Source organism: Nocardia thailandica NBRC 100428, from assembly GCF_000308795.1.
GTDB lineage: Bacteria > Actinomycetota > Actinomycetes > Mycobacteriales > Mycobacteriaceae > Nocardia > Nocardia thailandica.
Map to the genome: position 1 here is coordinate 1 of NZ_BAGK01000159.1, position 41,755 is coordinate 41,755.

Below are 41,755 nucleotides of genomic sequence, written 5' to 3' on the forward strand. Positions count from 1 at the left end.
AAGGAGAAGTCGCAGCAGCCCGCGCCGCCCGGACCCGAGACGGGACAGGTGGCGGGCACCCGGTCGGGCGAGCCCTCCAGGATCTCCACGGCCTCGGCCCGGCAGAACGACCCGCCGCGATCCTCGGTCACCCGGGCGCGCACCAGCTCCCCCGGCAGGCCGTGCCGCACGAACAGCACCCGGCCCTCGTGCCGGGCGACGCAGAACCCGCCGTGCCCGGGCGGACCGAGCCGGACCTCGAATTCGGCGCCGCGCCAATCGGTCACGGCCTGCGCCCCGAATCCTCGAAGCCGCGCCGCACCGACCCGGGCGCGTGCACGTCCACGCCCTGCTTGGCCCGCGTCGAGGAGCTCAGCTGCCACGGCACGCTGGTCACCATCACGCCGGGCTCGAACAGCAGCCTGCCCTTGAGCCGCAGCGCGGACTGGTTGTGCAGCACCTGCTCCCACCAGTGACCGACGACGTACTCGGGGATGAACACCGTCACCACGTCGCGCGGGGAGTCCCGGCGCACCCGCTTGACGTAGTCGAGCACCGGCTTGGTGATCTCGCGATACGGCGACTCGATCACCTTCAGCGGCACGTTGATCTCGCTGTTCTCCCACTCGCGCACCAGCTTGCGGGTGTCGGCGTCGTCGACGTTGACGGTGATCGCCTCGAGGGTGTCGGGGCGGGTGGCGCGGGCGTAGGCCAGGGCGCGGCGGGTCGGCAGATGCAGCTTGGACACCAGCACGATCGAATGCGTGCGGCTGGGCAGCACGCCGTCCCACTCGTGCTCGTCGAGCTCGCGGGCCACCGAGTCGTAGTGCCGGTGGATCATCTTCATCACGATGAAGATCGCCACCATGGTGAAGATCGCGATGTAGGCGCCCGCGAAGAACTTGGTGATCAGCACGATGATCAGCACCGTGCCGGTCGCGGTCAGGCCGATCGCGTTGATCACCCGCGACCGCTTCATCCGCGACCGCACCGCCGGGTCGGTCTCGGTGCGCAGCAGGCGCGTCCAGTGCCGCAGCATGCCGGTCTGGCTGAGCACGAACGAGACGAACACGCCGACGATGTAGAGCTGGATGAGCTTGGTCACCTCGGCGCCGAACAGCACGACGAACGCGATCGCCGCGCCCGAGAGGAACAGGATGCCGTTGGAGAAGGCCAGCCGGTCGCCGCGGGTGTGCAGCTGGCGCGGCAGGTAGCGGTCCTGCGCCAGGATCGAGCCGAGCACCGGGAAACCGTTGAACGCGGTGTTGGCCGCGAGCACCAGGATCAGCGCGGTGACGATGGTGATGAAGAAGAAGCCGATCGGGAAGCCGTGGAACACCGACTCCGCCAGCTGGGCGATCAGCGTCTTCTGGTGGTAGTCGGCCGGCGCGCCGATCAGGTCCTCGGTGTCGTGGGCGTAGACGATGCCCAGCTTGCGGGCCAGGATGATGATGCCCATCAGCAGCACGATCGCGATGCTGCCCAGCATGAGCAGCGTGGTCGCCGCGTTGCGCGACTTGGGTTTCCGGAACGCGGGCACGCCGTTGCTGATGGCCTCGACACCGGTCAGCGCCGCGCAGCCGGAGGAGAAGGCGCGGGCGATGAGGAAGGCGAAGGCCAGCCCGTAGAGGTGCTCGTCCTCGGCCTTCAGCTCGAACCCGGCCGACTCCGCGTGCAGGTCCGCGCCGAGGACGTACACCTGGAACAGCCCCCAGCCGAGCATGATGAACATGCCGAAGATGAACGCGTAGGTCGGGATCGCGAACGCCGTGCCCGACTCGCGCACCCCGCGCAGGTTGATCGCGGTCAGGATCGCGATCGCCACCACCGCGAACAGCACCTTGTGCGTGGCCACGAACGGGACCGCCGACCCGATGTTGGAGGCCGCCGAGGAGATCGACACCGCCACCGTGAGCACGTAGTCGACCAGCAGCGCCGAGCCCACCGTCAGGCCCGCGTTGGGGCCGATGTTGACCGTGGCGACCTCGTAGTCGCCGCCGCCGGAGGGGTAGGCGTGCACGTTCTGCCGGTAGCTGGCGACGACCACCGCCATCACCGCGGCGACCGCGAGACCGACCCAGGGCGCGTACACGTAGGCGCCCACCCCGGCGACCGAGAGGACGAGGAAGATCTCCTCCGGCGCGTAGGCCACCGAGGACATCGCGTCGGAGGCGAAAACCGGCAGGGCGATCCGTTTGGGGAGCAGGGTGTGACCCAGGGAATCACTGCGGAACGGCCTGCCGAGCAGCGCGCGCTTGGCTGCGGTCGTCAACTTGGACACCGTTGGGAGCATAGGCCCCTCCACGCCGGTATGCCCGCGCGGCTCGGCGGCCCGCCGACGTGGGAGTAATGTTTCGCGCCGGATCGCCGCGGGAAAATGGGCGATGGGAGTGTCGGGCCTGTAGCGTCCAGGCGGACACCGTGGCCGGCCATGGAACGAGGTTTCTGAAGGTGTACGTAGTGATCATGGGGTGCGGCCGGGTCGGCTCGTCGCTGGCGCGCGCGCTGATCCGGGTGGGTCACGAGGTCACGGTGATCGATCGCGACCCGACCGCCTTCCGCAGGCTCGGCGAGAACTTCACCGGGCAGGAGGTCGTCGGCGTCGGCTTCGACCGCGACGTGCTGACCAGGGCCGGGATCGAGCGGGCCGACGCGTTCGCCGCCGTGTCCTCCGGGGACAACTCCAACATCATCTCCGCGCGCGTCGCGCGCGAGATGTTCGGCGTCGAGCGCGTCGTGGCCCGCATCTACGACGCCAAACGCGCCGAAGTGTACGAGCGCCTCGGCATCCCGACCATCGCCACCGTGCCGTGGACGACCGACCGGTTCCTGCGGACCCTCATCGGCGACAACTCCACCACGACCTGGCGCGAGCCGACCGGCGCGGTCGCGGTCACCCAGCTGACCCTGCACGAGGACTGGTTCGGCCGCACCGTGCGCGACCTGGAGCAGGCCCTCGGGGTGCGGGTGGCGTTCCTGCTGCGTTTCGGCCAGGGCGTGCTGCCGCAGAGCAAGACGATCGTGCAGGCCGACGACGTCGTCTACGTCGCGGCCACCTCCGGCACCGTCGGCGAGGCCGTCGCCCTGGCCGCCAAGGCCCCCGCGAGCGAGGACTGAGAGACATGAAGGTTGCCATCGCAGGCGCGGGCGCGGTCGGACGATCCATCGCCAGGGAACTGCTGCGCGGCGGGCATCGCGTGATGCTGCTCGAACGTCAGCTCGATCACATCGACCCCGCCGCCATCCCGGACGCCACCTGGGTGCACGCCGACGCGTGCGAGCTCACGCTGCTGGAGAACGCCGACCTGTCGACCTACGAGGTGGTCATCGCCGCGACCGGCGACGACAAGGCCAATCTGGTGCACAGCCTGCTGGCCAAGACCGAGTTCGGGGTGCGGCGGGTGGTGGCGCGGGTCAACGATCCGCGCAACGAATGGCTCTTCGACGCCTCGTGGGGCGTGGACGTCGCGGTCTCGACGCCGCGGCTGCTCGCCTCGCTGGTCGAGGAGGCGGTCTCGGTCGGTGACCTGGTGCGGCTGATGACCCTGCGGCAGGGTCAGGCCAACCTGGTGGAGATCACCCTGCCCACCGACACCGCCCTGGCGGGCAAGCCGGTGCGGTCGCTGAGCCTGCCGCGCGACACCGCGCTGGTCACCATCCTGCGCGGCGGCCGGGTCATCGTGCCCCAGGCCGACGACCCGTTCGAGGGTGAGGACGAACTGCTCTTCGTGACCTCGGTCGAGGCCGAGGAGGACCTGCGGCTGACCCTGGCCGGACACGGCGTCAAACCGTAACTCCCCGATACGGTTCCACCCGGCCCGGACAATTCAGGAAGCCAGCTTCAGCTCGGCGCGCAGCTTGTTGAGCGCGCGGTGCTGCATGACCCGGACCACGCCCGGGCTGGTGCCGATCGCCTCGGCGGTCTGCGCGGCGCTCCAGCCGAGCACGATGCGCATGACCAGCACCTCGCGGTGGGTGGGGGCCAGCACCTTCATCAGTTCGCGGGTCGCCACGCGGCGCTCCGAGGCCAGCGCCCAGTCCTCGGGGCCCGCGGCCGAGGTGGCGGTGTCGGGCAGGTCCGCCATCGGGTAGGCGGTGTGCTGGCCGCGGCGGAACGCGTCGGACACCTTGTTCGCGGCGATGCCGTAGACGAAGGCAAGGAACGACTTGCCCTGGTCGCGGTAGCGCGGGATGGCGGTGACGGTGGCGATCAGCACCTCCTGGGTGACGTCGTCCACGGTCACGGTCAGGTGGGCGGTGTTGCCCATGCGCGCCGAGCAGTAGCGGCGCACCAGCGGGTGGACCATCCGGACGATCTCGGCCACGGCGGCACGGTCACCGGCGGCGGCCGGGCCGATCAGCGCGTCGAGCTCGGCCGCGACGCGCTTGCTCTCCGACAGGGCGGCGGAGGAGGCGGTCTTCGACGAAGCGCCGGTGTGGCGGTGCTGAGCGGCCATGTCCGGGTGTCCTTTCACGTTCACGATCACTGTGTTTCCTTGCGACACATCAATCGTGCGACGATCCGGACGTCCGGAGTAGACACCCCAGGGTGGGTACTCACCCACCACCCGAGGTGGAGCGGGTCACCCTGCGGGGTGAGTCGGGGTGGTCCCCGCGGGGGATGCGGCGCCGGTCTCGCCGGCCCGCGTGCCCTTGGCGACGGGCAGGTGGCCCGCCCGGCGCACCGCCCAGACGGTGACGACCAGCGCGACGCCGGTCAGCGGCCAGCCCATGGCGATGCGCGCGGCGGCCAGCCAGCCCGTGTGGTCGGTGTCGTAGAGCTGCGACTGGACCAGGTAGCGGGCGGCGAAGACGGCCACCCAGACCACCGTGGCCACGTCGTAGAGCCTGCGCGCGCGGCGGTCGGCGCGCCAGCCGCCGCCGTGGCCGTTCAGCGCACCCCAGATCACGCCGACCAGGGGCCGGCGCAGCAGGATCGAGGCGGCGAACACGCCCGCGTAGACCAGGCTGGTGTAGATGCCGAACAGGAAGAAGCCCTTGGCCTCCCCCATCCGGTAGGCGATGAACGCGCACACCCCGACGCCGAGGAAACCGGAGATCGCCGGCTGGACGGCCTCGCGCCGGAACAGGCGCCAGACCAGCACCGCGCCCGCGACACCGAGCGACGCCCAGATCGCGGCGGTGAGCCCGGCGAAGGTGTTGACCGGCACGAAGACCAGCACCGGAAGAGTGGAGTAGATCAGCCCCGCGAAGCCGCCCATCTGCTCGAGCAGGGTCTGCTCGGCGCGCTCGATCTCACGATCGGTCTCCGGGTCGGCCACGGCGACCGGCGCGTCGGGTACCGCGGCCGGCAGCACGAGGGTGGGTTCGGAGTCCGCAGTGCGGTCGTCGTCGCTCGAGGGCATACGTCAGCTGTTCCCGCGCAATTCGTAGTAGGGGTTGAAGATCACCTTGCGGCCGTCGCGGTCGCCGACGCGGCCGCGGACCAGGATCCGCCTGCCCGGTTCGATGCCCGGGATGCGACGGCGGCCGATCCACACCAGGGTGATGGTGTCGGTGCCGTCGAAGAACTCCGCCTGCAGGGTCGCCCCCGCCGATTTGGGACAGGCCTCCACGCTGCGCAGCCTGCCCAGCATCGAGACCTCCTCACCGCGGCGACAGTCCGAGGCCCGGCAGGCGCCGGAGGCGTCGGCCGTCTCGGCGAGCTCCTCGGCGTCGAGCTGATCGAGATCCTCGGTCAGCCTGCGGCTCAGCCGACGGAAATACCCCGAGGCGGTACTCGCCCCCGACTTGTTTCCGCCCGTGGATGGCGACATGGCACGCTACTCCTGTTGTTGGCCGTACAAAGCCACTGTAGATGGGCAAACGCCCGGCCGCTACGCTCCCCTGGTGTTCGACACCACACCCCAGGTCACCGTGGTCGCCCTGCCCGGCACCGGTTCCGACGCGCCCTTCGCCGCAGCGGCTTTCGCGTCCGCGGCGCGGGCCAGGGGGCTGCGCTGCCGGGCCGTGCGGCCCGACCCGCGCGCGGTGATCGACAGCTACAGGGCCGCTCTGGACGCGGCCGCGCAGGAAGGCCCCGTGCTGGCAGCCGGGATCTCCCTCGGCGCCGCGGTGGCCCTGGACTGGGCAAGCACCCACCCGGGCGCGGCGGTGGCCGTGGTGGCCGCGCTACCCGCCTGGACGGGCCCCGGCACCGACGGCTGCCCCGCCGCGCTGAGCGCTTCGGTTACCGCCGGGCAACTGCGCGCCGACGGGCTCGAGCCCGTGCTGGCCGCCGTCCACGCCACCAGCCCCGCCTGGCTGGCCGCCGCCCTCGACCGCGCCTGGCGCAGTCACTGGCCCGACCTGCCCGCCGCCCTCGACGAGGCCGCCGCCTACGCCTGGCCCACCCCCGCCGAGCTGGCCGCCGTCCCGGTCCCCGTCGCCGTCGTCGGCGCCGTCGACGACCCCGTCCACCCCGTCGCCGTCGCCGAACGCTGGCACGCGCTGCTCCCCCACGCGGGCCTGCGCCGCGTCACGCTGGAGGAGATCGGCGCCGACCCCGGCGTCCTCGGCGACCACGGGATGGCGATCCTCGAGGAACTGAATGTCCTGGAGACACGCGCCGCCCCGCGCTGACGACGTGCGCGCGGCGCGGATCAGCCCGATCGCGCGCCCCGGCGCACCGCGCTCACAACCCCAGTTGCTGCATCGCCGATCCGCCCGCGCCGCGGCGGGGCTCGTCGGGGAGCTTCGGCGGGAGGACCGGCTGCGGCGGCGCCGTCTGCGCGGCGGCCTGGGCGGCGGCGGCCTGCTGCGCCGCGGCGACCTGCTGGGCGTGGGCGGCGGCGAGCTGCTCGGCGAGTTCCTTGGGCAGGACGACCGGGAGCGGGTCGCGCACGGGCAACGGATCGGTGCCGCGACGGACCACGGTCTGGGCCAGGACGGCCCGGGCCGCGACGACCAGCGGGCTGCCCTCCTCGACCGAACCCGGGTGGCCCGCCGCGACGAGGCGCAGCATCCAGCGCGGGCCGTCGACGCCCACGAACCGCAGGTCGGCGGTCTCGGTGACCGCGCGGACCTCCCGGCCCCACGGACCGGTCTCGACCGCGACCTTCGCGCCGTCGCCGCGCAGGGAGTCGGCGAGGTCGGCGGCGACCGTGCGCCACTGGCCGCCGGACTTCGGGGCGGCGTAGGCGGCGACGGTGAGCCTGCCGTTCTCCGTGGCCAGGTGCACGGCCTGCGGGGTCCCGTCGGGGCTCATCTCGACCTGGAGCTGGCCGCCGTCGGGGACGGGGATCAGGACCGAGCCGAGATCGAGGCGCTGGCCGAGGTCGATCACGCCCTCGGCCTCGGTGATGTCGTAGGGGCCCGCCGGGGCACTCACCGGCGCGGGCGGCTCGTCGAAGGTGCCGTACACGCGCTCGTCGGTGGGCGACTCGTCGAAGTCGTAGTCGTAGTCGTCGGCATCGCCGTACTCGGCGTCCGCGTAGTCCTGCTCGGCCGGGCCGCCGGAGTAGTCGGGGTAGCGGTCGTCGTCGCGGTCGCGCCGGGAGCGCTTCTTCTTGCCGCCGAAGAGCGCCATCACGCCTCCTTCAGGATCGCGTGGCCGCCGCTGGAGCCGTATCCCCCGGCGCCGCGGGCGGTCTCGTCGAGGTCGTCGACCTCGACGAAGTCGGGCAGTTCGACCCGCTGCACGAGCAGCTGGGCGATCCGGTCACCGCGACGCAGCTCGACGGCCGTGCGCGGGTCGTGGTTGATCAGGCACACCTTGATCTCGCCGCGGTAGCCGGCGTCGATGGTGCCGGGCGTGTTGACCACCGACAGGCCTGCCTTGGCGGCCAGCCCGGAGCGCGGATGGATCAGCCCGACGGTGCCGACCGGAAGGGCCAGCGCGATGCCGGTGCCGACCAGGGCGCGTTCGCCCGGCTCGAGCACGAGATCCTCGGTGGTGCACAGGTCGACCCCGGCGTCGCCGGGATGGGCGCGCGTGGGCACGGGAATGCCGGGATCGAGCCGCCGCAGCGGTATCGGTGCAAGTGCGTTCACGAATGTCCAGACTACGCGGTCACGACCGTGCGGCGACCTGGGCGGCGACGTATGTCCGCGGCGCCGACCTCGCTGCCGCGGCGCGGTCGCGGTGACCTACTGTTGAGGGGTGCCCGACCAGCCCGCCACGACCCCCGAGAACAGCACGGCCACCGCGCCCGCGCCGCACGCCTACCGCGAACGGCTGTGGGTTCCGCTGTGGTGGTGGCCGATCGGCTTCGCCATCGCCGGTCTGCTGGCGGCCGAGATCCACATGGGCGCGCCGGGGCTGCGGGCCTGGCTGCCGTATGTGCTGCTCGCGCCGCTGCCGGTGTGGGTGCTGCTGTGGTTCTCCCGCCATCGGCTCGAGGTCACGGTCGACCCCGCCGGGACCGCCGAGCTGCGGGTCGACCGGGCGCATCTGCCGGTGAACTTCGTGGCGAGGGCGGCCGCGGTGCCCGCGACCGCCAAGAGCGCGGCGCTGGGCCGTCAGCTCGACCCCGCCGCCTATGTGCAGCATCGGGCCTGGATCGGTCCGATGGCGCTGCTCGTGCTCGACGACCCGGACGATCCGACCCCGTATTGGCTGGTCAGCACGCGCAGGCCCGAACGGGTCCTGGCCGCGCTCGGGCTACCGAGCGCGGGCTGACCTCTCCTCTTCTCCTGTTCCCGAGGCCGTCGGGCCTCAGGCCGCGCAGTCCATGCAGATCAGCTGGCCGCCCGCGTCGCTGGCCAGTCGGCTGCGGTGATGTACGAGGAAACAGCTCGAGCAGGTGAACTCGTCGGCCTGCTTCGGGATCACCCGAACCGTCAGTACTTCCTCGGACAGGTCCGCGCCGGGAAGCTCGAACGACTCCGCTGTGTCGGATTCGTCGATGTCCACGACGGCGGACTGCGCCTCGTTGCGGCGAGCCTTCAGCTCCTCCAGCGAATCCTCCGACACTTCGTCGGATTCGGTGCGCCGCGGTGCGTCATAGTCGGTTGCCATGTCGTCTTCCCCTCAGTCCTTACTCCGTATATCCCGGATCGGCCGGGAGGCCGGGACTCCGTCAGGAATCCGACCCCCGCACCGCCCCGCCGGTGGTGCACCTCACACGCACACCGTTCGCCTATCGGCCGCGGACCCTGTGCGATCCACTCCGAGTGCGTTCGGTTAACGCAGGACATGCCCTGGTTGTTCCCGCGACCGACCACCGTATTCAGCGGCGATGTTTCGATCTGGGCGGGCAGACAATAGCGGACCCCGGAGCAAACTGCGCAATCAAAACACTCCGGTTGCCGAAACTGTCGGATAATCGACACCTGCCGGGAAACGCGCCGAGACCTACCGCACAGACCCCGGTGTTCCTTACGTACAGTGATCCGGTGGTTTCACTGATCACCGAAGGCAGCGCGACCGATCGCGACGGCAGGCCCTTCCCGCGACGGCGCCCCGAGATGTGGCTGGTCCTCGTCATCGTCCTGGCGCTGATCAGCTTGTTCGTCTGGGTCGCGGCCTTCCGCACCCACGACGAGGGCAACGAGCCCATGGCCTGCAACTCGCCGTCGGCGCCCACCGACACCAAGTCGCCGCAGCCCGCCGAACTGGGCCACCGCGTGAGCCCGACGCGCCTGCAGGACGTCGACCCCGCCGCCCTGTCCCAGACGAAGGTGCGCGTCTACAACGCCAACGGCAAGAGCGGCCAGGCCGGCCACATCGCCTCCGCGCTCGGCGACCTCGGTTTCGCCCCCGCGCCCGACGTCCAGGCCGGTAACGATCCGGTCTACGTCACCGGCGACATGGTCTGCACCGGCCAGATCCGCTACGGCGTGAACGGCCGCCCGGCCGCCGCGTCGGTCCAGCTGGTCGCCCCCTGCGCCGAACTCATCGAGGACGGCCGCACCGACGACACCGTCGACCTCGCCCTCGGCGCCGCCTTCGGCGAATCCCTGCGCCCCGGCGCCGACGCCGAGGAAGTCCTGCGCTCCCTGCGCAACCTCCCCGCGGGCGCCAGCAGCTCCTCCATCGACCCCGACCTGCTGGAAGCCGCCCGCGCTGTGAAGTGCTGAGCGCCTGCGCGCTCGAGTCGCGGCCCACCGGGTCCCGGCGATCGGCGACGCGATACTCGCGCCCGCGGCGCATGGTCTCGCGTCGCCGATCGCCGGAACGGCCGCGACCGCCGCTGCGCGGCGGGGCCTCCTCGGGGTCGGCCCGTGGTGGGGACTCGGGGACGATGCCTCCCCGGACGCCGCAGCGTCCTCGGGTCAACCCAGCGCCGCGCTCGCTCCACGGGGATACTTCGTGCCCCGCGCCGCGCCCCTCGCCCGCTCCGTCAGTCGGGGATGGGGGTATAGGCGCCCGCACGATCCAGCAGGTTGGTCAGGGCGTCGGCCACGCCGGGGGCGGCCACGACGGTGAGCTCGCCCGCCGAGCCGGGTGAGGTGACCGCGGGGACGGTCACCCGCGCGCCCGCCTCGGCGGCGACGAGGGCGCCCGCGGCCCAGTCCCAGGCGTTGAGGCCGTGTTCGTAGTAGCCGTCCAGCCTGCCCTCGGCGACCAGGCACAGGTCCATGGCGGCCGCGCCGAGGCGGCGGATGTCGCGGATCTCGGGCAGGACCCGGGTCAGCAGCTCGGCCTGACGGCCGCGGCGGGCCCTGCCGTAGGCGAAACCGGTGGCCACCAGGGCCAGCGACAGCGAATCCTCGCCGCTGCACGCCAGTTTCGTCACGGTGCCGTCGGGGTGGGCGGCCCGGGCGCCGCCGCCGAGGGCGGCGCTGTAGGTGACGCCGTTCGCCACGTCGGCCACCGCGCCCGCGACGGGCCTGCCGTCGCGCACGGCGGCCACCGACACGGCGTACCCGCGCAGGCCGTAGAGGAAGTTCACGGTGCCGTCGATCGGGTCGACCACCCAGGTCACGGCGCCGGGCGCGGCGGCGGCCACGTCGCCGCCGCCCTCCTCGCCCAGGATCGGGTCGGCGGGCCTGCGCTCGGCCAGCAGCCGGCGCACCAGCTGTTCGGACTCGGTGTCGACGACGGTGACGGGGTCGGTGGGGTGTCCCTTGGTGGTGACCGCCCCGTCCGCGGGGCCGTCGGCGGCGAACACCTCGGGGCGGCGGGCGCGCACGTGCGCGGCGGCGGTCTCGGCGAGCTCGACGGCGAGGCGGCGCAGCTCGTCCTCGTCACCGATCGGGGTCACGGTGGTGGCGGTCTCGGGGATATCGCGGTTGTCGGGCACCACTCCATCGCATCACATCCCGACAGCACCGACACCTCGGGTGCGAACCGCTACGCTTTCACCCACACAGCGCCACCGGCGTTTCCGCACACTCACCGCACACGACGAACTACGAGGGGTTGACCATGTCCGCTCGGGGGCACGCATTCGGTATCGACATCGGCGGCAGCGGCGTCAAGGGCGCCGCGGTCGACCTCGACACCGGTCTGATCACCCACGACCGGATCAAGATCGCCACACCGCAGCCCGCCACGCCCAAGGCCGTCGCCGAGGCCGTCGCCGAACTCGTGGACCAGGCGGGCTGGGACGGCCCGGTCGGGCTCACCATGCCCGCCGTCGTACTCGACGGACACGCCCGGACCGCGGCCAACATCGACCCGAGCTGGATCGGCACCGACGCCCGCGCGCTGTTCACCGAGGCGCTGGGCGGCCGCACGGTCAGCGTCCTCAACGACGCCGACGCGGCGGGCCTGGCCGAGGACCGCTACGGCGCGGCAAAGGATCTCGACGGCCTGACCATCCTGCTGACCTTCGGCACCGGCATCGGCTCGGCCCTGCTCTACAACGGCACCCTGGTGCCCAACTCCGAGCTCGGGCACCTGACCATCGACGGTGTCGAGACCGAGCACCTGGCCGCGGCCTCGGTCAAGGACCGGCTCGGGCTGACCTACCCGGAATGGGCCGAGCGGGTCAGTACCGTGCTCGGCACTCTGGAGGCCCTCTTCTGGCCGAAGGTGTTCGTCGCGGGCGGCGGGATCAGCCGCGATCACGAGCAGTGGATCCCGTTGCTCACCAACCGGACTCCGGTGATCCCGGCGGTGCTGAAGAACACCGCGGGCATCGTCGGGGCGGCCATGGCCGTGGCCGCGGGCCTGACCCCGTAGCCGGGTCACGGCACGTCGACGGCCCCGTGTCGGCGGCATCGTGCCATGAGTACCCTGGTTGGATCGTTACAATGGAACAGTCCGGCGGTGAGCCGGTGCCCCCTTCCGGCCCGTGGCCCCGCGAATGCCGCGCCGCCGGTGCAACCCGACCGACCGCTCCGCCGGATGTTGACTCTGGCGTGACGCCGCACGAGACCGTCACGAAAGGGCGTACGTGGTAGCCACGAATACCCGTCAGACCGCTGACTCGGCCGACGCCGACGCCGCTGTTCCGGCGGCAACCCCCGCCAAGAAGGCTCCGGCGAAGAAGGCCGCTGCCAAGAAGGCCCCGGCGAAGAAGGCCGCCGCCAAGAAAGCTCCGGCGAAGAAGGCTGCCGCCAAGAAGACGACCGCCAAGAAGGCCGCCGCCAAGAAGGCCACCTCGCCCACGGGTGAGGCGGGCGAGGACCAGCTCGAGGACGAGAACCTCGAACTCGAGGACCTCGACATCGACGTCTCCGACGAGGACCTCGCCGACGGCGAGGAGCTGGTCGAGGACGTCGCCGACGAGACCACCGAGGAAGCCGCGGAGGAGGCCGCCGACGAGCCGTCGGAGAAGGACAAGGCGTCCGGCGATTTCGTCTGGGACGAGGAGGAGTCCGAGGCGCTGCGCCAGGCGCGCAAGGACGCCGAGCTCACCGCCTCCGCCGACTCCGTGCGCGCCTACCTGAAGCAGATCGGCAAGGTCGCGCTGCTCAACGCCGAGGAGGAGGTCGAGCTCGCGAAGCGGATCGAGGCCGGCCTGTACGCGGCGGAGAAGATGCGCGAGTTCGCCGAGGCGGGCGAGAAGCTCTCGGTCACCGTGCGCCGCGACTTCAACTGGATCGTGCGCGACGGCAACCGCGCCAAGAACCACCTGCTCGAGGCCAACCTGCGACTGGTCGTGTCGCTGGCCAAGCGCTACACCGGCCGCGGCATGGCGTTCCTCGACCTCATCCAGGAGGGCAACCTCGGCCTGATCCGCGCGGTCGAGAAGTTCGACTACACCAAGGGTTACAAGTTCTCGACCTACGCCACGTGGTGGATCCGCCAGGCCATCACCCGCGCGATGGCCGACCAGGCCCGCACCATCCGTATCCCGGTGCACATGGTCGAGGTCATCAACAAGCTCGGCCGCATCCAGCGCGAGCTGCTCCAGGACCTGGGCCGCGAGCCCACGCCGGAGGAGCTGGCCAAGGAAATGGACATCACGCCGGAGAAGGTCCTCGAGATCCAGCAGTACGCGCGCGAGCCGATCTCGCTGGACCAGACCATCGGCGACGAGGGCGACAGCCAGCTCGGCGACTTCATCGAGGACTCCGAGGCCGTCGTCGCGGTCGACGCGGTGAGCTTCACCCTGCTGCAGGATCAGCTGCAGTCGGTGCTCGAGACGCTGTCCGAGCGTGAGGCGGGCGTGGTCCGCCTGCGCTTCGGCCTGACCGACGGTCAGCCGCGCACCCTCGACGAGATCGGCCAGGTCTACGGCGTGACGCGCGAGCGCATCCGCCAGATCGAGTCGAAGACGATGTCGAAGCTGCGCCACCCGAGCCGGTCGCAGGTGCTGCGCGACTACCTCGACTAGGACGTCCGCTCCCGGAGCCCGGGCCCGCCTCGCGCGGGTCCGGGCTCCGCGCGTATCCGGACACTTCCACCAATTCGTTAGTACCGCTTGCGAATTCGCAAACCTTTCGTGACGAAGCGCACACCCTCGGTCACCGGTCCAGGAACACGACGACGCGGAAACCACCGTAAGGTGAGACGTCATTGTTCCTGTTCCACACCGCCGAAACGCGGTGCCGCCGAAGGTTGTTTCCCGCCGTGCTCGACATTCACCACTTCAGCTACGGCTGGATCACCCCGGTGCTCGCCTACTTCATGTCCGTCACCGGCTGCCTGCTCGGACTCCAGTGCGCCGCCCGCGGCCGCAACGCCGAGGAGGGCCGCGTCGGGTGGCTGATCGGCGCCGCGATCGCCATCGGCGGCACCGGCATCTGGGTGATGCACTTCATCGCGATGCTCGGCTTCAGCATCCGCGGCTCCGACATCCGCTACGACATCCCGCTGACGCTGTTCAGCGCGCTCACCGCGATGGTCGTGGTCGGCATCGGGCTGTTCATGGTGAACAAGCCGCAGCCCACCCTGCGCTCCTGGGTGGCGGGCGGGGTGATCACCGGGCTCGGCGTCGGCACGATGCACTACACGGGCATGTACGCCATGAAGTCCTCGGCGACGGTGTCCTACGACCCGTGGCTGGTCGCGCTGTCGCTGGCCATCGCGGTGGTCGCCTCGATCGTGGCGCTGTGGTTCACGCTGCGCGTGCAGGGCTTTCTCGCGACGGTGGGCGCGGCCCTGATCATGGGCGTCGCGGTCACCGGCATGCACTACACGGGCATGGCGGCGATGCGGGCGCACCTGAGCCACCACCCGGTGGCGCCGACCGGTTCGGGCGCGATGGAGCTGCTCGGCCCGCTGATCGGCATCAGCTCGGTGGTCACCATGCTCGTGCTCATCAGCGTCAGCCTGACCGAGATCGAGAACGAGGAGGCGCTGCCGCGCATGCGCTGGACCTCCCGTGGCAGCAGGACGGTGGTGCCCACCCGCAGCGCGGAACCGGCGCCGCCGCGTCCGGAGCCGGCCGCCCTCCGCCCGGAGCCGGTCGCGCCGCGCCCGGAGCCGCGGCCCGAGCCCGAACCCGCGCGCGAGCTGATCTACGACGGCGCGGGCGCGTGGCCGCGCCGGACCGACAGGCGGTGATCAGACGGGCGAGCCCGCGCGCCTGCTCGCCCACTCCCCGACCGGTTCGGCGACCCGGGCCAGCACCGGCCCGGCCACGGCCATGATCAGCACGTAGGCCGAGGCGAGCGCCGCGAGTTCCGGACCGGCCATCCCGTAGGCGACCGCGAGCCCGGCGATGATGATCGAGAACTCCCCGCGCGCCACCAGCGCCGCCCCGGCGCGGGCGCGGCCGCGTCGGCCGATGCCCTGCCGCCCGGCCGCCCACCAGCCGACGGCCAGCTTCGTGACGGTGGTGACCAGCGCCAGCAGCAGCGCCCAGCCCAGGACCGGCGGGATGGCGGCCGGATCGATCGACAGCCCGAAGGCGACGAAGAAGATCGCCGCGAACAGGTCCCGCAGCGGCTCGAGGATCTTGGCGGCCGCGTCCGCGGTCGTCCCGGAGATGGCGATGCCGAGCAGGAAGGCGCCGACCCCGGCGGAGACGTTGAGCGCCGAGGCGGCGCCGGCCACCAGCAGCGCCGCGCCGAGCAGCTGCAGCAGCAGCACCTCCCGGTCGGCGCTGTCGAGCACCGCCGAGACCACGCGCCCGAACCGCAGCGCGATCACCAGCACCACCGCGACCGTCGCCAGCGCCAGCGCCAGCGACACCAGCCCGTGCAGCAGGCTCAGGCCCGCCAGCAGCATGGTCAGGATCGGCAGGTACAGCGCCATCGCGAGGTCCTCCAGCACCAGGATCGACAGCACGACCGGTGTCTCGCGGTTGCCGAGGCGGCCCAGGTCGTCGAGGGTCTTGGCGACGATGCCCGAGGACGAGATGTAGGTGACCCCGCCCAGCACCACCGCGCCGACCGCGCCCCAGCCGAGCGCCCACGCCACCAGCGCGCCCGGCACCGCGTTGACCACCAGGTCGGCCACGCCGGCGGGCCAGGACCGGCGCAGACCCGTCATCAGCTCGGGCGCGGTGTACTCCAGGCCGAGCAGCAGGAGCAGTAGCACCACCCCGATCTCCGCGCCGAGATGACCGAATTCGGTGGCCGCGTCCAGGTCGACCAGGCCGCCCTGGCCGAAGGCCAGCCCGCCCAGCAGGTACAGCGGGATCGGCGACATGCCGAGCCGGCCCGCCACCCGCCCACAGACCCCCAGCGCGAACAGGATCACGCCGAGCTCGAGCAGAGCCAGGGCCGTGGTGCTCACGCGGGGTCAGCCGTGCGTCAGGATCTTCGCGGCGGCGTCGAGGCCCTCGGGGGTGCCCACCACGACGAGCAGGTCGCCGGAGGTGAAGGTGAAGTCGGGGCCGGGCGAGGGATGCAGCTGGCCGGCCCGCATGACCGCCACGATGGAGGTCTTGGTGCGGGTGCGCATCGCCGTCTCGCCGAGGGTTCGCCCGGCGTAGGGCGAGTCCTCGGCCAGGCCGAGCTGGCGGGTGGTGATGCCCGGCAGGTCCCGGTGGTCGTCGTTGAGTTTGGCGACCAGCTGCGGGGCGCCGAGGAGGTTGGCCAGCACTGCCGCCTCGTCGATGCTCAGCGGGACCTGCGCGGCGCACGCGTCGGGGTCCTCGGGTTTGGACACGATGAGATCTATGTCGCCGTCGCGGTGGGCGACCACGCCGATACGGCGCCCGGACCGGACTTCGAAATCCTTGCGCACTCCGATCCCCGGGAGTGCTGTGACGTCGACGTTCACCCCGTCCAGGGTAGTACCGCACCGACCGGTTCGTGACGCAGGCCACTCACGGGCGGACGGGTGTCGCGAATCGTCCGTCGGGTCCGGGCGGGTAGGGCGCGGCGGCCACGACCGCCGCCAGCGGCAGCGGCCCGTAGAGATGCGGGAACAGCATCGAGGCCGGATCGGTCGGCACCCCCGGTTCCCAGCGCACTTCGGCGCCGAGGCGGTCGGGATCGAGCCACAGCACGACCAGGTCGGTGCGTCCCGCGAAGAGGCGGTCGGCGGGCAGGTGGACCTGGGCGGGCGTGGACAGGTGCACGAAGCCCGCCGTCACGAGCGATTCCGGCCGGTGGGCCCCCGCCTCGCGCGCGCGTTCCCACTCTGTGGACGACAACAGGTGAACAAGGGTGTGACTGTCGGTGTTCACGGGTAATCTCCGGGTAGACAACGAAGTTCGGACGTGCGAGACCCACGGCCCCCGCTTCCGAGCTGTTCGACGCTCACCGTAACGAGCAACCGGGCAGCGAGCGACACAGGGGTGGGAGTGGGTACGGAAAGGTGGTGAGGACCACGGGCCCCTACCGGATCTTCGGCGCGTTCGACACGGCGACCAGGAGTTGTTCGCTTTCAGCGAAACCGCAGGTCGTGTTATCGAAAACACAAAGATTCCGGTCCGGGAACAAAGCCTGAACCCCGAACGTCTGACAGAGTAGTCGTGACCACTGCTGGGAAGTAGCGGAAGCGAGCCCCGCGGAGTGACCACGGGGCCCACACCAGGCGAACGGCCATAGCAGCGCCGGTGAGCCAGGACGGAGGAGTCATGCCAGGAACCCTGACCAGCACCCCACTGACCGCGGTCGATCGTTGCGACCGGTGCGGGGCGGCTGCCCGAGTGCGTGCCGTTCTTCCCGCGGGTGGAGAGTTGCTCTTCTGCCAGCACCACGCGAACGAACACATGGATCGGTTGCGTGAGCTCGACGCCGTGATCGACACGGAATCGGCTCCCGCGCTCTGACTTTCCAGTCCGTCCAACCTCATATCGGCTACTACCGGCAGCGGGCGATCGTGCAGATCGCCCGCTTTCCGTTTGTCAGGGCTCGGTGCGGCCGGCGCCGGTGAGGATGCCCTCGATCAGCAGGCCGACCCCGTAGTCGAAGGCGCCGTCCGGATCGGCGGGCGCCTGATACACCTCCCCCGCCGCCGCGCCGACCCGGCTCGCCAGCGGGAATTCCTCGGCAGGCATCACCTCGGCCAGCAGCGGCCCGTGCAGCTCCCACCACCGCGCGTCGCTCATGCGGGCGGCCTCCGCGGCGGCGGCGACCGCGGTGCGGGCATTGCCGGTGGCGAATTCGGTGAGCACCGCGACAGCGCGATCCATGGCGACGTCGTCGAGCCCGCTGCCGTCGAGGGCCGCGAGCTGCCGTTCGTAGCGGCGCATGCGGCCGGGCCCGAGCACCTGCCGCCACGGCGAGACCTCGAGCAGCCAGGGGTGGGCCAGCAACTCGGCGCGCACGGTCGCGGCGAGGGCGCGCAGGCGGTCGCGCACCGGGAGCCCGGCCGGGATCGGCGGGTCGGCGCGGGCGACCTGGTCCACCATGAGCACCAGCAGCGACTCCTTGCTGGGGACGTAGGTGTAGAGGCTCATGGCCCGCAGGCCCAGTTCGGCCGCCACCGCGCGCACCGACACCTTGTCCAGGCCCTCGCGGTCGGCCAGCGCGATGGCCGCGGCGACCACCTCGTCCACCGTGACGGCCGGTTTGGGGCCGCGGGCGGGCACCGGCAGCGGGCGTTCGTGGCGCCACAGCAGGGCCAGGGTGCGGGCGGCCTGCTCGGCCGGGGTCTCGGTGGGCTCGGCCACAGCGCTCCTGAGGGGACCTGGCGGACGGGAACAAACTGGGTACAGTGTACGTTGATCGGCTATTCCGTACACCATACGGCAATGAAGGAGTCCGCCCTGCCCCCCATCCAGGCCACCTACCTCCCCGACCGTCACCTCTTCGCCCTGTGGACCTGGGCGGGCACCGGCCCCGGCCGCCCGCCCGAGGTCCCCGGCGACGCCGAACCGGTCCGGCTGGCGCTGCCCGCGGGGACCGCGCTCACGCCCGCCGAGGTCGCGGCCACCGTGGTCGCCGCCGACGCCCTCGCCGCGCTGCCCGCCGATCGGCTCGCCCCCTCGGCCGCGTCGTGGCGGGCCGTCCTGGACACTCTTCCCGGCGACACCCACGACGGCGGGCCCGCCGACGCCGCGGCGACGCAGCTCCCGCCGGCGGCGCACGCCGTCCCCGACGCGGTGGGCACGGCGATCGTCTCGGCGGCCTACGCCGTGGGCGTCCTGCGCCGGACCCACGACATCGCCCACGACCTCGATACCGGCCTGACCGCCCGGCTGCGCCCCTACCAGCAGCGCGGCGTGAGCTGGCTGCACGAGGCGGTCGCCGCACACGGCGGCGCGGTCCTGGCCGACGAGATGGGTCTGGGAAAGACCGTGCAGGCCATCGGTTTCCTGCTCGGACGGTCCGGGGACGGGCCGCAGCTGGTGGTCTGCCCGACCTCGCTGGTCGGCAACTGGACACACGAACTGGCGAAGTTCGCGCCCGGCCTTCGGGTCCGCGCCTGGCGGGGCGGGGACCTGTCCGCCGCGGCGGGCGAGGTCGTGGTGACCGGCTACCCCACCCTGCGCCTGCACGATCAGGCCGCCGCCGTCGCCTGGGCGAGCGTGGTCTTCGACGAGGCGCAGGCGCTGAAGAACCCGCGCACCCAGGTGTCGAAGGCGGCGCGCGCGCTGCCCGCGGCCGCGCGGGTCGCCCTGACCGGCACCCCCGTGGAGAACCACCTCGACGAGCTCTACGCCCTGCTGAACCTCACGGCCCCCCGGCTGTTCGCCCACCGCACCCAGTTCCGCCGTCGCTACGCCCGCCCGATCCAGGAGGGCTCGGCCGCCGCGGCCGCGCGGTTGCGCGACGCGATCTCCCCGATCGTGCTGGCCCGCCGCAAGGCCCAGGTGGCCGCGTCGCTGCCCGCCAAGATCCACACCGACCTGCTGTGCGACCTGACCGCCGAACAGGAGAAGCTCTACGACCAGGTGCTCGACCGGGCGGTCGAGGCGGGCTTCGGCGCGGGCGCGCAGCGGCAGAGCCGGGTCCTGGCCGCGCTGACCACGCTCAAGCAGGTCTGCAACCATCCCGGCCTCGTCTCGGGCGACCTGTCCGAGATCGCGGGCCGCTCCGGCAAGATCGACCTGCTCACCGACATCGTGGCCACCAACCTCGACAACGCGGCCCCCACCCTGCTGTTCACCCAGTACCGCGGCACCGGCGACCTGCTGGTGCGCCACCTCGGCGAGCGATTCGGGCTCACGGTGCCGTTCTTCCACGGCGGGCTGACCCCGCCGCAGCGCACCGCCCTGGTCACCGAGTTCCAGGATCCGGACGGCCCGCCGGTGCTGGTGCTGAGCCTGCGCGCGGCGGGCACCGGGCTCACCCTCACCCGCGCCGCCGACGTCGTCCACGTCGACCGCTGGTGGAACCCGGCGGTCGAGGCACAGGCCTCGGACCGCGTGCACCGGATCGGGCAGACCCGCACCGTCACCGTCACCACCCTGACCTGCGCGACCACCGTGGAGGAGCACATCGCGGCCCTGCACTCCCGCAAGTCGGCGCTGACCGACCTGTCCGACGACGCCGGGATCGCCGCGCTGGCCCGCCTCGACGACGACGCCCTGCTCGACGTGCTGCGCCGCAAGAGGGAGAACTGATGCGCAACAACGAATTCGGGTACACGCCGTGGGGCATGGACTGGGTGCGCCTGGCCGAGCCGCTGCGCCAGACCCGTCCCGATCCGCTGCTGCCGCGCGCCCGCAGCATCGCGCGCAACCACGGGGTCGTCGCCGAGATCGAGGGGCGCGTGGTGCGGGCGCACCTGCATCGCGGCGGCGCGGCCTCGGTGGCGCACGTCGAGATCGCCCCGCTGACCCGCGCCGCCGTGACCGCCACGGCGGCGCTCATCGATCCCGCGGCGCTCACCGACGACGACCACCGCGCCCTGGTGGCGGCGGGCCTGTCACCCGCGCCCACCGTGGCGAGCACCGACTGCTCGTGCTCGGCTCGCAGCGCCCGCTGCGTGCACGTCCTCGCCGTGCTCTACGACCTGGCGGGACGGGTCGACGAGGACCCGCGGCTGGCGCTGGCGCTGCAGGGCTTCTTCGACGGCGCCGCCGCCGAGCCGGACCGCTCGGCCGAGCTGGCGCGGTGGACCGCGCTGACCGCGATCGACCCGGCGACCTTCTTCACCGGCTGACCCGCGCTCGACCCGGCGCCGCCGTCGGGTGCGCCGGGCTCAGGCGTTCGTGCCCCCGTCGACGGTGAGGAACGCGCCGGTGATCGATCCGCCCGCCGGCCCGGCGAGGAAGGCGACGAGTTCGGCGATGTCGGTGGCGGCGCCGAAGCGGCCGAGGGCGTTGAGGGAGCGCTGGAACGCGGCGTGTTCGCCGTCGGCGGGGTTCATGTCGGTGTCGGTGGGTCCGGGTTGGATCAGGTTGACGGTGATCCCGCGCGGCCCGAGTTCGCGGGCCAGCGCCCTGGTGAAGCCGTTGAGCGCGGACTTGGACAGGTTGTAGAGGGCGAGCCCGGCGAACGGCGCGCGGTCGGTGAGGTTGGAGCCGATGCTGATGATCCGCCCACCCGCGCCGAGGTACGGCAGCGCCGCCTGCCCCGCGACGAAGGCCGCGCGGGCGTGCACGTGCAGGGCCCGGTCGATCTCGTCGAGGGTGAATTCCCCGTAGGGCTTGGCCGGGAAGATCCCGGCGTTGTTGACCAGGATGTCCAGGCCGCCCAGCGCGGTGGCGGCCTCCTCCACGGCGGCGCGCACCTGGTCGGCGTCGGCGCTGTCGGCCCGCACCACCAGCGCGCGGCGGCCCAGCGCCTCGATCTCGGCGGCGACGGCTTTCGCCGCGGTCTCGTCGGCGCGGTAGGTGAGCGCGACGTCGGCGCCCTGGGCGGCCAGGCGGCGGGCGATGGCGGCGCCGATGCCGCGGCTGCCGCCGGTCACCAGGGCGACGGGTGCGGTCGTGGTGGTCATGATCCCTCTTTCTGTATCGGTCACTACAGAACTACGGCACCACAGGAGATCCACTGCGGTCAAGAGTTTTCATAATGATCACTACAGAAATATTCGCGGCCCCGCCCGGGCTATCCTCGACGATCGGCACAGAAAGGAGCCGCGCCATGGCAGACCGGGGCCGCCCCCGCGCCTTCGACCGCGACGCCGCCCTGCGCCGCGCCATGGAGGTGTTCTGGGAACGCGGCTACGACGGCGCGTCGATGAGCGAACTGACCAGCGCGATGGGCATCAACACCCCCAGCCTCTACGCCGCGTTCGGCGACAAGGAGGCCCTGTTCCGCGCCGCGGTCGAGCTCTACGGCGCCCACGAGGGCGGCCGCACCGCGCGGGCCCTGCGCGAGGAGCCGACCGCACGCGCCGCGATCGAGGCGATGCTGCGCGACAACGTCGCGGTCTACACCACCCCCGGCACGCCCCAGGGATGCATGGTCGTCCTCGCCGGGGGCACGTACACCGAGCGCACCGCGAGCGTGCGCGAATTCCTCGTCGACGCCCGCCGGGCCACCTCCGCGAGCATCCGCGACCGGCTCGAGGCCGGCCTGGCCGCGGGCGAGCTCCCCCCGGGCACCGACCCGGCCGCGCTCGCCGCGTTCTACACCTCGGTGCTGTTCGGCCTCTCGGTGCAGGCCCGCGACGGCGCGAGCCACGCCGAACTCACCGCCGCGGTCGACTGCGCCATGGCCGCCTGGCCCGGCTGACCCGTCAGCGCCTGCGCAGGGCCGCGATCCGCTCGCCCAGCTGCTCGGCCGTGGCCAGCGCCGTCGGCGGGCCGCCGCATTCGCGCCGCAGCTCGCCGTGGATCACGCCGTGCGGCTTGCCGGTCCGGTGGTGATGCATCGCGACCAGGCTGTTGAGCTCCTTGCGCAGCTCACCCAGCTTGTCCGCCGTGGCGACCCGCTCGTTGACCGCCGCGGGCGGGGGCGGCGGCGCGGCGACGGCCGCGCTGCGCTCGCTGAGCTGACGGGTCTGGCGGTCGCGCAGCAGCGCCCGCATCTGGTCGGCGTCCAGCAGGCCGGGGATACCGAGGTAGTCGGCCTCCTCGTCGCTGCCCGCGATGGTGGCGGTACCGAAGGACGACCCGTCGTAGATGACCTGGTCGAGCTCGGCGTCGGCGGCCAGGGCGACGAACTTGCGTTCCTCCTCGCCCGGCTCGTCCTTCTGCTTGTTGGCGTCGATCAGCAGCTCGTCGTCGAGGGCGTTCTTCTCGCGGTGCGGCTTGCCGATGACATGGTCGCGCTGCAGCTCGAGCTGCGCGGCCAGGTCGAGCAGCACCGGCACCGAGGGCAGGAACACGCTCGCGGTCTCCCCCGGGCGCCGCGCCCGCACGAAGCGGCCGATGGCCTGGGCGAAGTACAGGGGCGTCGAGGCGCTGGTCGCGTAGACGCCGACCGCGAGGCGCGGCACGTCGACGCCCTCGGACACCATGCGCACCGCGACCATCCACGCCTGGTTGCCCGCGGCGAACTCGCTGATCCGCTGCGAGGAGGTCGGGTCGTCGGACAGCACCACCGCGGGCTTCTCGCCGCTGATGTGCTCGAGCAGCTCGGCGTAGTCGCGTGCGCGTTCCTGATCGGTGGCGATCACCAGGCCGCCCGCGTCGGGCATGCCGGAGGCGCGCAGCTGGCGCAGGCGCGTGTCGGCGGCCCGCAGCACGGCCGAGATCCAGTCGCCGGCCGGGTCGAGGGCCGTCCGCCACGCGCGGGCCGTCTGCTCGGCGTTGAGCGGCTCGCCGAGGCGGGCGGTGTGTTCCTCGCCCGCGCTGTCGCGCCAGTGCGCGTCGCCGGAGTAGGCCAGGAAGACCACGGGCCGCACGACGCCGTCGGCGAGCGCGTCGGCGTAGCCGTAGGAGTGGTCGGCGCGGGAGCGCTCGTGCCCGGACTCGTCGGGCTCGTAGGTGACGAACGGGATCTTGGCGTCGTCGCTGCGGAACGGGGTTCCGGTCAGCGCGAGCCTGCGGGTCGCGTCGCCGAAGGCCTCCTCGGTGGCCTCGCCCCAGCTCTTGGCGTCGCCCGCGTGGTGGATCTCGTCGAGGATGACCAGGGTCCGGCGGTTCTCGGTGCGCACCCGGTGCCGGGTGGGGTGCGCGGCGACCTGGGCGTAGGTGACCACGACGCCGTGGTAGTCGCCGGAGGTGCCGCCGGTGCTGTTGGAGAAGCGCGAATCCAGCGCGATCCCCGAGCGCGCGGCCGACTGCGCCCACTGGTGCTTGAGATGTTCGGTCGGCGCGACCACGGTGACCTGGTCCACCGTGCGGTCGGCCAGCAATTCCGCGGCAACCCGCAGGGCGAACGTCGTCTTGCCTGCTCCCGGGGTCGCGACCGCCAGGAAATCGCGGGGTTTGGTCGTCAGATACTTCGTCAGCGCCCGCCGCTGCCAGGCACGAAGGGATCCGCTCGGAGCGCGGACCGCCGCCGGCTCCCCCGGTGTTTCCGCATATCTCGCCGCAGCGGCGCCACCCGGTCCAGTCACGCCCTCGACCCTAACCGGCCGGGGCGGCGTGTCGCCAAACCGACGCGGGGCACGGCGATCCGTGTCACAACGTACCCGCCGTTCACCTGATGACCGGCGACACGACGCCGCCCGGTCCGGCACGCGCGCCCGGGGTAGGACATGCTGATAACCGAGATGAACGCCGAGCACGTCCGGTCCGCGGACACCCCGCCGCCGCGCCCGGTGCCCGCCCCGGGCGCCGGGGACCCCGGCGCGGACACGCCCGGGCAACCGTCCGGCGAACCGTCGTGGCCGCGCCGCTGGTCGCGCACGGTGTGGCGGGTCGCCGCCCGGGTCGCGGTGAAGTCGTGGGACGACTCCATATTCAACAAGTCCGCCGCCGCCGCGTTCTGGCAGATGCTGTCGCTGGCGCCGCTGCTGCTCGGCCTGCTCGGCTGCCTCGGCTTCGTGGGCGGCTGGTTCGGCCCCGACACCGTGCAGATCGTGGAGAGCAAGATCATCACCTTCAGCCGGGAGTTCTTCAGCCCGTCGGTGGTCTCCGACCTCATCGAGCCGACCGTCGACGACGTGCTCGGCCGCGGCCGCGGCGTGGTCGTCTCGGTGGGCTTCGTGCTGTCGCTGTGGGCGGGGTCCTCGGCGATGTCGACCTTCGTCGACGCCATCGTCGAGGCGCACGGCCAGGCCGACGCGCGGCATCCGGTGTGGCAGCGGATCTTCGCGCTGCTGCTCTACATCCAGTTCCTGCTGGCCGCCGTGCTGATCCTGCCGCTGGTCGCGCTCGGCCCGAGCCTGATCGGCAAGGTGCTGCCCGACGGGTGGCGCGAGCCCGGGCTGCGGCTGATCGACACGTTCTACTATCCGATCGTCGGCCTGCTGCTGGTGGTCGGCCTGGCCACCCTCTACAAGGCGGCGCTGCACCGCTCGCTGCCCTGGCACCGGCTGTTCTGGGGCGCGGTGGTCGCGGGCGTGTTCTTCATGGCCGCCAGCGACCTGCTGCGCCGGTACCTGGCGTGGGTCACCGGCACCGGGGTGAGCTACGGCGCGCTGGCCACCCCGATCGCCTTCCTGCTGTTCACCTATTTCCTCGGCTTCGCGGTGATCCTCGGGGCGGAGTTCAACGCCACGGTGCAGGAGTTCTGGCCCGCGCGCGCCACCCGCATCGAACAGGTCAAGGAATGGCTGGCCACGCAGATGCGCGACGACGAAAACGGAGCCGAGGACGCAGCCGCAGCCGGAGCGGCACCCGGAACCGAACCCGGCGACAGCGTCGGCGAATCGACCGCCGCCCCGGCCACCGGGGCGGCGGTGGTGCCGGAGAAGCCGGCGGGGCCGGGTCAGTCGCCCTTGCGCAAGCTCTCGTAGACCTTCTTGCAGTCCGGGCAGACCGGCGAGCCCGGCTTGGGCGAGCGGGTCACCGGGAACACCTCGCCGCACAGGGCGACGACCATGGTGCCCATGACGGCGCTCTCGGCGATCTTGTCCTTCTTCACGTAGTGGAAGAACTTGGGGACGTCGTCGCCGGTGGTTTCGTCGGTGTCGGTATCCGGGTGGACCAGAGTGTCAGTACTCACGCCCTCCATGATGCCGTATCGCGCGCCCGGCCCGCTGACCAGCCGCGTGTGCGCCGCCGGGGGCGCAGTGGAAGACTGGAGCCATGCAGTCCCACGGCGAGCCCCCGGCCGACGACCGATCCGATGCCACGGCCGGCGATGCCGCCGACGCCGGTTCGGAGACCCGTCCGCCGCGCCCGGAGGTGCTGCCGCCCACCGCGCAGGCCGGCTACTTCCCCGGCAGCGATCGCCGCCATCCGGCCCTGATCACCGAGGCCGCGCCCTCCCTGGAGGACCAGCACCGGGCCCGGGTCCGCCGCTACACGATCATCATGGCCTTCCGGATCCCCTGCCTGATCCTGGCCGCGCTGGCCTACAGCGCCTTCGCCAGTCCGCTGCTGTCGATCCTGATCATCGCCGCCTCGATCCCGCTGCCGTGGATCGCGGTGCTCATCGCCAACGACCGCCCGCCCCGCCGCAAGGACGAGCCGAGCCGCTGGGACGGGCGCCGCAACCAGATCGCGCTGGAATCACGCGGGCACAACGCCCTCGAGTGAGGGCGCCGCGCCGGTGGGGCGGCGGATCAGCGCGGACATGATCGCCGCGCCGCCGCACAGCGCCCCGGCCAGGTACCAGGCCAGGTCGTAGGAGCCCTGCGCGTCGCGGATGAATCCGGCCGCGCTCGCCGCCGCGGCGGCGCCGAGCTGGTGCGAGGCGAAGACCCAGCCGAAGGCGACCGGGCCGTCGTCGCCGAACAGTTCCCGGCACAGCGCCACCGTCGGCGGGACGGTGGCGATCCAGTCCAGCCCGTAGAAGATCACGAACACCCACATGCTCGGCGCTACGTGCGGGGCGAGCAGCGCGGGCAGGACCAGCAGCGACAGCCCGCGCAGGCTGTAGTAGCCGACGAGCAGGTAGCGCGGGTCGACGCGGTCGGTGAGCCAGCCCGAGGCGATGGTGCCCGCCACGTCGAAGACGCCGACGAGCGCGAGCAGGCCCGCCGCGGTCGTCGGGGGCATGCCGTGATCGTGGGCCGCGGTGACGAAGTGGGTGCCGACGAGGCCGTTGGTGGAGGCACCGCAGACCGCGAACCCGCCCGCCAGCAGCCAGAATCCGGGCTTGCGTGCGGCCGCCGCGAGCACCGTCAGCGCGCGTCCCGCCCCGCCGGTGACCGCCACGCGCAGCCCGGCGGTCGAGCCGGGTGGGGCGCCGTAGGCCCGCAGGCCGAGGTCGCTGGGGTAGTCGCGCACCCACAGCAGTACCAGCGGGACCACGGCCAGCGCGGCGGCGGCGACGATGAGCGAGGGCAGCCGCCAGCCGTGCGCGTTCGCCAGCGTCGCTACGACCGGCAGGAAGATCAGCTGGCCGGTCGCCCCCGCGGCGGTGAGGATGCCGGTCACCAGTCCGCGGCTGCGCACGAACCAGCGCCCGGTCAGCGTCGCCACGAACGGCATCGACATGGACCCGACTCCGATGCCGACCAGCAGTCCCCAGGTCGCGACGAGCTGCCAGGGCCGGGTCATGAACACGGTCAGCCCGCTGCCCGCGGCGATGAGGACCAGCGCGCAGGCCACGACCCGGCGCATGCCGAAACGGTCCATCAGCGCCGCCGCGAACGGCGAGATGAGCCCGTAGAGCAGGATGTTGAGCGAGACCGCGGTGGAGATGGTGCCGTGCGACCAGCCGAATTCCTCGTGCAGCGGGTCGAGCAGCACGCTGGGCACCGAGCGGAACCCGGCCGCGCCGAGCAGGGTCACGAAGCCGACGGCGGCCACGATCCAGGCCGGATGCGGGAACCGCGAGGCGGGCGGCGGCGCGTCGGTCGCCGGGCGGGCCTGTTCGCCGTCGCCGGGGACCCGCAGCTGGGTATCGGTCACTCCAGCCAGCCTGCCGGATCGGCGCGGCCCCGGCGAGTGGCAGCCGTGCCACGTTTCGACGAGATCCTGCCAACACCGGCGCACGCGCCGAAAGCACTCGACAGCGCCGCCGAGGGCCGCCTAGCGTCGCCGGGGTGAGCGGTACCGGGAAGGGAGACGGCATGATTCGCTGGATGTGGGTGTTCCTCGACCGCCCCGCCGCCGCGTTCGACGACTGCGTGCGGTTCTGGTCCACCGTGACCGGCTCGGCCGTGTCGGCGCCCCGCGGCGAGCACGGCGAGTTCGTCACCCTCCTGCCCCCGGCCGGGACCCCGTGGCTCAAGCTCCAGGCCGTCGGCGACGCGGGCGGGGTCCACCTCGACCTCGACGTGGACGACATCCCGGTGGCGATCGACGCGGTGGTGACCCTCGGCGGGCGCCTGATCGGCGACCGGGACGGCTACGCGGTCATGGAATCCCCGGCGGGGCAGACCTTCTGCCTCACCCCCTTCCAGCACGCCGCCGCGCCGGACGCGACGGGCACGGCCGTGCCCCCCGTGTCGCCGCCGTTCGTCGCGCCCGACGGCACCGCCAGCCGGGTGGACCAGGTCTGCCTCGACCTCGCGGCCGGGGCGATCGACGGCGACCGCGCGTTCTGGTCCGCCCTCACCGGCCGGCCCGCGACCCCCTCGCCGCTGCCCGAATTCACCCGGCTGCGTTCGGGTTTCCCCTTCCCGCTCGACCTGCTGATCCAGCGCCTGGACGCGCCCCGGCCCGCGGGCGCCCACCCGGACCTGTCCTCCACCGACCCGGCGGCCACCGCCGCCTGGCACGAATCCCTGGGCGCCACCCGGGTTTCCGACGGGGATCGCTGGATCGTGCTGCGCGACCCCGGCGAGGCGCTGTACTGCGTGACCTCGCGGGATCCCTATCGCGCGGCCTAGACGGCGCGCGCCGCGCACGGCCGGTCCTGCGCGGTCCCCGCCCGCGCGGGGCTGGCAGAGTATCGGCGTGCCTACGAACCCCGAGACCACCGTCGATTCCCCGCTCGTCACGCTGGCCCCGGCGCTGCGCGCCGCGCTGAGCCGGGTCGGGTACACCGCCGACAACCTCCTGGACACCCTCGGCCCCGACGTGCACGCCGCGCTGGGCCGCCAGGAACCGGTGCCGGTCCGGCGCGCGGCGCTGCGCGCGGGCGAGGTGGGCACGCTGATCCGGCTGCTGCTGCTCGGGGACGCGCTGCCCGAACGCGAGGTCGCCGCCGCGCTCGCGCCGGTCGGGATCGACGCGGCCATCGGGGCGGGCCTGCTGGCCCGCGACGGCGGCGAGATCCGCGCCGCCCTCGACCTGCGCCCCCTCGACGCCGGACAGGGCAACCGCTGGATCCTGTCCGACCTCGACGACTCCATGCGCAGGCGCACCCTCACCGAGGACCACGTGCTCGGCGTCGGCCACGCGTCGCTGTCGCTGCTGCGCGCCACGCCGACCGAGCCCGTCGGCACCGTGCTCGACCTCGGCACCGGCTGCGGCGTCCAGGCCGTGCACGCGGCGGGCTACGGCGGGCGGGTGACCGCCACCGATGTCAACCCGCGCGCGCTGTGGCTGGCACGGGCGACCGCGGCGCTCAACGACCTCGACATCGAGTTCGTCGAGGGCTCGTGGTTCGAGCCGGTCGCGGGGCGACGCTTCGACCAGATCGTGGCCAATCCGCCGTTCGTCGTCGGGCCCGCCCGGGTCGAGCACACCTACCGCGACTCCGGCCTCGCCCTCGACGGCGCCAGCGAACTGGTGGTCTCCCGCGCCGCCGACCTGCTGGCCCCCGGCGGTACGGCGGCCATGCTGTCGGCCTGGGTGCACCGCGACGGGCAGGACTGGCGCAGGCGCGTGTCGCAGTGGCTGCCTGCCGACGGCGTCGACGCCTGGGTCGTCCAGCGCGACGTCGCCGATCCCGCCCTCTACGTGGGGACCTGGCTGCGCGACGCCGGTCTCGACCCGCGCGACCCCGCCGCCCAGGCGCGCGCCGAACAGTGGCTCGACGCCTTCGCCGCCGCCGACGTGGAAGGCATCGGCTTCGGTTTCGTCTACCTGCGCGCGATCGACGGCCCCACCGAGCTCCTGGCCGAGGACCTCACCCACGGCTTCGACGACCCGCTCGGCGACGAGGCCACCGACTACTTCGCCCGCTCGGCCTGGCTGCGCGGCGTCGCCGCCGATCCCGATCTGGCGTGGTCCGCGCGCTTCGCCCCGGGCGCGGCGACCGCCCTGGAACGCGTCTACCTGCCGGGCGAGGCGGGCTGGGCGCCGGAGGTGACCCGCCTGCACCGCGGCGACGGGCCGCGCTGGCAGCACGAGGTGGACGAGTCGACCGCCGCGCTGGTCGCGGGAATGCGACCGGACGGTCTGCCGTTGTACGAGCTGCTCGAACTCCTCGCGCTCGCCGACGGAGCCGAGGAGGTGACCGGCGAATTCGCCGCCGCGGCGCTGGGGGTCGTGACCGGGCTCGTCCGCCACGGACTGATCCGCCCGGTCTGACGCGCCGCCGCGCGACGGTGGGCGCGCCCAGCGGTTCCGGCACAGGGTTCTTCTCAGGAACTTCTCAGGGGTATGGCTGAAAAACCGCAGCTCAGAGCTGTTTATCACAGCCGTCTCCGGGAACTTTCCCTATGTCGGGTCCGTTGATCGGAGTGAGACACCACCGACAGGAGGCAAGTCATGACCAGCCCCGCCACAACTCGTGTGCGCCCCAGCGATTCCGATCTCGACGCCCAGAGCCCCGCCGCCGACCTGGTACGCGTGTACCTGAACGGGATCGGCCGCACGGCGCTGCTGACGGCCGCCGACGAGGTCGAGCTGGCCAAGCGCATCGAGGCGGGTCTGTACGCCCAGCACCTGCTCGAGACCGGCAAGCGCCTGTCCGCGACCCGCAAGCGCGACCTGGCGATCCTGGTCCGCGAGGGCCAGGCCGCTCGCTCGCACCTGCTCGAGGCCAACCTGCGCCTGGTCGTCTCGCTCGCCAAGCGCTACACCGGCCGCGGGATGCCGCTGCTGGATCTGATCCAGGAGGGCAACCTGGGCCTGATCCGCGCGATGGAGAAGTTCGACTACGCCAAGGGCTTCAAGTTCTCCACCTACGCCACCTGGTGGATCCGCCAGGCGATCACCCGCGGCATGGCCGACCAGAGCCGGACGATCCGCCTGCCCGTTCACCTCGTGGAGCAGGTGAACAAGCTGGCCCGGATCAAGCGCGAACTGCACCAGCAGCTGGGTCGCGAGGCCACCGACCAGGAACTGTCCGCCGAGTCGGGCATCCCGGTGGAGAAGATCGCCGACCTGCTCGACCACAGCCGCGACCCGGTATCGCTGGACATGCCCGTCGGCAACGACGAGGAGGCCCCGCTCGGCGACTTCATCGAGGACTCCGAGGCCACCTCGGCCGAGTCCGCGGTCATCGCGGGGCTGCTGCACCACGACGTGCGCAGCGTGCTGGCCACGCTCGACGAGCGCGAGCAGCAGGTGATCCGCCTGCGCTTCGGCCTCGACGACGGCCAGCCGCGCACCCTGGACCAGATCGGCAAGCTGTTCGGCCTGTCCCGCGAGCGGGTCCGCCAGATCGAGCGCGAGGTCATGTCCAAGCTGCGCAAGGGCGAGCGCGCCGACCGTCTGCGCGCCTACGCCAGCTGATCAGTCCTCTCCGCCGGGCCGGTCCCGCGGCCCGCGGAGATCCCGACGCCGACCGGCGTCCGCGGCAGTCCCCTCCTGCCCGCGGCCACCGGTCGGCGTTTTCGTGTCCTCAGCGCTGGTCGACCTCGACGTCGTAGTTGACGGTGTCGCCGTCCACCGAGGTGACCGTGACCGTCACCCCGAGGGTGTCGGCGCCCGCGGTGAGAGTGCAGCGCATGGTCGTGCCGACCGTGCCGTCCAGGTCGCCGGGGCAATCGATCCGGTCGGGCACCTGCCCGGCCTGCTCGGCCAGGGTCGCCGAGACGGACCGTTCGAGCTCGGCCTCCTCGACGGTGACGTCCCCGGCGGGCGCGGCCGAGGTCGTCGTGGGCGCGGGGGTCCGGGTGACGGTCGGCGCGGCCGGGTCGACCTTCACGTCGTAATTGACGGTGTCGCCGTCGACCGAGGTCACGGTGACCGTGGCGCCGAGCGTCTCGCCGCCCGCGGTCACGGTGCAGCGCATGCTCTCGCCGACCTCGCCCTTCAGGTCGCCCGGGCAGTCGACCTTGTCCGGCGTCTCGCCGACCTGGCCCGCCAGGGTCTGCGACACCGATTTCTCCAGGTCGGCCTCCTTCACCTCCGCTCCCCCGAACTGGACCGAACAACCGGCCAGGGACAGCGCGAGCGCGGACAGGACCGCGGCGGCAGTGATCTTCATGGGGCACCTCTCGAGAAGCGAGCAACGCTGGTCGCGACAAGATCGGACGATCCGTTGATCGATGTTAACCGCGTGACCTGCGCGGATCCCCCAACTCAGGCGAGGCGGCGCGGACCGGTGTCGAACCGGCTCGGTTCGGGGCCGATCCGGACCCGCGCGTAGAGGATCGCCACGGACTCCGGCGCGGCCAGGATCGGATCGCAGACCAGCTCGCGCAGTTCGGGCACGTCGTCGAACAGGGCCGAGATCCGCTGGGCCACCTCGGCCAGCCCGCCGGTGTCCGTGCCTGCCAGCAGCGGGGCGGCCCGCGGCGCGGCGATGAGGGCGTCGGCGTCCTCGGCGGTCAGCGGCAACGCGCGGTAGGCGCGGTCGCCGAGCAGGTCGATGATCGTGCCCGAGAGCCCGAACCCGATCACCGAACCGAACGACGGGTCGTCGCGGACCTGCAGCAGGCAGCCCACGCCCTTGGTGGCCATGGCCTGGATGTGCAGTTCGGGATCGCCGCAGATCTCCACCAGGTCCCCGTAGGCCCGCCGCACGGCGTCGGGGCCCCACAGGTCGAGGCGGACCCCGACCAGGTCGGGCCGGTGCCGCCACAGCGCCCCGGTGGCCTTGGCCGCCACGGGGTAGCCGAGTTCCTCGGCGGCGGCGACGGCGGCCTCGGCGTCGCCGACCACCCGGAAGTCGACGACGTCCAGCCCGTAGCAGGCCAGCAGCCGCACCGCCTCGAGATCGTCCAGCCAGCGCGGTCCCCCCTCCGCCAGCCAGCCCGCCACCAGCCCGCGAGCGGCCTCGGCGTCGAGGCCGGCGGGCCGGGCCGTCGGCGAGACCGGCCGGGCACGCCAGCTCGCGTAACGCTGGACCCTGGCCAGGGCCCGGGCCGCGCGCTCGGGGTCGGGATAGGACGGGATCGAGCCGCGGGCCGCCGCCCCGCCCGGTCCCGGCACCACCAGCTCGGCCGGGATGCCGGATTCGGCGAGGAAGGTCGCCAGCACCGGCTTGTCGGGGACCTCGGCCGCCGCGACCCGCAGCGCGTCGCCGAAGCCGTCCATGGGGACCGGCACCGGCGGCGCGACCACCACGATCACCGCGTCGACCTGCTCGCTGCGCAGGGCCGCCACCACCGCCTCGCGGTAGTCGCCCGGCGTGGCGGCCGGCCCGAGATCGACGGGGCCGCCTGCGCGCCCGTCGGCGAGTTCGGGTTCCGGCGGGTCCTGGTTCCGGCCCGGGTCCTCGCCACGCTCCCGGCCGCCGAACAGCGCCTCGACGCCCAGGCGCAATCCGCGCGCCGCGCCGCGCCGCTTCTCCCGATGCATCCGCTCGTCGGCCGGCTCCGCCGGGCCGTCGCCGGTCGCCGCGCCGGGCCGCGCGCGCCGCTCGGTGGGCCGGGCCCCGGCTCCGTGGGGACCGCCGGGCCGCCGGGCGCGCAATCCCTCGGCGGTGACCGCGTCCACGGCGAGCCAGTTCAGCGCGGCGCTGTTGCCGATGACGGCCACCCGCGGCCCGGCGGGCAGCGGCTGGCAGGCGAGCAGGGCGGCGCAGTCGAACAATTCGGAGATGGAGTCGACCTGGATGAGCCCGGCGTGCGCGAACAGGTCGCGCATGACGGTGCGGTCGGTGCCGGGGCCCGCGGCGGCGCGGCCGCTGCTGACCGCGACGATCGGCTTGCCCCTGGCCACCCGGCGGGCCAGCCGGGAGAACTTGCGCGGATTGCCGAAGCTCTCCAGGTAGAGCAGGATCACCTCGGTCGCGGGGTCGCCGTCCCAGTACTGCAGCAGGTCGTTGCCCGAGACGTCGGCGCGGTTGCCCGCCGAGACGAAGGTCGACAGCCCCAGGGTGCGCTGCGCCGCCTCGGCCAGGATCGCCGCGCCGAGGGGACCCGACTGGCAGAAGAACCCGATGCGCCCGCGTCCGGGCAGCACGGGGGCGAGGGTGGCGTTGAGCGAGACCGCCGGGTCGGCGTTGGCGATGCCGAGCGCCGCGGGTCCGACCACCCGCATGCCGTGGCCGCGCGCGGCGGCGACGAGGTCGGCTTCGGCGGCCAGCCCGTCGGGACCGGTCTCCCCGAAGCCGGCGGTGAGCACCACCAATCCCTTGACGCCCTTGGCCATACAGTCGTCGAGTACCGACCCGATCGCCGCGGGCGGCACCGCGACCACCGCGAGGTCGACCTCGTCGGGGATCTCGCGCACCGTCGGATACGCCCGCACCCCCTGCACCGACCGCCTGCGCGGGTTGACCGGGAACACCGGCCCGGTGAACCCGCCCGCGAGCAGGTTGGCCAGGACCGCGCCGCCGATCCGTTCGCGGCCCGCGCTCGCCCCGATGACCGCCACCGAGCCCGGCGTGAGCAGGTTGCCTACGCTGCGCGCCTCCGAGGCCGCCTCGCGGGCGTCGCGGACCGCGCGCAGCGCCTCGGTGGGGTCGATGGCGAACTCGAGGTGCAGTTCGGCGCCGTCGCGGCTGTGCTGGATCTGGTAGCCCGCGTCACGGAACACGGTCACCATCGCGGCGTTCTCGGCCAGCACCTCGGCGACGAAGGCGCCGATGTCGTTCTCCGCGGCCGCGCCCGCCAGGTGCTCGAGCAGGATCGAGCCGAGGCCGCGGCCCTGATGGTCGTCGGCGACGACGAAGGCGACCTCGGCGGCGCGGGCGCCCTCGCGCGGGAGCAGTTCGTAACGGGCGACGCCGATGATCGTCTCGCCCAGCAGGGCGACCAGCCCGACCCGGTCGTGGTAGTCGACGTGGGTGGTGCGGTACATGTCGCGGGGCGAGATCCGGGGATACGGCCCGAAATAGCGCAGGTACCGAGTGCGTTCGGAGAGCTGGTCGTGGAACCGGTGCAGGGCCTCGGCGTCGGCGGGCACGATGGGGCGGATGCGCACCACGCCGCCGTCGGCGGCGAGCACGTCGCCGAACCACTGCGCGGGCGGGGGCGGCGGCTCGGCCGGGGTGTCCGGGGTGTCGGGCAGCAGCGGCTCAGTCACGGGGATCCTCCGGGTCGAGGCCGAGCAGGCCGAAACTGGCCCGGCGCGTGGCCGATACGGCCATGTCGACCGCGCGCAGCGCCCGCACCCGGTCGCCCGCCAGGGTCTCGGGGGTGCCGCCCGGCCCGTCCCAGCGGCGGAACGCCACGTCGCCGCCGTCGCCCATGGTGGCGGGCGGCTGCACCCGTGGGGCCGCGGCGCGGACCTGCTCGGCCCAGTCCGCCGGCACCGGCGTCGCCGGGTCGACCGGCCGGTCCAGCGCGATGGCCAGCAGGTGGGTCCAGGCCCGCGGCACCACCCGCACGACGCCGTAGCCGCCGCCACCGACGGCCAGCCACCGGCCCTCGGCGTAGGTGTCGGCGAGCTCGCGCATCGCCAGGAACGCCGCGCGCTGGCCGTCGACGGTCAGTTCGAGGTCGGCGAGGGGGTCCTCGCGGTGGGTGTCGACCCCGCACTGGCTCACCACGATCTGCGGACGGAAGGCGGCCACCGCGCCCGGCACCACCGCGTGGAAGCCGCGCAGCCATTCCGCGTCGCGGGTGCCGGGCAGCAGCGGCAGGTTGATCGAGGCGCCCTCCCCCGCGCCGACTCCGGTCTCCTCCGGCCAGCCGGTGTTGGGCCACAGGGTGGCCGGGTGCTGGTGCACCGACACGGTGAGCACGCGGGGGTCGCCGTAGAACGCGGCCTGCACCCCGTCGCCGTGGTGCACGTCGACGTCGAGGTAGGCGATGCGGTCGAAGCCGTGGTCGAGCAGCCACGAGATGGCCACGGCCACATCGTTGTACACGCAGAAGCCCGAGGCCGCGTTCGGCATCGCGTGGTGCATGCCGCCGCCGATGCTGACCGCGCGGCGGGTGCGGCCTGCCGCGATCTCCCGCGCGGCGGCCAGGGTTCCGCCGACGATGACCGACGCGGCCTCGTGCATGTGCGGGAAGACCGGGTTGTCGGCGGTGGCCAGCCCGAACGCGGTGTCCTCGGGAGCGGGCGGTCCGGAAGAGGCCCGCTGCACGGCCTCGATGTAGGCGGGGCTGTGCACCCGCAGCAGCTCGGCCCGGCCCGCCGGTGCGGGATCGAGACTTTCGACACCCTCGAGCACGCCGAGACTCCGCGCCAGTGACATGGTGTATTGCAGGCGTGCGGGTTTCATCGGATGGTCCGGGCTCCACGAATAGCCGAGGAATCGCTCGGTCCACACGACCGTCCCCGCCCGCGGGTGGTGCGGCACAGTGACCATGCTCGCCACGCTAGCCGGAAGCAGGCTCACCCGTCCGTTGTTGACATGCAGTAGAAATAACGCCGCAGCCGGACGCGGCCGCGCGGTGGGGTCTCCACCGCCGCCGTGGCACGCCGGGACGGCGCACCGACGAACCCGCGCACGCAGGTAGAATTCATCCCGACGAAGGGGTAACAGGTGAAGGATCTGGTCGACACCACGGAGATGTATCTCCGTACCATCTACGACCTCGAGGAGGAGGGGGTGGTGCCGCTGCGCGCGCGCATCGCCGAACGCCTCGAGCAGAGTGGTCCCACGGTGAGCCAGACGGTGGCGCGCATGGAACGCGACGGCCTGCTCCAGGTCGCCGGCGACCGGCATCTGGAACTCACCGACAAGGGCCGCGCGATGGCGGTCGCGGTCATGCGCAAGCACCGGCTCGCCGAGCGCCTGCTGGTCGATATCATCGGCCTCGAGTGGGAGAACGTGCACGCGGAGGCCTGTCGCTGGGAGCACGTGATGAGCGAGGAGGTGGAGCGCCGCCTGGTCGAGGTGCTCAACCACCCGACCACCTCCCCCTACGGCAACCCCATCCCCGGCCTGGACGAGCTGGGCATCGCCGACGCGCTGACCGCCGAGGAGCAGCTGGTGCGGCTCTCGGAGCTGCCGACGGGCACCGTGCACGCGGTGGTGGTGCGGCGGCTGGCCGAGCACATCCAGACCGATCCCGAGGTCATCGGCCGGCTGCGCGAGGCGGGCGTGGTCCCCGACGCCCGCGTGACCGTGGAGAACAAGCCGGGCGCGGTGGTGATCACCGTGCCGGGGCACAGTGGGTTCGAATTGTCCGACGAGATGGCGCACGCCGTCCAGGTGAAGCTGGTCTGATCCGTGAAACTTCTGGTGACCGGCGGTGCCGGCTACGTGGGCGGCGTCTGCGCCCGGGTCCTGCTCGACGAGGGGCACGAGGTCGTCGTGGTCGACGACCTCTCGACCGGCAACGCCGACGGCGTGCCCGAGGGCGCCCGGTTCGCCGAGGGTGACATCGCCACCACCGCGCCCGCGCTGCTGAAGGCCGAATCCTTCGACGGCGTCCTGCATTTCGCCGCGCAGTCGCTGGTCGGCGAATCGGTGGAGCGGCCGGAGAAGTACTGGCAGGGCAACGTCGTCAAGACGCTGACCCTGCTCGAGGCCATCCGCGAGACCGGCACCCCGCGCCTGGTGTTCTCGTCCACGGCCGCGGTGTACGGCGAGCCGGAGCAGGTACCGATCACCGAGGCCGCGCCCACCCGCCCGACCAACCCCTACGGCGCGACGAAGCTGGCCATCGATCACGCCATCACCTCCTACGCGACCGCGCACGGTCTGGCCGCGACCAGCCTGCGCTACTTCAACGTCGCCGGCGCGTACGGCGGGCTCGGCGAGAACCGCGTGGTGGAGACCCACCTGATCCCGCTGGTGCTGCAGGTCGCGCTCGGGCACCGCAAGGCGATCTCGGTGTACGGCACCGACTGGCCGACCCCGGACGGCACCTGCGTCCGCGACTACATCCACATCCGCGACCTGGCCCAGGCCCATCTGCTGGCGCTGTCGCAGGCCCAGGCGGGCAGTCACCGCATCTTCAACCTCGGCTCGGGCACGGGTTTCTCCGTGCGCGAGGTCATCTCGGCGTGCGAGCGGGTCACCGGCCTGCCCATCGCGGCGATCGACGCCCCGCGGCGCGCGGGCGATCCCGCCGTGCTGATCGCCTCGAGCGAGCAGGCGGAGGCCGAGCTCGGGTGGCGGCCCGAGCACAACGATCTCGACGAGATCGTCACCGACGCCTGGTCCTTCCTGCGGTCGCTGGGCGAGCGGGCGCACAGCGCCCGCTGATCGCGTCCTCACCGGCACACCGGCCCGAGGTCGACGCCCAGTTCCGCGGCGATCGCGTGGCCGCTTTCGGCGAGTCTGCGCAACCGTTCCGGGCGCAGGCCGCTCTGCAGGGCGGCCTCGAGCAGCACCGCCATCGGATGCGTGGCGTCGGCGTCGGTGGCCGCGGCCAGCGCGATCCCGGCCAGCGGCCCGTCGCCGCGCAGGTAGGCGCTGAATCCGGCCAGCGCGGCGGCCTCGGCGCGATCGGTGCCCGCGGTGACCCGGCACAGCTGGATCCACAGCGCCTCGGCCGCGCCCGCGTATTCGCCGAGGGCCAGCCCGTACAGCGCGTCGCGCAGCACCCGGTCGGCCAGCAGCGCGGCGAGCTGGGCCAGTTCCAGGTCGGTGCGTGGTTCCCCGTCGGCGTGCCCGGCGATCTGCCACAGCGTCCATTCCAGTGCACCGCGCCGGTAGGCGGCCTCGCGGTCGGCCCGCGCCGCGGCGGTCAGCGCGTCGGCGAAGCGCGCCCGGGCGGCCGCCAGTTCGTCCAGCACCGCGTCGACGCGCCCGCGCTCGGCCACGACGAGATCGGTCAGCTCCCGGCGGCTGCGCCGGATCTGTTTGCCGTCGAGGACCTGCGCCACCGCCACCGGGGAGGCCGCCGGATCGCGCACGGTGCCCGCGTGCGGTCCACGCAGATCGCGGTAGGGGGCGCCGCGGACGATCCGCTCGACCCACCACAGCCCGCCCAGCCCGGGACCCGCCGCGTCGAGCGCGGCGAACAGCGCCGCGCGGCGGCGGGTGCCGGCCCCGCGGTCGTCGACGACGACGGCGAGCAGGTCGATCGCCCGCTCGCGCACGCAGAGGGTGCCGAGGCAGTCGGCGAGGCGGTCGGGCGCGTCCGGCCCGGTCAGGGCGTCGAGGTCGAACCGGACGACGGCCTCGATGCCCGCCGTGCCCGCCCGCGGCCCGTGGCACAGCACGCCGACGACCAGGGACCGTTCGGGGACGAAGCCGAGCAGGGCCGGGAGGGCGGCGATGAGTTCGCCGGGGTCGCCGATCCGCAGCGGCGGCGGCACCGCGACCGGATAGCGCGGCACGGTGTCGGCGCAGGTCAGCGCCCGGGGGAAGGGTGCGCCGCGGCGCAGGCGGCGTGGGGAGTTCGTCGGGGGTGTCATGGCGTCCACCCTGCGCCGGGCGCGGGCCACGGCCGCGGCGGTGACCTGGGCTTTCCCCTGCCCTGTTGGCGAGCGGTGTGCCTGTGGACGGCGGCGCCCTCGCGGACCCCCGCGGGCGCGGACCTGTCGGTGGTGCCTGCTACGCCCCGGCGGGGCTACCGCCGCACGGTGCGCACGGCGGTGGCGAACAGGTCGTCGACGGCGGCGGCGTCGACCGCGCCGTCGCCGAAGGTCATCGAGGTGACGGTGATGCGGACGTCACCGATCTGCCCGACCGAGGTCTGCATGGTCTGGGTGAGCCCGCGGCCGCCGACGGCGGGAACGACGGTGCGCCGCAGCGAGATCGCGTCGTCGGCGCCGGCAGGCACCCGGGTGTCGAGCGTCGTGGTGACCGTGGATCCGGCGCCCGCCCGCTCCACCGTCATCGTCGGGCAGCCGGCCAGCTGGGCGCGCAGCGCGCCCAGCGGAGCGTTCGTGCGGGCCAGCTCGACCGTGAGCGTGGCCCGGCTGGCGTCGTCGGTGCCCACGGCCACGGCGGTGCGGTCCTCGCCCGGCTCGGATTCCGGCGGCGTGCAGCCCGGCGGGTCGACGCGCGCGCCCTGCCCGACGCCGTCGAGATCGCCCGCGGCGGCCACCGCGGCCTGCGCGGGCAGCACGACCGCCGGGTAGCGCGGCGGGAACTGCGCCGGGGTGGGCAGCAGCTGGGCGAGCGGGGTGTCGATGTGCCGCACGACCGCCGCGGTCTCGGCCACCGGGCTCCCGGAGACCAGGTCGCCGCACCCGGCGGCCGCGCACAGCAGCAGGCCCGCCCCGGCCGCCCGCAGCACCGGCCGCGGGGTCCGGCTCCGGTTCCCGCCGTCGCGCACCTGGTTCACGAGCTCCACTGTGCCCTACGGCCGATGTCGTGGTCGGCCGCCACGCCGGGGAATGCCGGGTCGCGCCGGGCTGTTGTCAGGAGTCGGGCCCCGCGCTGCGCGGGGAGTCTGCGGTGCCCGTGCGGGCATGGGGGACAATGGAGACCGGGCCGTCACGCCACCGCGCCCGGCACGAGGACCAGAGGAAGGAGATGGCGATGGACTACGAGTCGCGCATGTACGAGTTGGAGTTCCCCGCGCCGCAACTGTCCTCGGCCGACGGGTCCGGCCCCGTGCTGGTGCACGGCCTCGAGGGTTTCACCGACGCCGGGCACGCGGTCCGCCTGGCGACCACCCATCTGCGCGAGAGCCTGGAATCGGAGCTGGTCGCCTCCTTCGACGTCGACGAGCTCCTCGACTACCGTTCGCGGCGCCCGCTGATGACCTTCGAGACCGACCGTTTCTCGGCCTACGCCGACCCCGAGCTGAACCTGTGGGCGCTGCGGGACACCGCGGGCACCCCGTTCCTGCTGCTGTCGGGCCTGGAACCGGATCTGCGCTGGGAGAAGTTCACCACCGCGGTCCGCCTGCTGGCCGAACAGCTGGGCGTGCGCCGCACCATCGGCCTGAGCGCGATCCCGATGGCCATCCCGCACACCCGCCCGCTCGGCGTGACCGCGCACTCCTCCGACCGCGACCTGATCGGCGATCACCAGCGCTGGCCCGGCGAGCTGCAGGTGCCGGGTTCGGCGTCCTCGCTGCTCGAGTTCCGCATGGCCCAGCACGGGCACGAGTCGCTCGGCTTCTCCGTGCACGTGCCGCACTACCTGGCCCAGACCGACTACCCCGAGGCCGCGCAGACCCTGCTCGAGAACGTCGCGGGCAACGCGGGCCTCGAGCTGCCGCTCGCCGCGCTCGGCGAGGCCGCCGCGCGGGTGCGCGAGCAGGTCAACGAGCACATCGCGGGCAACTCCGAGGTGGAGACGGTGGTGACCGCGCTCGAGCGCCAGTACGACAGTTTCGTGACCGCCCAGGAGCGTCAGTCCAGCCTGCTGGCCTCCGACGGCGAGCTGCCCAGCGGCGACGAACTCGGCGCGGAGTTCGAGCGGTTCCTCGCCGAGCAGGGCGGCTACGGCGAGGAGCCCGGCGACCGGCCGGTCTGAGCCGTGGGCACGGCCACCGCCGCGCACCCACTAGGGTGTGCGGGGTGGATCTGACCGACCTGCTGGAAATCCCGGGGACCGACGCCGACGCGCTCTACGAGTCCTTCGGCCTGTGGGCGGCCGAGAAGGGCACGCCGCTGTATCCGGCGCAGGACGAGGCGATCATGGAACTCGCCTCGGGCGCCAACGTCATCCTCAACACCCCGACCGGCTCGGGCAAGTCGCTCGTCGCGGTCGGCGCGCACCTGTTCGCGATGACCAACGGGCAGCGCAGCTACTACACCGCACCCATCAAGGCGCTGGTGAGCGAGAAGTTCTTCGCCCTGTGCGAGGTCTTCGGCGCCGACAACGTCGGCATGGTCACCGGGGACGCCGCGGTCAACGCCGACGCCCCGATCATCTGCGCGACCGCGGAGATCCTGGCGAACCTGGCGCTGCGCGAGGGCGCCGACGCCGACGTCGGCCAGGTGGTCATGGACGAGTTCCACTTCTACGCCGACCCCGATCGCGGCTGGGCCTGGCAGGTGCCGCTGCTGGAGCTGCCGCGCGCGCAGTTCCTGCTGATGTCGGCGACCCTGGGCGAGGTCGACTTCTTCGCAGGCGACCTGGAGCGCCGCACCGGCCGCCCGACCGCCGTGGTCTCGGGCACGGAACGCCCTGTGCCGCTGACCTTCTCCTACGTGCGCACCCC

The 41,755-nt window shown here is 72.9% G+C and carries 43 protein-coding genes; 21 read left to right on the top strand and 22 right to left on the bottom strand.

Annotation, left to right across the window (positions count from 1 at the left end; translation table 11 throughout):
* Both ON36_RS16670 and ON36_RS16675 read right to left on the bottom strand, forming a co-directional pair.
* On the bottom strand, positions 1 to 266 hold a 266-nt coding region (locus ON36_RS16670), incomplete at its 3' end, for a TRAM domain-containing protein (RefSeq protein ID WP_043653965.1).
* Positions 263 to 2,260 carry an APC family permease gene (locus ON36_RS16675; protein ID WP_043653967.1) on the bottom strand — a complete coding sequence of 666 codons (1,998 nt, stop codon included), beginning with the start codon at positions 2,258 to 2,260 and terminating at the stop codon, positions 263 to 265. The genes ON36_RS16670 and ON36_RS16675, both read right to left, overlap by 4 nt.
* A 170-nt stretch (positions 2,261 to 2,430) precedes the next feature.
* Here ON36_RS16675 and ON36_RS16680 point away from each other — a divergent pair, with 170 nt between their 5' ends.
* Together ON36_RS16680 and ON36_RS16685 are read left to right on the top strand one after the other, a co-directional pair.
* Entirely contained in the window at positions 2,431 to 3,096 is a 666-nt protein-coding gene (locus tag ON36_RS16680) for a potassium channel family protein (protein ID WP_043653968.1), read from the top strand.
* A gap of 5 nt (positions 3,097 to 3,101) precedes the next feature.
* Positions 3,102 to 3,773: a potassium channel family protein gene (locus tag ON36_RS16685; protein ID WP_043653971.1), complete on the top strand. Its 672-nt coding sequence runs from the start codon at positions 3,102 to 3,104 to the stop codon at positions 3,771 to 3,773.
* A 33-nt stretch (positions 3,774 to 3,806) separates the two neighbouring features.
* Here the strand turns inward: ON36_RS16685 and shbA are convergent, their stop codons facing one another.
* The 3 genes from shbA to ON36_RS16700 form a co-directional block, all read right to left on the bottom strand.
* Positions 3,807 to 4,436 carry an RNA polymerase sigma factor ShbA gene (shbA, locus tag ON36_RS16690; RefSeq protein WP_083885192.1) on the bottom strand — a complete coding sequence of 210 codons (630 nt, stop codon included), beginning with the start codon at positions 4,434 to 4,436 and terminating at the stop codon, positions 3,807 to 3,809.
* A gap of 126 nt (positions 4,437 to 4,562) precedes the next feature.
* On the bottom strand, positions 4,563 to 5,345 hold the full coding sequence (locus ON36_RS16695) for a DUF3159 domain-containing protein (RefSeq protein WP_083885183.1): 783 nt from the start codon (positions 5,343 to 5,345) through the stop codon (positions 4,563 to 4,565).
* 3 nt (positions 5,346 to 5,348) lie between these two features.
* A complete protein-coding gene (locus ON36_RS16700) occupies positions 5,349 to 5,756 on the bottom strand; it encodes an OB-fold nucleic acid binding domain-containing protein (RefSeq protein WP_052314060.1) in 408 nt (135 codons plus the stop codon).
* 73 nt (positions 5,757 to 5,829) lie between these two features.
* Here ON36_RS16700 and ON36_RS16705 point away from each other — a divergent pair, with 73 nt between their 5' ends.
* Positions 5,830 to 6,561, top strand: coding sequence for an alpha/beta fold hydrolase (locus ON36_RS16705; RefSeq protein WP_043653974.1), 732 nt, complete (start codon positions 5,830 to 5,832; stop codon positions 6,559 to 6,561).
* A 52-nt stretch (positions 6,562 to 6,613) separates the two neighbouring features.
* On the opposite strand, the gene ON36_RS16710 is transcribed toward ON36_RS16705, so the two are convergent.
* Together ON36_RS16710 and dut are read right to left on the bottom strand one after the other, a co-directional pair.
* Positions 6,614 to 7,507 carry a DUF3710 domain-containing protein gene (locus ON36_RS16710; RefSeq protein ID WP_043653977.1) on the bottom strand — a complete coding sequence of 298 codons (894 nt, stop codon included), beginning with the start codon at positions 7,505 to 7,507 and terminating at the stop codon, positions 6,614 to 6,616.
* Positions 7,507 to 7,971, bottom strand: a complete 465-nt coding sequence (dut, locus tag ON36_RS16715) for a dUTP diphosphatase (protein ID WP_043653979.1) — start codon at positions 7,969 to 7,971, stop codon at positions 7,507 to 7,509. The genes ON36_RS16710 and dut overlap by 1 nt, the downstream gene beginning before the upstream one ends.
* A gap of 109 nt (positions 7,972 to 8,080) precedes the next feature.
* Here dut and ON36_RS16720 point away from each other — a divergent pair, with 109 nt between their 5' ends.
* Positions 8,081 to 8,599 carry a DUF3093 domain-containing protein gene (locus tag ON36_RS16720; RefSeq protein WP_083885185.1) on the top strand — a complete coding sequence of 173 codons (519 nt, stop codon included), beginning with the start codon at positions 8,081 to 8,083 and terminating at the stop codon, positions 8,597 to 8,599.
* A gap of 36 nt (positions 8,600 to 8,635) precedes the next feature.
* On the opposite strand, the gene ON36_RS16725 is transcribed toward ON36_RS16720, so the two are convergent.
* The gene (locus ON36_RS16725) at positions 8,636 to 8,938 is read right to left on the bottom strand and encodes a DUF4193 domain-containing protein (RefSeq protein WP_043653981.1); all 303 of its coding nucleotides are present in this window, start codon (positions 8,936 to 8,938) and stop codon (positions 8,636 to 8,638) included.
* 377 nt (positions 8,939 to 9,315) lie between these two features.
* On the opposite strand from ON36_RS16725, the gene cei reads away from it, so the two are divergent.
* The gene (cei, locus tag ON36_RS16730; RefSeq protein WP_043653984.1) at positions 9,316 to 9,999 is read left to right on the top strand and encodes an envelope integrity protein Cei; all 684 of its coding nucleotides are present in this window, start codon (positions 9,316 to 9,318) and stop codon (positions 9,997 to 9,999) included.
* 263 nt (positions 10,000 to 10,262) lie between these two features.
* Here the strand turns inward: cei and ON36_RS16735 are convergent, their stop codons facing one another.
* Complete coding sequence (locus tag ON36_RS16735) at positions 10,263 to 11,165, bottom strand: inositol monophosphatase family protein (RefSeq protein WP_373281808.1); 903 nt, start codon at positions 11,163 to 11,165, stop codon at positions 10,263 to 10,265.
* A gap of 125 nt (positions 11,166 to 11,290) precedes the next feature.
* On the opposite strand from ON36_RS16735, the gene ppgK reads away from it, so the two are divergent.
* The 3 genes from ppgK (at position 11,291) to ON36_RS16750 (ending at position 14,821) form a co-directional block, all read left to right on the top strand.
* A complete protein-coding gene (ppgK, locus tag ON36_RS16740) occupies positions 11,291 to 12,049 on the top strand; it encodes a polyphosphate--glucose phosphotransferase (RefSeq protein ID WP_043653987.1) in 759 nt (252 codons plus the stop codon).
* Positions 12,050 to 12,263: 214 nt separating this feature from the next.
* Positions 12,264 to 13,649 (top strand): RNA polymerase sigma factor, encoded by a 1,386-nt coding sequence (locus tag ON36_RS16745; protein ID WP_043653990.1) that lies wholly within the window; start codon positions 12,264 to 12,266, stop codon positions 13,647 to 13,649.
* 236 nt (positions 13,650 to 13,885) lie between these two features.
* Positions 13,886 to 14,821, top strand: a complete 936-nt coding sequence (locus ON36_RS16750) for an MHYT domain-containing protein (protein WP_083885186.1) — start codon at positions 13,886 to 13,888, stop codon at positions 14,819 to 14,821.
* On the opposite strand, the gene ON36_RS16755 is transcribed toward ON36_RS16750, so the two are convergent.
* The 3 genes from ON36_RS16755 to ON36_RS16765 are packed head-to-tail and all read right to left on the bottom strand — an operon-like array spanning position 14,822 to position 16,895.
* The gene (locus ON36_RS16755) at positions 14,822 to 15,997 is read right to left on the bottom strand and encodes a cation:proton antiporter (protein ID WP_043653992.1); all 1,176 of its coding nucleotides are present in this window, start codon (positions 15,995 to 15,997) and stop codon (positions 14,822 to 14,824) included.
* 6 nt (positions 15,998 to 16,003) lie between these two features.
* Positions 16,004 to 16,486: a cation:proton antiporter regulatory subunit gene (locus ON36_RS16760; protein WP_043653995.1), complete on the bottom strand. Its 483-nt coding sequence runs from the start codon at positions 16,484 to 16,486 to the stop codon at positions 16,004 to 16,006.
* A gap of 46 nt (positions 16,487 to 16,532) precedes the next feature.
* A complete protein-coding gene (locus tag ON36_RS16765) occupies positions 16,533 to 16,895 on the bottom strand; it encodes a DUF952 domain-containing protein (RefSeq protein ID WP_043653998.1) in 363 nt (120 codons plus the stop codon).
* 393 nt (positions 16,896 to 17,288) lie between these two features.
* Here ON36_RS16765 and ON36_RS36245 point away from each other — a divergent pair, with 393 nt between their 5' ends.
* The gene (locus tag ON36_RS36245) at positions 17,289 to 17,483 is read left to right on the top strand and encodes a DUF7455 domain-containing protein (protein WP_036538000.1); all 195 of its coding nucleotides are present in this window, start codon (positions 17,289 to 17,291) and stop codon (positions 17,481 to 17,483) included.
* A gap of 75 nt (positions 17,484 to 17,558) precedes the next feature.
* Here the strand turns inward: ON36_RS36245 and ON36_RS16775 are convergent, their stop codons facing one another.
* The gene (locus ON36_RS16775; protein WP_245558109.1) at positions 17,559 to 18,326 is read right to left on the bottom strand and encodes a TetR/AcrR family transcriptional regulator; all 768 of its coding nucleotides are present in this window, start codon (positions 18,324 to 18,326) and stop codon (positions 17,559 to 17,561) included.
* 81 nt (positions 18,327 to 18,407) lie between these two features.
* Between ON36_RS16775 and ON36_RS16780 the strand changes: the two genes are divergently transcribed.
* Both ON36_RS16780 and ON36_RS16785 read left to right on the top strand, forming a co-directional pair.
* Positions 18,408 to 20,222 carry a DEAD/DEAH box helicase gene (locus tag ON36_RS16780; protein WP_052314061.1) on the top strand — a complete coding sequence of 605 codons (1,815 nt, stop codon included), beginning with the start codon at positions 18,408 to 18,410 and terminating at the stop codon, positions 20,220 to 20,222.
* Positions 20,222 to 20,764 (top strand): SWIM zinc finger family protein, encoded by a 543-nt coding sequence (locus tag ON36_RS16785; RefSeq protein ID WP_043654003.1) that lies wholly within the window; start codon positions 20,222 to 20,224, stop codon positions 20,762 to 20,764. Before ON36_RS16780 ends, ON36_RS16785 begins: the two co-directional genes overlap by 1 nt.
* 39 nt (positions 20,765 to 20,803) lie before the next feature.
* Here ON36_RS16785 and ON36_RS16790 read toward each other — a convergent pair whose 3' ends face one another.
* On the bottom strand, positions 20,804 to 21,544 hold the full coding sequence (locus ON36_RS16790) for an SDR family NAD(P)-dependent oxidoreductase (RefSeq protein WP_043654005.1): 741 nt from the start codon (positions 21,542 to 21,544) through the stop codon (positions 20,804 to 20,806).
* A gap of 146 nt (positions 21,545 to 21,690) precedes the next feature.
* On the opposite strand from ON36_RS16790, the gene ON36_RS16795 reads away from it, so the two are divergent.
* Positions 21,691 to 22,284 carry a TetR/AcrR family transcriptional regulator gene (locus ON36_RS16795; RefSeq protein WP_043654008.1) on the top strand — a complete coding sequence of 198 codons (594 nt, stop codon included), beginning with the start codon at positions 21,691 to 21,693 and terminating at the stop codon, positions 22,282 to 22,284.
* Between the two features lie 4 nt (positions 22,285 to 22,288).
* On the opposite strand, the gene ON36_RS16800 is transcribed toward ON36_RS16795, so the two are convergent.
* Positions 22,289 to 23,947: a DEAD/DEAH box helicase gene (locus ON36_RS16800; protein WP_245558111.1), complete on the bottom strand. Its 1,659-nt coding sequence runs from the start codon at positions 23,945 to 23,947 to the stop codon at positions 22,289 to 22,291.
* A gap of 249 nt (positions 23,948 to 24,196) precedes the next feature.
* Here ON36_RS16800 and ON36_RS16805 point away from each other — a divergent pair, with 249 nt between their 5' ends.
* A complete protein-coding gene (locus ON36_RS16805) occupies positions 24,197 to 25,399 on the top strand; it encodes a YihY/virulence factor BrkB family protein (RefSeq protein WP_245558110.1) in 1,203 nt (400 codons plus the stop codon).
* On the opposite strand, the gene ON36_RS16810 is transcribed toward ON36_RS16805, so the two are convergent.
* Positions 25,372 to 25,608, bottom strand: coding sequence for a DUF3039 domain-containing protein (locus ON36_RS16810; protein ID WP_043654053.1), 237 nt, complete (start codon positions 25,606 to 25,608; stop codon positions 25,372 to 25,374). The genes ON36_RS16805 and ON36_RS16810 overlap by 28 nt on opposite strands.
* A gap of 83 nt (positions 25,609 to 25,691) precedes the next feature.
* On the opposite strand from ON36_RS16810, the gene ON36_RS16815 reads away from it, so the two are divergent.
* Entirely contained in the window at positions 25,692 to 26,144 is a 453-nt protein-coding gene (locus ON36_RS16815; protein ID WP_083885190.1) for a DUF3099 domain-containing protein, read from the top strand.
* On the opposite strand, the gene ON36_RS16820 is transcribed toward ON36_RS16815, so the two are convergent.
* The gene (locus ON36_RS16820; RefSeq protein ID WP_052314063.1) at positions 26,118 to 27,464 is read right to left on the bottom strand and encodes an MFS transporter; all 1,347 of its coding nucleotides are present in this window, start codon (positions 27,462 to 27,464) and stop codon (positions 26,118 to 26,120) included. The genes ON36_RS16815 and ON36_RS16820 overlap by 27 nt on opposite strands.
* 161 nt (positions 27,465 to 27,625) lie before the next feature.
* Here ON36_RS16820 and ON36_RS16825 point away from each other — a divergent pair, with 161 nt between their 5' ends.
* The 3 genes from ON36_RS16825 to ON36_RS16835 all read left to right on the top strand — a co-directional run bounded on the left by ON36_RS16825 (position 27,626) and on the right by ON36_RS16835 (position 31,124).
* Positions 27,626 to 28,387, top strand: coding sequence for a VOC family protein (locus tag ON36_RS16825; RefSeq protein WP_043654011.1), 762 nt, complete (start codon positions 27,626 to 27,628; stop codon positions 28,385 to 28,387).
* A 67-nt stretch (positions 28,388 to 28,454) separates the two neighbouring features.
* Positions 28,455 to 29,975 carry a DUF7782 domain-containing protein gene (locus tag ON36_RS16830; RefSeq protein WP_052314064.1) on the top strand — a complete coding sequence of 507 codons (1,521 nt, stop codon included), beginning with the start codon at positions 28,455 to 28,457 and terminating at the stop codon, positions 29,973 to 29,975.
* 180 nt (positions 29,976 to 30,155) lie between these two features.
* The gene (locus tag ON36_RS16835; RefSeq protein ID WP_043654013.1) at positions 30,156 to 31,124 is read left to right on the top strand and encodes a sigma-70 family RNA polymerase sigma factor; all 969 of its coding nucleotides are present in this window, start codon (positions 30,156 to 30,158) and stop codon (positions 31,122 to 31,124) included.
* A gap of 109 nt (positions 31,125 to 31,233) precedes the next feature.
* Here ON36_RS16835 and ON36_RS16840 read toward each other — a convergent pair whose 3' ends face one another.
* The 3 genes from ON36_RS16840 to ON36_RS16850 form a co-directional block, all read right to left on the bottom strand.
* Entirely contained in the window at positions 31,234 to 31,821 is a 588-nt protein-coding gene (locus ON36_RS16840; protein WP_052314065.1) for a DUF4333 domain-containing protein, read from the bottom strand.
* Between the two features lie 95 nt (positions 31,822 to 31,916).
* A complete protein-coding gene (locus ON36_RS36250) occupies positions 31,917 to 34,808 on the bottom strand; it encodes a bifunctional acetate--CoA ligase family protein/GNAT family N-acetyltransferase (protein ID WP_043654015.1) in 2,892 nt (963 codons plus the stop codon).
* Positions 34,801 to 36,042: an acetoin utilization protein AcuC gene (locus ON36_RS16850; RefSeq protein WP_052314066.1), complete on the bottom strand. Its 1,242-nt coding sequence runs from the start codon at positions 36,040 to 36,042 to the stop codon at positions 34,801 to 34,803. The genes ON36_RS36250 and ON36_RS16850 overlap by 8 nt, the downstream gene beginning before the upstream one ends.
* Before the next feature lie 177 nt (positions 36,043 to 36,219).
* Here ON36_RS16850 and ON36_RS16855 point away from each other — a divergent pair, with 177 nt between their 5' ends.
* Positions 36,220 to 36,906 (top strand): iron-dependent transcriptional repressor DtxR, encoded by a 687-nt coding sequence (locus ON36_RS16855; RefSeq protein ID WP_043654018.1) that lies wholly within the window; start codon positions 36,220 to 36,222, stop codon positions 36,904 to 36,906.
* Between the two features lie 3 nt (positions 36,907 to 36,909).
* Positions 36,910 to 37,890 (top strand): UDP-glucose 4-epimerase GalE, encoded by a 981-nt coding sequence (gene galE, locus ON36_RS16860; protein WP_043654020.1) that lies wholly within the window; start codon positions 36,910 to 36,912, stop codon positions 37,888 to 37,890.
* Between the two features lie 8 nt (positions 37,891 to 37,898).
* Here the strand turns inward: galE and ON36_RS16865 are convergent, their stop codons facing one another.
* Both ON36_RS16865 and ON36_RS16870 read right to left on the bottom strand, forming a co-directional pair.
* Entirely contained in the window at positions 37,899 to 39,047 is a 1,149-nt protein-coding gene (locus ON36_RS16865; RefSeq protein WP_157224896.1) for a DUF4192 domain-containing protein, read from the bottom strand.
* Positions 39,048 to 39,202: 155 nt separating this feature from the next.
* Positions 39,203 to 39,922, bottom strand: a complete 720-nt coding sequence (locus ON36_RS16870) for a sensor domain-containing protein (protein WP_043654069.1) — start codon at positions 39,920 to 39,922, stop codon at positions 39,203 to 39,205.
* Positions 39,923 to 40,119: 197 nt separating this feature from the next.
* On the opposite strand from ON36_RS16870, the gene ON36_RS16875 reads away from it, so the two are divergent.
* Together ON36_RS16875 and ON36_RS16880 are read left to right on the top strand one after the other, a co-directional pair.
* Positions 40,120 to 41,064 carry a proteasome assembly chaperone family protein gene (locus ON36_RS16875; protein WP_043654075.1) on the top strand — a complete coding sequence of 315 codons (945 nt, stop codon included), beginning with the start codon at positions 40,120 to 40,122 and terminating at the stop codon, positions 41,062 to 41,064.
* Between the two features lie 44 nt (positions 41,065 to 41,108).
* Positions 41,109 to 41,755 (top strand): DEAD/DEAH box helicase (locus tag ON36_RS16880; RefSeq protein ID WP_043654023.1); only part of this gene is annotated, 647 nt, incomplete at its 3' end.

Coding starts and splice junctions, on each gene's coding strand:
- ON36_RS16685 (WP_043653971.1), top strand. CDS start 3,102: ATGAAGGTTGCCATCGCAGGCGCGGGCGCGGTCGGACGATCCATCGCC.
- shbA (WP_083885192.1), bottom strand. CDS start 4,436: ATGGCCGCTCAGCACCGCCACACCGGCGCTTCGTCGAAGACCGCCTCC.
- ON36_RS16695 (WP_083885183.1), bottom strand. CDS start 5,345: ATGCCCTCGAGCGACGACGACCGCACTGCGGACTCCGAACCCACCCTC.
- ON36_RS16700 (WP_052314060.1), bottom strand. CDS start 5,756: ATGTCGCCATCCACGGGCGGAAACAAGTCGGGGGCGAGTACCGCCTCG.
- ON36_RS16710 (WP_043653977.1), bottom strand. CDS start 7,507: ATGGCGCTCTTCGGCGGCAAGAAGAAGCGCTCCCGGCGCGACCGCGAC.
- ON36_RS16725 (WP_043653981.1), bottom strand. CDS start 8,938: ATGGCAACCGACTATGACGCACCGCGGCGCACCGAATCCGACGAAGTG.
- ppgK (WP_043653987.1), top strand. CDS start 11,291: ATGTCCGCTCGGGGGCACGCATTCGGTATCGACATCGGCGGCAGCGGC.
- ON36_RS36245 (WP_036538000.1), top strand. CDS start 17,289: ATGCCAGGAACCCTGACCAGCACCCCACTGACCGCGGTCGATCGTTGC.
- ON36_RS16780 (WP_052314061.1), top strand. CDS start 18,408: ATGAAGGAGTCCGCCCTGCCCCCCATCCAGGCCACCTACCTCCCCGAC.
- ON36_RS16785 (WP_043654003.1), top strand. CDS start 20,222: ATGCGCAACAACGAATTCGGGTACACGCCGTGGGGCATGGACTGGGTG.
- ON36_RS16790 (WP_043654005.1), bottom strand. CDS start 21,544: ATGACCACCACGACCGCACCCGTCGCCCTGGTGACCGGCGGCAGCCGC.
- ON36_RS16795 (WP_043654008.1), top strand. CDS start 21,691: ATGGCAGACCGGGGCCGCCCCCGCGCCTTCGACCGCGACGCCGCCCTG.
- ON36_RS16805 (WP_245558110.1), top strand. CDS start 24,197: ATGCTGATAACCGAGATGAACGCCGAGCACGTCCGGTCCGCGGACACC.
- ON36_RS16815 (WP_083885190.1), top strand. CDS start 25,692: ATGCAGTCCCACGGCGAGCCCCCGGCCGACGACCGATCCGATGCCACG.
- ON36_RS16825 (WP_043654011.1), top strand. CDS start 27,626: ATGATTCGCTGGATGTGGGTGTTCCTCGACCGCCCCGCCGCCGCGTTC.
- ON36_RS16835 (WP_043654013.1), top strand. CDS start 30,156: ATGACCAGCCCCGCCACAACTCGTGTGCGCCCCAGCGATTCCGATCTC.
- ON36_RS16840 (WP_052314065.1), bottom strand. CDS start 31,821: ATGAAGATCACTGCCGCCGCGGTCCTGTCCGCGCTCGCGCTGTCCCTG.
- ON36_RS16850 (WP_052314066.1), bottom strand. CDS start 36,042: ATGGTCACTGTGCCGCACCACCCGCGGGCGGGGACGGTCGTGTGGACC.
- ON36_RS16865 (WP_157224896.1), bottom strand. CDS start 39,047: ATGACACCCCCGACGAACTCCCCACGCCGCCTGCGCCGCGGCGCACCC.
- ON36_RS16875 (WP_043654075.1), top strand. CDS start 40,120: ATGGACTACGAGTCGCGCATGTACGAGTTGGAGTTCCCCGCGCCGCAA.